The sequence below is a fragment of the Flavobacterium sp. 90 genome (genome assembly GCF_004339525.1).
Lineage (GTDB): Bacteria > Bacteroidota > Bacteroidia > Flavobacteriales > Flavobacteriaceae > Flavobacterium.
Window position 1 is genome coordinate 2,710,561 of record NZ_SMGE01000001.1, and the last position, 57,671, is coordinate 2,768,231.

The following is a 57,671-nucleotide window of genomic DNA, read 5'->3' on the forward strand; positions in this document are numbered from 1 at the left end:
CTTTCTCTAGTTTTTCGGGTTCAATATTTCTGGCAACAGCCAAAGTTTTTATAGGTAAATGTATATTGGCAACATCAAAAGATATAGCGTCGATTCCTGTTTTCATTCTGATTTTTTTTGAAGCCGATAAAGGTAAAATTATGCTATTAAAATTCACTTGTTTTGGTTCAATAAAATTCAGGATGACTTTATTTTTGAGGAAAATAAGTCAAAAGGGGTAGAAAAGTAGCAATTTGGTAATTATATAAAAAGCAGGATTTCGTTAAAATGACATGCGAAAGATTTCTATTTTATTGTTTTTAAATAATTTGCAATAAAATCAAAGAAAGCTCTTTAAAATCATTATAAATAACAACGAAATGGTTGTAGTTGATGTCTATTTGCTTTATTTTTGTGTAATTTTTTAAAACAAACTACTTAAACACTTATGGCACAATCTGCACTATTGAATGCTTCCATCTTAAAGAAAGTGGCTATGGCTCTTTCGGGAATATTCTTAATCACGTTTTTAGCGCTGCATGTTTCCTTAAATTTCATTTCTATTATTAGTGAAGATGTTTTTAACGAAGCTTCTCACTTTATGGGATACAATCCGCTAATTCAGTATGTAATGCAACCAGTTTTGGCAATCGGAGTAATTTTCCATTTCGTTATGGGATTTGTTTTGACTGCTCAAAATAGCGCTGCAAGACCAATTGCTTATGCAAAATACAATGGAGCGGCTAATGCTTCTTGGAGTTCAAGAAATATGATTATTTCTGGATTGGTTATTTTAGCTTTCTTAGGATTGCATTTCTATGATTTTTGGTTTCCTGAAGTTACCTATAAATATATACTAGGTACTGCGCCAGATGCAACTAGGTATTATGGAGAGTTAGTGCATAAATTTCACGATCCAATCCGTACTGGATTATATTGTGTAGCTTTTGTGTTATTAGGGTTTCACCTTTGGCACGGATTCGGTTCTTCTCTACAATCTGTGGGAATGAACAATAAATATTCTCGTTTTTTAAACAAAATCGGTTATGCTTTTGCGGTTGTAGTACCAGCACTTTTCATCATAATCGCATTATTTCATCATTTCAATAATTAATATAAATTATAATGGCATTAGATTCAAAAATTCCACATGGCCCAATATCGGACAAATGGACAGATTATAAAGATCATATTAATTTAGTAAACCCTGCTAACAAACGTAATTTAGATATTATCATTGTTGGTACAGGTTTGGCTGGAGGTTCAGCTGCGGCAACTTTAGCTGAGCAGGGATATAACGTAAAAGCATTTTGTTTTCAGGATTCACCTCGTCGTGCGCACTCTATTGCAGCACAAGGTGGTATCAATGCAGCAAAAAATTATAAAGGTGACGGTGACTCAGTTTACAGATTATTTTATGATACTGTAAAAGGAGGAGATTACCGTGCACGTGAGGCAAACGTTCACCGTTTGGCTGAAGTTTCTGCTAATATTATTGACCAGTGTGTGGCTCAAGGAGTTCCATTGGCTCGTGAATATGGTGGATTATTAGATAACCGTTCTTTTGGAGGAACTTTGGTTTCTCGTACTTTTTACGCACAAGGACAAACCGGACAACAATTATTGTTAGGAGCTTATTCTGCAATGAACCGTCAGATTGGTCGTGGAAAAGTAAAAATGTACAACCGTCACGAAATGTTAGACATTGTTATCGTGAACGGAAAAGCGAGAGGTATTATCGCTCGTAACTTAATCACTGGAGAAATAGAAAGACATTCTGCTCACGCGGTAGTAGTTGGATCTGGAGGATACGGAAACGTATTTTTCCTTTCGACAAATGCTATGGGAAGTAACGCAACAGCAGCTTGGAAAATTCATAAAAAAGGAGCGTTTTTCGCAAATCCTTGCTACACACAAATTCACCCAACTTGTATTCCGGTTTCAGGAGATCACCAGTCAAAACTGACTTTGATGTCTGAATCGTTGCGTAATGACGGTCGTATTTGGGTTCCTGCAAAAGAGGAAGATGCAAAAGCAATCCGTGAAGGAAAGAAAAAAGCAACAGATTTATCTGAAGCTGAAAGAGATTATTTCTTAGAAAGAAGATACCCTGCTTTTGGTAACTTAGTACCTCGTGACGTTGCGTCTCGTGCTGCAAAAGAAAGATGTGATGCTGGTTTTGGTGTTAACAAAACCGGAGAAGCAGTTTACTTAGATTTCGCAGCAGCGATCAAACGTTACGGAACTGAAGAAGCTTTCGTTAAAGGTTTAGATGCTAACGATGCGACTTTGGTAACTAAATTAGGAGCTGAAATCGTGAAAAGTAAATACGGAAACTTATTCCAGATGTATTACAAAATCGTTGACGAAGATCCTTATACAACACCAATGATGATTTACCCAGCGGTTCACTACACAATGGGTGGAACTTGGGTTGATTATAACTTAATGACTACAATTCCGGGATGTTTCTCAATTGGAGAATCTAACTTCTCTGATCACGGAGCAAACAGACTTGGAGCTTCTGCTTTGATGCAAGGTTTAGCTGATGGATATTTCGTATTACCTTATACTATTGGAGATTACTTAGCTCCGGATATTAAAATGGGAGAAATTTCTACAGATTTACCGGAATTCGTAGCAGCAGAAAAAGAAGTAAAAGATCAAATCGACAGATTTATCAATAATAAAGGAACTCATTCTGTAGATTATTTCCACAAGAAATTAGGAAAAATCATGTGGGATAAAGTAGGTATGGCTCGTAATGCTAAAGGTTTAACTGAAGCTATCGAAGAAATTGCTGCCTTACGTGAAGAGTTTTATAAAGATGTAAAAGTTCCTGGAAGCGCTAACGAATTTAATCAGGAATTAGAGAAAGCGACACGTGTTGCCGATTTCTTAGAGTTAGGAGAATTGTTCGCGAAAGATGCATTACACCGTAATGAGTCTTGTGGAGGTCACTTCCGTGAAGAATACCAAACAGAAGAAGGAGAAGCACTTCGTGATGACGAAAACTTTGCATATGTTGCAGCTTGGGAATACAAAGGAAAACCAAGTGATGCAGTATTACACAAAGAACCTCTGGTTTACGAAAACATTAAATTAGTACAAAGAAGCTACAAATAGCAATTAGTCAAAAGACTAAAGTCTTAAAGTCAAATGGCTAAATGTTAAGTGACTTTCGACTTTCGACTTTATGACCTTCAAACTAAAACAGTATGAAACTTACATTAAAAATATGGCGTCAGAAAAACGCCCAAGATAAAGGGGGAATTGTTGATTACCCAATCGACGGAATCGAACCAGATATGTCTTTCCTTGAAATGCTTGATGTTCTTAACGAACAATTAATCAACAAAGGAGAAGAGCCAGTAGCATTTGACCACGATTGTCGTGAAGGAATCTGCGGAATGTGTTCATTATTCATCAATGGAGAAGCACATGGACCAGACAGAGGTGTAACTACTTGCCAATTACACATGCGTATGTTTAAAGATGGTGACACGATTTTTATCGAGCCATTTAGAGCAAAAGCTTTCCCTGTAATTAAAGATTTAGTTGTTGACAGAAGTTCTTTTGACAGAATTCAACATGCAGGAGGATTTATTTCGGTAAATACTTCAGGAAATACAATCGATGCAAATACAATTCCGATTAACAAACATGATGCAGATAAATCATTTGATGCTGCTGCTTGTATTGGTTGTGGAGCTTGTGTTGCAACTTGTAAAAACGGATCAGCAATGTTGTTCGTTGGAGCAAAAGTATCTCAATATGCATTATTGCCTCAAGGTAAAGTTGAAGCAGTTGATCGTGTCTTAAACATGGTTCACCAAATGGATTTAGAAGGTTTTGGTAACTGTACAAATACAGGAGCTTGTGAAATCGAATGTCCAAAAGGAATTTCACTTGAGAATATCGCACGTATGAACCGTGAATATTTATCTGCAAGTTTGAAAGGATAATTTGAATTACTTTTAGTTTTAAATAAAAAAAGGATCAGTTGTAGCTGATCCTTTTTTTTATGCTTTATTCGTAATACAATTGCGAAGCGCTAATTTCTTCTTTTTCTTTTCCTTCCTGCTGAATGTAACACGTTAATGTAGTTCCTCCAATCTGGTCAAAATAATCAATGTTTATTTTATGGAAACCTTTTTCGAGTTTTACAGCTCCATATGCTTCGTTGAGCCAATGAATTCCATCATTATTTACAACTAATTCATTGTCGATAAAAAGCTTCGATCCGTCATCTGAAAGCGTCGAAATTGTATAATTTGCCGTTTCCGGAATAAAGATGTATCCGTCGAATTTTAAGCCGATATAACGCTCTGTTTTCGTTTTCCATTTTTCACTGCTTATAGCGCCTTCAAAAATGCCTGAATTAACAGGTTTTGCTAAATCTAAATCCTGAACTTGCTGGAATAAGGTTCCGGTATAATAATCGAATTTTAAACCTTTCTTAGTTGGTTTTACTGCTAAAGCCGATTTTAATTCCGGATTTCTAACCAATATTTTACTGATAGAACTTCTTCTTCCACTCGGACTAATCTGAACGGTTTTTATTATTCTGAATTCTCCTTTTGGGATATTTATCGTTACGGGTTTTGTGTAAAGTTCAGCGGTTTCATCTGGATTATATCCGTCAATTGTGTAGAAGATTTGTCCGCTTTTGATCGTTGGTTTTAAATCCAAAACATATTTTGATGCAATTAATGCCGTTTCATTAGAACCAAAAGGACTCGGGACTTTGTACAATCTTTTTTGTGCTTCCAATTTTTCTAAATGATGCGGAATTTGATTTAAAATAAAATGATTGTAATTTTTATTTTGAGGTTCTGTCCAAGTAATTTCGGCTAAAGCAAATACGCGCGGATAAATCATATAATTTAACTTCGCAGGACTTGTTAAATATTCTGACCAAAGATTAGATTGGACGCCTATAATGTATTTTTGTTCCTCAACGCTCAAACTATCAACCGGAGTTGGGTTATAATTGTATATTTTTTCAACTGTAGTTAATCTCCCAATTGTTAAAGGTTCTTGCGGCGAATATCCTTGGTTGTAATCCAGATAAAGAACTTGTTCCGGATTCATGATTACATTGTGTTTTTGTCTTGCGGCAGAAATTCCTCCAGCTTCGCCTCGCCAGGACATTACGGCTGCATTTGGCGCAAGCCCGCCTTCAAGCATTTCATCCCAACCCAGAATTTGTCTTCCGTTTGCGTTTAGGAATTTTTCGATTCGGGTTGTGAGGTAACTTTGTAATTCGTGTTCATTTTTCAAACCTAATTCTTTGATTCGCTTTTGACAATTCGGACATTCTTTCCATCTTGCTTTTGGACATTCGTCTCCACCAATATGAATATAAGTACTAGGGAATAATGCCATAACTTCGGTTAAAACATCTTCCAGAAAAGTAAAAGTCTCTTCTTTTCCGGCACAAAAAATATCTTCAAAAACGCCCCAACTTTCAATAACCTTATATTGACGATCCGGAAAACAAGATAAATTTGGATAAGCTGTAACTGCTGCAGTTGCATGACCGGGCATTTCGATTTCCGGAATAATATTCACATAATGTTCTTCGGCAAACTTCACAACATCTTTAATTTCTTCCTGAGTGTAAAATCCTCCGTATGGATTTCCGTCAAAAAAATAGGGAAATCTTTCGAATTTATTTCCCACTAAAGTCTGTGCTCTTTTCGAACCTGTTTCAGTTAGTTTTGGATACTTTTTTATCTCAATTCTCCACCCTTGATCGTCTGTTAAGTGCCAGTGAAAGTTGTTTAATTTATAACATGACATTTGTGCAATAAAATCTTTTATAACATCGACAGAGAAAAAATGACGGCAAACATCGAGGTGAAGCCCGCGGTAGTTGTATCTGGGCTCATCTTCGATAGTAACGCAAGGTAATTTTACTTCTTGATTCGTAGTTTTGTTCGGAAGCATTTGCAATAAACTCTGAACTCCATAAAATAATCCTTCTTCACTTCCGGTAACGGTTATTTTTTTTGAGGTAATATTGATTTTATAAGCTTCTTTTTTTAAGGAAGCAGTTGGATTTTTAGTAATGAATAAAACTTCTATAGCACTCTTTTTTGAAGAAACATTTTTGTTGATAGCTGCTTCAAAAATGTTTGCCGTTTTTTGTTCTTTCGAACTAAATTTATTCTTTTCGAAAATAACTTTAATTTGTCCATTTAAGCGAATGCTGTCTCCATTTGCTTTGTATGAATTTGGGGCAGGAATAATCGAATTATTAGTGAAGGAAGTTTGTGCACTTCCAAAAGAATACCAAAATATCAATAAGAGAAATATACTTTTTTGCATGGTTGCTTTCTTGGTTTGTTGAACAAATTTAAGGTTTGTGATTGGGTTGCATTTTTTTTGCAAAACTTATTTAGCTATAAAAGTCTTTAAAATAGCTGAATTAACTTTTTTATTACATTGTGTTATAATTTGTTTCGCAATAATATTGCATTTATTGTTTACATTTGCTTTACTTAAAAAGAATTTGCATGAATAATGATAATGAAGTGGTTAATTATACCAAGGAAGAACGTAAAAGTCTTATTTTAAAAGAGATAAACTTGCATACTCGTGTAAGTTTTGAAACGCTTTCGACTAAATTATTTGTTTCAGAAGATACGGTGAGACGTGATATTAATGAACTTGAATCAGAATCATTATTGATTAAGGTAAAAGGTGGTGCGATGACAAAAGCATATCACCATTCTTCGACTAATAATCAGACTTATGCAGGCGAATCAAAACAAATTATTGCGCAAAAAACTATAGGTTTACTTCGCGACGGAATGGTTTTGCTAATTGGCGGAGGAACTACAATTCGTGAATTCATCCGTTTGATTCCTGACGATATGAATCTGACCATTTTTACGGTTACGGTTTTGTCAGCTGTTGAACTTTTGGATAAACCTAATGTCAAAATTATCATGATTGGCGGAAGCATTTCATCTTACAGCCAAATGTGTGTGAGCGGCGATGTCTACAATCAATTGGCTAATATTAAAGTCGATTTATTAATATTAGGAACCAACGCTTTAGATATCGAAGGTGGTTTCTCAGATTCTGATTGGGAAACTGTTCAGGTAAAAAAAGCAATGATTCAGTCTTCTGAAAAAACAGCGATTCTTACTATTTCTGAAAAACTCGACACGGTTCTAAAAATGAAAATTGCCAACTTATCCGAGGTTGATTATGTGGTTACAGAAGTTGATCCAACCGACGAAAAATTACAGTCGTATAAGAAGGCAGTTCCAAGTTTAGTCTTTATTTAAAAAGTTTGCCACGAATTTCTCGAATTTTCTCGAATTATTTTCATTGTACAGATCAAAAAACTTGTATAAATCTGTGCAATTTGTGGCTGATTTTTAAATAGTTTCAAAATAAAAATTCGAGTAAATTCGAGAAATTTGTGGCAAAAAAACAAGTTTGTATTCTTTGCGGACTTTCATATTATTTAATCCCAATTTTTCATTAAGAAATTGATCCAGTTTTGGTGAAAGATTTTATTTAAATCTTCATCAGAATAGCCGTTGTTTTTAAAGATCAAAACCAATTTTTGTAAATCGGCAATTGTATCTAAATCATAAGGACCTTGTTCTGTACCAAAAGCGCCATCCAAATCCGAACCTACACCAATATGATTGGCATTTCCTGCCAATTGACAAATGTGATCCATGTGTTTGAAAACCGTTTCGAGATTGCAATTGGTACCTTTTGGTGTCGAAACGCCTCTTTCCCAATCCGGAACCAACATCCACGCATCTAAAGCACCGCCAATAACGGCTCCACGAGAAATTAAAGCTTTGATCATTTCGTCACTATATTGACGATTATGATCAACCAAACTTCTGCAATTGTTATGACTTGCCCAAACTGGTCCGTGATAATGATCTAAAGCTTGCCAGAAAGCATCATCGCATAAATGTGTTGCATCGAGAATGATGTTTAAACGCTCCATTTCTTTTAATAAATCAAGACCGTTTTGGTTCATTTTTCCGGTTGCGTCTGTTCCGTTTGCGTAACGCCCGGGTCCGTAATGTGCAGGACCAATGGCGCGCAATCCGTAATTGTATGCTTTTTCTAAATACGAAACATCAATAATAGAATCAGCGCCTTCTAAACTCAAAATATAACCAATAGGTTTTTTATCGTTTGGCGTTCCGTCATTCCATAAATCAATTTGTTTTAGAAGTGATTTTTTGTCTGTAATTGCTATGATTTCTCCGGCTTCCTCCATGGCTTTGTACCACGCAAGCTGACCTTGAGTTTGTGCCCATGCTTGTTCAGGAGAATTCCAACCCGGAATAATACTGTCGGGTTTTACAAATCTTGCAATTTGCGTTGCAACCACAATACCAATATTACCGCGTCGCAAATCAGGGAACGAAACCGTAGCGCGTTCGCGATCAGGTTTGTCCGTCATTCCTTTTTCGAGATGACGCAAAGTTGGTACGTCATTTTTTAAATCTCGATTCCATTCCATCGCATTCATGCTCAGGTCTAAATGGGCGTCTATTATAAACATATTATTTTTTTTAAGGCACAAAGGTCTAAAGGGTCAGAGGTTCTCTAGACAAGTGTTATTATGAGGTCTATTCTCTTTCTTTTTCGCTCTATTTTCTATTCTTTATTCTACTTTTTCTGCTGCTAGATATTGATTTTTCTGCTGCGGGCAACAACCTGCCATTGATCGCAAATTTCATGTTCCGAATTCACAACCTGCACCGAATCGTAAAGTGCGCAAGTAGGACAAACATGATAAGGCTGGGCATAAATGGTATCACCAATAACATACTCGTTTTTTCCTCTGTTTTCTATAATTAAATGTTCTTCTGAATGTGCCGTCGGGATTAGGTTTTCATCATTTAAAATCACTAATCTTTTATCGATTGGGTTTTCAGAAGCTACGGCTTTGTATCCAATATCAATACAAAATGTAGAATTCGTTGGTTTTGAAATTACGGTTCCAACTATAACCAAAGCGGGTTCGAAATGCTGTTCCGGTAAATGAATCTGGTAATTAGAATCCCAGAAAACAAAAGTTCCGGGACTGCATTCTACGTTTTTTTGAGTGGCATAAAACGGAAATGTGTTGGATCCGCCAGCGACAATTTTTAATTCGTAACCTAGTTTTTTATTAATCGCCTGAATTTCTTCGTTTATGCTAAAAAATAAATTGGAAGCGGTATCAAACCGATGTTCTAAATCTCCTTTTAAATGTCCATCATAAATATGAATTCCTGCAAAATCAATGTTTTTCAAGAGAACAATTTCATCAATTAAAGCTTTCCAGTTTTTAGAAATAGAAATCCCTGTTCTGTTCATTCCGGTATTTAAATCCAGATAAACCGTTAGTTTCAAATTGTTTTTCTCCGCACTTTCATCTAAGGCTTTCGCCGAATCTAAATTGTCAACAATAGTCGAAAAAGAAATGCTTGGATATTTCTGAATCAATGAAATCCATCGGTCTTTTTTAACGTCAACAGGTGGATAGGCGAGAAGCACATCTGAAATTTCATGTATTGCAGCCAATTCCGCTTCGGCAATTGTGGCGCATTTTATTTTATTTATGTTGTAGGTTTTAAACAAATCCAGAATTTCCCCTATTTTATGCGTCTTGATGTGAGGTCTTAATTTTTGAGTTTCGCCATTTACTGCTTCAATCAAACGCTCAATATTTGCCTGAATACGATTTTCGTAAACGGCTAAAAATGGCGTATCAATGCGGAGTTCGGAATTAATTTTCCACCAATTGTTTTGCATAACTTTAGTTTCTGGTTTTTTCTACAACTTGAATTAAATTTTGAAATGCCTGAAGAGATTGCTCATAATTTAAGTTCAAAAGCATTTCTTTCGAAAATAAATTAGAACCAATTCCGACGCAAACTACTCCGGATTTGAACCAAGATTTTAAATTGCTTTCTTCGAGCGTTACGCCTCCGGTTGGCATTATTTTCAAATTTGGGAATGGTGCTCTAATTGCTTTTACATATCCCGGACCGCCAATTTTATCAGCTGGAAAAAGTTTTACAATTTCGGCTCCTAATTTATTGGCTTGCAATATTTCATTTAATGTCGCGGCTCCGGGAATCCAGTAAATATTATTTTTAAAACAATAATTACCAATTTCCAGATCTGTATGCGGGCAAACGATACAATCTGCTCCAAGAAGATGAAACGTTTCGGCTTCATCAACGCTTAAGATAGATCCAACGGCTATTTTTACATCTAAATTGTTTGCTTTTTTAAAGGCTATCATTTGGCTAAAAACTTCTTTAGCATCATCTGCACGAGCAGCAAACTCTATAATTTTAATGCCAGCATCAGCCGCTGATTGCAATACTATTTGGGCTGTTTCAATGTTGATTTGGGTTACTAACGGAAGTACACCTTGCGTTTTTAATATGCTGTACATTTTCTTATTTTATCTGTTAATTCTATTACTTGAGCCATTTTTGATGAAATGACTTATTTCGTTTTCATTTGTAATGGCAAAATCTCCGTGAATACTTTGTTTGATTACGCCACAAGCTGTTGCCCATTCGATAGATTCCTGTCCAGAAAATTTATTTGATAATCCGTATAATAATCCTGCATTGAAAGCATCTCCGGAACCAATTTGATCCGTTACAACATGTATTTTGTGTTCTTGGGTTTGATAAAAATTATCGTCATGAATCAGTAAACCTTTGTATAAATGCGCCGGTCCATCAGATTTTCTAAAACTCATTGCTAATGTTTTTAGAAAAGGCATTTTGACTTTTAATAATTCGAATGTTTTCTGAAAGCGATTTTCATCTGATTCATTTTTATCGGTTTTGATTCCGAAATAAATTTCAATTGCATCAAGATCAGCAACAGTAATCGTACTGTATTGAAGCAAATCAGGCATAATTTCAGAAGGATGTTTTCCGTATTGCCATAATTTGGATCTATAATTAAAATCAGACGAAATTGGCAAGCCTTTTTTGTGTGCTGCCAAAATCGCTTCTTTACAAGCTAAACCTGCTTCAAGAGAAACTCCCGGACTAATTCCTGACCAATGAAAATGTGTAACATCGGCTAAAGCCAAATCCCAATTTATTTGATCTTTTTCGATAGTTGCAAAAGAAGAATTGCTTCGGTCATAAATAACTTGTGATTGCCTGATTTGATTTCCGGCTTCAACAAAATATAGTCCCAAACGTTCTCCTCCATAAACACTTTTTGAAGTATTTACTTTGTATTTCTGAAGTTCGTTTACCGCAAGTTGCGCCAAATCATTTTCGGGTAAACGTGTAATATAATCGGTTTGAATCCCGAGTTGAGAAAGTAAAACACAAACATTTGCTTCGGCACCACCAACATGAATTTTTATTTCATTGGCTTGCGTAAATCGGTTTCCATCAGCAACATTTATCCGAAGTAATAATTCTCCAAAAGTTGCAATTCTAGTTTGTGGTGTTGTATTCATTGTTGTCTTTTTTTTGCCACAGATTTCACAGATTAAAATGATTTATAAACTGTGTGTTTAATTTTTTTGCCACGAATTACACGAATTTTCACTAATTGATTGCGTGAAAAATAATTCGTGTAAATTCGTGTAATTCGTGGCTAACAAAAAAATAATCATTTTAATCTGTGTAATCTGTGGCATATATTTTTTAATATAATTCGAAAACGGCTTCAACTTCAACAGGAATATTGTCCGGTAAAGAACCCATTCCTACGGCGCTTCTTACTCCAATTCCGTTTTCTTGTCCCCAAACTTCAGCAAACAATTCGCTACAACCGTTTATTACATACGGATGTCTCAGGAATTCACCATTACAATTGACCATTCCTAAAACTTTTATAACACGTTTTACTTTATTCAGGCTTCCAAAATTGGTTACAATTGTAGAAAGCATTGTTAATCCGACTTGTCTTGCTGCTAATTTTCCTTCTTCGATATCCATATCATCACCAATTCGGCCAATGATTAAGGATTTGTCGTCATTAACAGGTCCATGACCTGAAAGGTATAAATATTTACCATCAACTAAATAAGGTTTATAAATACCAAGTGGCTGAGGCGCCGGCGGTAATGATAAGCCTAATGTTTCAAATTTTTCTTGTGGTAATAAATTCATGATATTAATGTATTATAGAGTTTAAAATAAAAACGAAAATGATTCCTAAAACAGATACGAGAGATTCCATGACGGTCCATGATTTGAACGTATCTTTCAGGCTGATATTAAAATATTCTTTGAACATCCAGAAACTTGGATCGTTTACGTGTGAGCACATTAAGCTTCCGGCTCCAACAGATAGAACTAAGAGGTTGGGATCGAGACCGGTAGTTTGTAACAAAGGTAATAAAACGCTGGCAGTCATTAATCCGGCCGCTGTTGCAGATCCAACACAAACGCGTATGATTGCCGCCATCATCCAGGCCAATAAATACGGATGAATGTTTGTTTGTGTTAATGATGCTACAATGGTTTCGTTTACACCACTTACGATCATAACTTCTTTTAAACCGCCGGCTCCACCAACAATTAGAACAATCAAAGCAACATCTTTTATCGCAACGGCGTAATCATCCATTACTGATGTGATGCTTCTGTTCATTCTGATTCCTAAAGTATACGTACAGATTAATAGAGAAATCAGCATAATCATACTTGGTTCTCCAACGGTTTTGCATATGTTAACTAAAGTTTCATTTTTTGAAAGCATTGGTAGTATCGAAGTCAGCGTTAATCCGAAAACCGGAAATAAAGCAGAGAATAAACTCAAGGAGAAACTTGGTTGTTTTCCTTCGTTTATGATTTCTTCGACATTCAAAATTTCATGATCTGATTCGGTTTTGATGTTTTTTAATAAATTCGAAAACAATAAACCTGCAATAAAAATTGTTGGAATAGCAATGATGATTCCGTAGACTAAAACGAGTCCTATATCAGCATTTAAAATACTGCTTAAAGCCATTGGAGACGGATGTGGAGGCAAAAAACCGTGTGCTACTGAAAGCGACGCCAGCATTGGAATACCGAGATATACTTTTGAAAGCTTAAATTGATGGGCTACTGAGAAGATTAATGGAACTAACAAAACAAATCCAACACTATAAAATAGAGGTATCCCAACAATAAATCCGGTAATCATTAAGCCAAGACGAACATATTTTTTGCCCGTCCATCCCATAACTGTTTTGGCAATGACATTGGCGGCGCCTGATGAAACGGTGAGTTTACCAATGCAGGTTCCGAAAACAATAATCAAAGTGATAGATCCTAACATTTCGCCTAAACCTTTTTGTACGGTTTGGGATAAAGTTTCTATTGGCAGGCCTAAAAAAAGACCTGCTAACAGAGCTGTTATGATAAAGGCAATAAACGGATTGATTTTAAGCCAAGCTATCTGAATGATTAAAAACGCAATGCATGCCGTAAGAATTAAAATGCTCATTTATCTTTTGTATTAAGAGTTTTAATTTGTGTCGTTAGACACTTAATATTGGTAAAAACATAAGTTAACAATATTTAGCGTGCCGTAGGTACGCAATAGTTATCGTTTTGTTGCGTACCTGCGGAACGTGAACGAATTTGAAACTTTATAATTACCAACATTAAGTGCCTAAAGGCACATTTCAACTCTTGTTTCATATTTTATTTATCCCACCAGATTTTGGTTGTAAAACTATCTTCGCCCTGGCGTTTAACTGCTTCAGCTAAGTTAGTTGAATTCACTGAATATTCACTTGTAGAATATTTCAAACGTCTTGGGATTGTGCCGTTTGTAACGTTTCCAGGGAAATTTACCGGAACTAAAACCGGATAACCCGTTCTTCTCCAGTTGGCATAAATTTCTTGTTCGTCTACAAATAAAGCAACATAAATCTGAGTATGAATCTGATTCATTTTTGCTTCTGTTGATCCTGCTGTATTATATGGATTAGTTGTTAAATATGGTGTTGCATCAGGAATTGCATAAGCGGCTCCGTAAATTCCCATGTTTAAGAAAGAAGCTTTTACGCCTTTTTCATATAGATCTTTATCGGTTTCACCAGAATACCATCCTCTTACGGCAGCTTCGGCCAGGTATAAATTAGTTTCGGCATTGCTCAAAAGCACAAGTGGCGCATCGTATTTAAAAATAGTACTTTGATTAGGCTCAGAATAAGTTGCTTGTTCAATTGGTGTTGGAGCATTTTTAGTTCCGTTAGGAAAACCTTTTTGAACCGCGGCACTTGTATTTTGTGTTGTTCCTTCCCAAACTCCTGCATAAACACTAATTCTTGGATCGGCAGTATTTTTTAATAAATCGATGAATGTTTTAGCTAATTTTCCGCCTTCAACATTTTTTTGACCGTATGATCCATTTGTGAAATCTTGTCTTCTGGCGTCAAAACCAACAGGGTTTCTGTTAAAATCATTTGGACCATCTGTATATTTCATGATTGCATTGTCACTTCCGTTAAGGATTAATCCGCCCGCAATCGCTTTTGTAACCCATGTTTTTGATAGGGTAGCATCAACTTTACTTAATCTTAATCCTAAACGAAGCATTAAAGAATAAGAGAATTTTTTCCATTTTGCAACATCTCCGTCATAGATAAAATCTGCTTTACCAAAACTTGGTTTCGCTGGATCTAATGCAGTTGCAGCTTCGTCAAGTTCTTTTAATAAATCTTTGTATATGAATTCCTGAGTATCATATTTTGGAAGAAATACTTGTGTACTATTTGCTTTTGCAGCTTCAGAATAAGGAATGTCTCCGTATAAATCTGTAATTCTATGATACAAATATGCTTTCCAGATTCTGGCAATATTTAGTTTGTTACTATCGTTTGCATTATCTTTTACTGCATCAATTACGATTTGAGTTTCATTTAGAGCTGTTGGATATATCTGATTGAAATAAGCAGAATAATAAACTTCATTACTCAAATATTTATCTCCCACACCAGAAGCTTCTTTATATGTGGCATAATGTTGCAGCATTCCTCCGCATTCAAGAATATTGGTAAAAAAGTAATTGTTGTTTAAACCATCCAATTGTGCTCGGCTGAAAAGAAAATTCGGATTTGGTTTTTCAACAACATTAGGGTTTGTGTTGATTTCTTCGAAATCTTTTGTACAGGATGTCATACTTCCTAAAAGTATTCCTGTTATGTATAATATGGTTATCTTTTTCATGTCTTTGTAATTTAAAAGTTAATTAAGCGAGTTTAAAATTTGACATTTAAACTTAAACCGAAACTTCTGGTTTTTGGCACTCCAAATTGTTCTACACCTTGAGCATTTCCGGCACTAAATACAGATTCCGGATCTACGTTTGGAGTTTTCTTATAAAGAATGAATAAGTTTCTTGCTACAAATGAAATCGAAGCTCCCTGAAGTTTTGATAATCCTTTTAATTTTTCAAGTGGTAATTGATATCCAATAATTACTTGTCTTAGTTTTATAAAACTTGCATCATAAACAAAAGTTGATGAAATATTTCTTAAACCATCATAATAAGTTCTAAGGTTTTCCGGAGCAATAACCATATCAATAGGATTTCCGTTAGTGTCAACACCTTTAATAGGCAAGCCAGATTCACGACCATCCAGCGTTAATTTTGTTAAACCCATACGAGTTCCGTACAAATCAGTTCCAGAATATAAGCTTCCGCCAAATTTACCGTCAATCAGGAAACTGAATGATATGTTTTTGTATTTAAAATCATTGCTAATACCTGCTGCCCAAGGATGGACTCCCTGACCTAATTCTTCCAACGGACCTCTTGCTATAGTTGCAGATCCACCGCTTACATTATAAACCGTATTTCCGTTTGCATCTTTAAGAGGTTTGTAGCCTTTTATGATACTGTAAGGGCGGCCAACATCACTGGTGATTGTAACATATCCGTTTACAGAAGTTGCCATCGTAATTGAGTTCAATTGATCTGTAAGTGCTTCAACAGTGTTTTTGTTGTATGATCCGTTGAAACTTGCATCCCAGGAGAAGTTTTCTGAATTAATGATTTTTCCGCTTAGTAAAAACTCAACTCCTTTATTTCTCATCTTTCCAAGATTTAGTAAAGCAGTACTAGCTCCTGAAGCATTTGAAATTGTGGTTTCGACAATATCATTTGTTGTCGCACGGTTGTAATATGCAAAATCAAGATTTAAACGATTATTAAAAAATCCTAAGTCAGTTCCAATCTCAAATGTAGTCGAAGTTAGTGGACTTAAAGTAGCGTTTGGAACTCTCGAACCTGTTGGTGTTTGTAATTGTTGACCATTATGTCCGCCTTGAACCATCGAGTAAGATTGATTTAATGCGTAAGGATCCGGCGTTGCTCCACCAACCTGAGCCCAAGAAGTTCTTAGTTTAGCAAATGAAACAAAGTCTGGCATTTTCAAAATGTCTGAAACGATAATACTTGTTCCAACAGATGGATAAAACACCGTATTGTTATCTTTTGAAAGTGTCGAAAACCAATCCTGACGTCCTGTAAAGTTTAAAAACACTACATTTTTATAATCAAGATCTACAGCTCCATAAACAGAGTTTGTTTTTGTTTTCCCGTAAGGATAACTATAAGTTAAAGTAGATAAATTGGTTAAAGCATAGAAATCATCCAGTACAAAACCAGAACCTTCAACTCTTGTTTCGTCTCTTAAAGTAGTTCGGGTGTTTACACCAAGTAAAGCGTTTAAAGAGAAATCTCTGTAGATATTTTTCTTAGTATAATTAAGAATTGCTTCTGAGTTCAGATTAGATAATTTAACTCTTGAACCTTGTGCATATCCTATTGGGTTATTTAAAGTTGTTTTTGGGATGTATCCAAAGAAATCATAATTCGTGAAATCTTGTCCAATTCTACCTTGAAGGAATAAGTCAGGCGTAAAGTTCAATTTTACGTTTACCATTCCAAGGAAACGGTTTTTAGTATCGCTATTTTTGATTTTATTTACAACAAAATAAGGGTTTGTTGCCACTGCAACTGGATTCCATGCTTCTTCAACACCATTTGCATCATAACCTGGGGCAAGATTTCGAATATCAACGGTATTGGCAATCATGTAAGTTCCCCAGTTTGGGTTAGCTTCAGCATCAGAAACTGTAACTCTGTTATTTGATTTTTCTACATTGTATTGTGCGACAACATCAAATTTTAACCAATCTGTCATGTTAACATTACTGGCAATGTTAAGGCTTTTGCGATTAAAATCAGAATTTGGCACAACACCTTGATTGTCTGTATTAGAGAACGAAAGACGACCTGTTGCCTTTTCAGTTCCTCCAGACAAAGCGATAGAGTTTATGAATGTTGTTCCTGTTTCGTAAAAATTCTTAATATTGTTTTTTTGTGCTACGTAAGGTCTTGCAACACCGTCAAACTGAATAACATCTGTTCCGTCCATTTTTGCTCCCCACGACCAGCGTCCTGCGGCAACTGCTTCGGCCTGAGTAGTTGGTTTTTTTCCGTTTGCTCCAGAACCGTATTCATACTGCCAATCGGGTATGATCGATGGTGTTTCAAAAGTAAAGGAAGTATTGTATTCTACGCCAATTCCTTTTTGAGCCGTACCTCGTTTGGTTTGAATTAAAATAACACCATTTGCGGCATTTGCACCATAAAGAGCCGCCGCTGTTCCTCCTTTTAATACTGTAATTGTTTTAATATCATCAGGATTTATCACAGAAGTTCCATCGCCACGATCGACATTAATTCTTGTAGATCCCGGACCATTTCCAATACCCGGTAGGTTAAGCTGGGTATTGTCTATTGGTAAATCATTTACTACATACATTGGTTGGTTGTTTCCGTTTAGAGAACCGTTACCACGAATTACAACTCTGGTCGATCCGTTTGGTCCTGTTGCGGTGCTGCTCACGTTTACACCTGCAATTTTTCCAACCAAAGCATTAGCAATATTGGTTTCTTTTGCCTTTGTAAATTCAGTTCCTTTAAGTTCTGTTACAGCATACGAGATTGCTTTGCTTGTTTTTTTAACTCCCAACGCAGTTACTAAAACCTGATCCAGAACATTTTCAGCTGGTTTTAGTCTTATGGTTAAATTTGTAGTTTGGATTAAGGGGAAATTTGTAGTTTGATAACCCATGTAAGATATCACAACATGACTTTCGTTTTCAGGAACATTTAATTTGAATCTTCCGTTCTCATCCGAAATTGTTGCTATTTTACTATTACTTTCTGCATAAATAGTAGCTCCGGCAATTGGCATTCCATCGTCCTGACCTATAATCTGGCCAGTAACTTCAATCTGACTGCTTTTTTGTTCAAAAAGGTGCTTGGTAATTGCAACCTCTTTTGCGTTTGTTGAGAAAATTACTCCCCCAATAAACACTAATGAAATTAGCTTTGTTTTCATAATACTTTGGTTTTCATGTTTTTTTTTGGTTTTTATTGGCGATCAAATATATATATTTATTTTAAACACTTGCATTTTTTTTGCATAAAATGCATATTTTTTGCAATATTTTTTCCTGAAGTATTTTTGTAATCCAAAAAAAATGCGCTTTCTCGCCGTTTTTTGAGATTTTTTTGCAGAAAATGGTTTTTTCGGAAAAATCTATTTTAATCTTAAAATTCGTATTTTTGAAATATGAAAATTGCACTTATTCAATCAGATCTATATTGGGAAAATGCTTCTCAGAACAAAAAAAACTTCGAATCGATTATAAATCAAATTGATTCAAGTACAAATTTGATTGTTCTTCCTGAAATGTTTTCGACAGGATTTACGATGAACGCTTCAGAAGTTGCCGAAACCATGCAAGGAGAAACGGTTCTCTGGATGCAATCTATCGCAAAGCAGAAAAATTGTGCCTTGACGGGAAGTTTAATAATTACAGAAAACGGAAATTATTACAATCGAATGTTATTTGTTTTTCCGTCAGGCGAAATGCAGTATTATGACAAGCGTCATTTGTTTTCACTTGCAGGTGAAAATCAATTTTATACTTCCGGAACTCAAAAAGTAATCGTTGATTATTTAGGCTGGAAGATTTGTCTTCAGATTTGTTACGACTTAAGATTTCCTGTTTTTGCCAGAAATGTCGAAAATTACGACCTGCTTTTATATGTTGCCAATTGGCCAAAAGTCAGAACAAATGCTTGGGATTCTTTACTAAAAGCCCGCGCAATCGAAAATCTAAGTTATGTAGTTGGAGTAAATAGAATAGGATTGGACGCTAACAATTACGAACATATTGGACATTCGCAAGTGGTAGATTTTTTAGGAAACTACATTCTTGAACCGCAAGAAACAGCAGGAGTTTTTGTGGTCGAATTGGATAAAAATGTAATGTTGGAAACTCGAAAAAAACTCGATTTCCTAAGTGATAAAGATTTTTTTGAGATAAAGATTTAAGAAGCTTTTCGCTTTACTGGCATTTTTTTTCCAGCCTTCAGTTTTTTTTGAATACTTAAATCACCAATTCCTTTCCAATACCATTTAGAATAGATATAAAATTCTACTAGTAGCAGAATACTTCTTTGACGTATGTTTTTTCTTAAATTTTTGTTATATCGCAATAGTTAATTAATAAAATCACTATTTTTATTGAAGTTCTTTTGTCATTTTTTTCTTAAAAGAAACCAAGTGCACGTGGCGAATAAGAGAAATAAAATAACAAAAACATTTAAACCTATTAATTAACATTTAAGCGAAACCATGAAAAAGATTAAAGAAATGCTTCTATCGAACACTATTAGTTCACTTACAGTAAATGAATTGAAAAACACCTTTGGAGGAACTGTTCCACTAGAAAATCCTGGTGATGATGTTGGTGGTGGTGGTCCTGTTCTTGTATATTGCAAATGGACGTGTACTGCCGGAGCTTCAGCAGGACAAACTAATACCACGGTTTTCTCGAATGCAAATAGCGTTGCAACTTCTGTTTGTGGAGCAGGGAATTTTACTAAAGTTTGTCAGTAATAGCTTCTCATAAAAAAAACCTCGAAATTTTATATTTCGAGGTTTTTTATTTTGTACTACGGTAAAAGTTAAGTTTTTTTTATTTAGAAAGCTTTTCGCTTTTTCTCTTGCTCTTTTTTCTTCTTGGCGTCTTGTTTTTTCTCGACTTCAGGATTGTACTGAATACTTAAATCAACGGTTTCTTCCCGATCCCAATTTGCCCTGACATCAAATTCTTCCTGATAATAGTTGACTTCCTCAGCGTATTCTTTCTTTAAAAAGTTTCCGGCATCGTATATTTTATTTTTATTATCGTCGTAAATAACCCTTACAGTAAATGAGTTAGGTTCAACAAGATCAAATACAAATCTCGTGTCTTTTTCAGAATATTGGCTCGCAAGAACTATATCTCCTTTTTTATTGGTCAATTCAACAATTATAGGAAATCGCTTTATGTTTTTTAAATTCAAAACTATATTCCCGTAATCTTCAAGTTCTTTTGTCGTTAATTTATATGATAAAGTATCATTTGTTTTGTCATAGAAGTCCGTTAAAGCACCCGGTAAAAATTGAAAATGATACTTTTCCAAAGGTAATTTCTTGAAATCTACATAAAGTTTTTGTTCGAATTCGTCATATTCGGTAGTAAAATCAACAGCTGTAGAATCCTTGTTAATCAATTTAATTTTTGACTTATCAAATTTTACTAACGGAGTGGCACTTTCTAACGTAAATCGATCTCTAAAATGTATTGTTCCGTTTTGTACTGCCATAATGTTTAAGGTGTCTTTTTTCTGATCCTTAATCTTAAAAGAAAATTTCTTGTCGTAATTTCCTGCAGTAACTTGTAGATTTAGCGAATCAACTTTTATTGGTTTATACCAAACCTGCAAAGAGTCTTTTTTAGGGAATTGCGTTACGATAGATTCCAGAACTTCATTATTGTTTCTTAATACAACTTTAGGTTTCAGAAGCTTTATATTTTGTTTTCCTTCATACGGAAGAAGAAGCCTGTTTCCCGAAGCCTGAATAGGTTTAAGCATTTTTAGCGGAAGCGTTTCCTTAAATAATTCCAATTCAAAAACAGTATCATTTGGGATCGTAATAAAATGTTTTATGAATCCTATTTTGTCATCTTTTGGATTAAATTTATTGTTACCGCCTTTATCTTTCATGGCAACCAATAAATATTTTCCGGCCTTTAAATTTTCTAATTTAAAAACACGCATACTATCCAGAGTATTTGTAATATATCTTGGAAGATCCTTATATATAACAGAATCCTTGTATTTATCATTTGCTTCATAAAGCATTACAGATACAAAATTGTCAACATTTTTATTATAGGAATCTTTGATTTTTCCGCTAAGCGAAAGTGAATCTATATAAGGACCCGTCGAGAAAACATACTTAAATTGATTTAATGCATTTCCTTCATTATTATCTGCAATACTTTGGCCAAAATTAAAACTGTAAGTCGTATTTGGCTGTAAGGTGTCTCTAATTTTTATTGTTATTGCTTTAGTTACAGATGTTGGCGTAATCAGTGGCTCCTGTTTCATTGGAGGCGAAATGATCAGCTGTTTGTTTAGATTTTTAAGTTTTATAAATTCATCAAATTGCAATACAAATTGATCTCCTTTAAAGTCTGTGGTGTAATTTTTTGGTGCGCTTCCTATTAAAACAGGCGGCAAAGTATCTTTTAATCCACCAGTGATGCTGCCTCTTTTAGCACAACTCATCATTAACAATAGCAGTAAAAAAGGAATATATTTTAAGTTGTTTTTCAACATAATTAATTTGAATTTGATTGCACAAAATAACGATTATATTTGCTTTAATTGAAACTTTTTATCCATTTATTAGGATATTTAGCAGTGTGATTGTGCTGTTTTTTTGAATTTGAAATCGTCAGGATGATATAATTTCTTACTTTTGAGCTTAAATTTAATTTCTCTTAGTTTTGATAAAAAGGTTTTTCTGGTCCTTATTAGTTTTTTTGCTGATAGCTTGCGGTAAAAACGAGAAACCAATAATTGCCTTTTATTATTGGAAAACCATCTTTAAATTATCTGAAAAAGAAACTGCAATTCTAAAGGATAACAATGTCAATAAACTATATATACGGTATTTTGATATTAGTTTAAATGCCGAAAATCAACAGCCAATTCCGCTAAGTCCGATTCGTTTTCAGCAAAACGTGAATAATTTTAATATTGTTCCGGTCGTTTTTATACAAAACAAAGTCATGTTATCGCCTGATTTGGATATTGATGATTTAGCGCAAAAAACTTTTTCATTGGTTGAAAAGATAAATTCTGCAAATAAAATTCAATGTAATGAAATTCAAATTGATTGCGATTGGAGCTTAAATAGTAAAGAGAATTATCTCAAATTTATTGAACGATTTAAGAAGCTTTCACACAAGAAACTTTCAGCAACAATTCGCTTGCATCAGGTAAAATATTTCAAGAAGACAAAAATCCCCAATGTTGATTCCGGAGTTTTAATGTATTATAATATGGGAACAATTGCGCCGGATTCTTTGAACTCAATCTACAATAAAAAAATCGCAGATCGTTATCTCAAAAGTCTGAAGAAATATCCATTGCATCTCGATTTGGCTTTGCCAATATATTCCTGGGGAGTTCATATCAGGAATCAAAAAGTTATTGGTTTACGTTCTAAAATAGACTTGAACGAACTTAAACAAGATCAAAATTTTGAGCAGGTAAATGCTATTTTCTTTAAAGTAAAACAATCGAATTATAAAAATGGTATATTTTATGAAGAGAATGATTTACTGAAAATAGAAGCGATTTCGCGCGAAGATCTGTTGGAAATGGCAGATGAATTAGACGGAAATTTGGCTCAAAAACCAAAAGAAATTATATTTTACGATTTAGACGAATTCAATTTAAAAAACTATGAAAAGAATATTTTTGAGCAAGTTATTTCTTGTTTCTAGCGTTGCTTTACTTTTTGTTTGCGGAATAATTTATGCTTGCGCCGATGGAGACGATTGGGATTATTTTGGATATAATTCGAATTTTACTCCGGAAACATTCGCAGATAAATCGTATTCGCCACTTTTTTTGTCTGGTGCTATTTTTTACGGAATTGGATTTGACAGAGAACACAATTCAAGATTTAATGAAGACATTCAAACTGATTGGGAAAACTATTTAAAAGGCAAAGTAGATGCTGCAACAGTTAGTCATTTCCTGATTGGAGATGAAATTAAGGACTATTATGCTAACAAGGATAAAGTTTCGGCAAACAAAACCGAAATCACACAACTTCATGCCTTTTATAAAACTAAGAAAGAAAATCAGACTTCTCTAAAATGGGGAAAGAAAATAAGTTTGAAAGACCCTAAAGTAAAAAGCTTTATAGAGTTTTTGTATCTCGCGCAAAAGATAGAAACAGTTTCAATTAGTGATAATTATTGGAGTTATGATCCTGTTGTGGCAAAAACTTTTAAGGATTTAAAAATGATTCAGTCTATTGAGAATGTTTACAATACATCATCAGATTCATTTCTGAAAAACAGATATTGGTTCCTGACGATGAAGGCTTATTTTTATAGTAATAACAAGCAAAAAGCAATATTGTTTTTTAATAAAACAGAAAGTTCAGTTGCTAAGAATACGCTTTATTATCGTGCATTAGCATATGTAGCAGGAATTAATTACCAGCAAAAAAAGTATGCAACATCGAATTATTTGTACGCTTTGGTTTTTGATAAATGCCCGGAAATGAGAATTGTTACGGCTTATAGTTTTCATCCAAAAAATGAAGCCGATTGGACTAAATCTTTGGCGATGGCAAAAAACAATAAAGAAAAAGCGGCACTTTGGGCGGTTCACGGATATTATAAAGACGAAAGACAGGCAATTGAAAAAATCTATGAATTAGATCCTAAAAGCGAACATTTGAATTATTTGCTGACAAGATTAATTAACAAGCAAGAACAGAATATTAATAATTCGTTTGCGGTGAAAACAAATTCAGATGATTATAGTTCGCCTTCTGTTAGTCAGACCGTTGCTGAGAACAGAGCCGAAAATCAAGCTAAGTTTGATAAAAAAGCATTTGATTTAGTTGTAAAAATTGCAGCTGCAGGAAATACAGAAAGACCTTATTTATGGGATATTTCATTGGGATATCTACAAACATTAAAAGGAGATTTTGCCAACGCAGACAGTAATTTTAATAAGGCCGAAAAAACGTTGCCTAAAACTGAATTAGCGGGATATCAGTTGAGGTTGCTTCGTTTTGTAAATAATATGAGTAAAATTGATAAACTCACAGATAAAAACGAGAAAACAATTCTGGCTGATCTGAATTGGCTGTATTATGAACTTCCAAAAACGTATAAAGAGCAGGAGTTTCGTTATCAAAATGCGGTTTCATGGAGCAAGAATTATTTAGCAGCACTTTACAAAGCCAAAGCAAATCCTGTTATGGTAGAATTGTTTGGTGGAGATTCTCATGCTAATCCTTATTATTGGAGCGGAGGAAATTCGTTTTATGACGACGAAAAGAATTTGTTAGACATGAAAACTTTTTTGGCTAAGCCAAATAAAACTGAAATAGAGAAAATTGCTTTCGGAATTTATAGTTTGAAATTGAAAGACATTAATAATTTTCAGGCTGTTCAGGCAACTTTTAAAAATAAGATTCCTGAAGCGATTGCTTTTATTCAGCAAACAGATTCTGTTCAGAATTATCAATTCTTAGGAAATCCGTTTAACGGAAATATTAAGGATTGTCACGATTGTGAACATGCTGCTTATCAGAAAAAGAAATATTCTCAGCTTGAGTTTTTAAATACAATAAAAGCGATGCAGGATAAATTGGCTCAAAAAGAGGATGTTTATACGAATAGTTTATTGTTAGGAAATGCATTCTATAATATTTCGCATTTTGGAAACGGCAGAACTTTCTATGAAATAAGTATTGTAGGTTATGGTTCAAGTCCGTATTCTTTTAGAGATTCGATGAAAAAAATGATTACGAATTGTGATCTTCCAAAAATGTATTATCAAAAAGCATTTGAAGCGGCAACTACAAAAGAGCAAAAAGCAAAATGTGTTTACTTATTGTCAAAATGCGAGCGAAACGAATTTTATAATAATAAATATAGTAATGTAACGAATTGGTGGAGTGTTGAAGATGATAAAATCAATTTTACGGCGTGGAATGGTTTCAAAGCATTGAAAAAAGAATACTCAGATACTAAGTATTATCAGGATGTAATTGCAGAATGTGGTTATTTTAATACTTATATCAGTCAATAAACTAAAAGGTATCTTAATATAAATTAAAGAGATGGTAAATAAAATAGAGCATATAGGAATTGCAGTAAAAAACATGGACGATGCAAATGTATTGTTCGAAAAGCTTTTGGGCGTTCCATCTTATAAAGAAGAGAAAGTGGAAAGTGAAGGTGTTTTGACTTCTTTTTTTCAAACAGGGACAAATAAAATTGAACTTTTGATGGCCACAAGTCCTGAAAGTCCAATTGCTAAGTTTTTAGAAAAAAAAGGAGAAGGTATTCATCACATCGCTTTTGATGTAACTGATATTTATTCAGAAATTGAACGATTGAAAAACGAAGGTTTTGTATTGATTAATGAAGTGCCAAAAAAAGGAGCAGATAATAAATTGGTTGTTTTTTTACATCCAAAAAACACAAATGGGGTCTTAGTTGAGCTTTGTCAGGAAATTCAGTAAAGAAAAATGAAATTTTTATTTTTAAATAAGGTGTTGAAAATCAATTAATTTTTTGGTGAGACCAGTTATTATTTGAAATTAAATACAAATCATGTCTCAAAATATTTGGAGTGAATGAAAAATAGTAGTAATATTGCATCCTCAAACCGGTCCTATAGCTCAGCTGGTTAGAGCACCTGACTCATAATCAGGTGGTCCCTGGTTCGAGCCCAGGTGGGACCACAAAAAGCCTCATAATTTTATGAGGCTTTTTTTTGTTTAAAACATTGTATTTGTGCAAAAAACTTATACATTTGTCAAGTAATGTCGCTGTAAACCATGGTTTTGTGCGAAATTTCAACAAAAGACCCCAAGTCTAACTTAATATACTGTGCTTGTTTTAGAGCATGTTTAAAATTATGAAAGTAATAAGAACTATTTTATTAGCTGCTGTTTTGCTATTGGTCGAATCTAGTTATGCTGACCCAAGTAATATGCCACCACCAGGAACAGCTCAGGCTACTGCTGCACCGCCCGTAGGTGGAGCCCCAATTGATCAGAATCTTGTTTTTTTGATGATTGCCGGATTAAGTCTAGGAACGGTATTTATATATAGAAATAAAATAAAAAAGGCTTCAGTGTAAATTGAAGCCTTTTTTATGTAAAATAGATTGTAGAGATTTATTTGTTTATCGAATAAAGTCTCGAGATGTATTTTCCTACTACATCAAATTCTAAGTTTATTTTAGTTCCAATTTTAAAATCCCTAAAATTCGTATGCTCGTACGTATAAGGGATAATTGATACGCTAAATTCATTTGTTTTAGAGTTTACGACAGTAAGGCTTACTCCGTTTACGGTTATAGAACCTTTTTCGATAGTAATATTGCTGAGGTTTTTGTCGTATTCAAAGGTGTAATTCCAGCTTCCGTTTGCTTCTTCGATCTTGATGCAGGTTCCGGTTTGGTCTACGTGTCCCTGAACAATATGTCCGTCAAGACGATCTCCTAGTTTCATTCCTCTTTCCAGATTTACAATATCTCCGGTTTTCCAGTCTTCAATATTTGTTTTTAAAATAGTTTCGTCAATAGCGGTTACGGTGTAAAATGAATCTTTTATCGCTACGACCGTTAGGCATATTCCGTTGTGTGAAACACTTTGGTCAATTTTTAATTCATTTGTGATAGAAGAATCAACAGTGATGTGAAGATTGCCTTGTTCTTTTTGTATTTCGTGAATCCTTCCTAGGGTTTCTATAATTCCTGTAAACATTGTTGTTTTATTTTACTAAATTTGCACATCAAAATTAGTAATAAATAAGCTGAGCTCATGAATAAAAAAGCAGAAAATATAATTGTTGGAATTTCAATTGGAGATTTAAACGGTATTGGAAGCGAGGTTATACTTAAAACATTCGAGGATTCACGTATGTTAGAAATGTGTACGCCAGTTATTTTTGCAAATGCCAAAATACTTTCTTTCGTTAAGAAAAGCTTTACTTCGACAGTTCAATTTCACGGCGTTGATAAATTAGATCAGGTTTTACCGGGAAAAGTAAATGTCTTTAACCTTTGGAAAGAAGGTGTTGATATTAATTTGGGTAAAAATGATGAGAAAATTGGAGAATATGCAATAAAGTCATTTGTAGCTGCAACCAAAGCCTTGAAAGAAGGTACAATTGATGTTCTTGTAACAGCTCCAATAAATAAATATAATATTCAGTCAGAAGGGTTTAAATTTCCTGGACATACAGATTATTTGGATCAGGAATTAGAAGGAAATGCATTAATGATGATGGTGCAGGACAATCTAAGAGTTGGTTTGTTGACAGATCATGTTCCGTTAAGTGAAGTTTCATCGCATTTGACAGAAGAATTAATTACAAGAAAAATTGAGACGGTTAGAAAATCTCTAATTCAGGATTTTAGTATTGTAAAGCCAAAAATTGCTGTTTTAGGATTAAATCCGCATGCTGGAGATGGTGGAGTGATAGGAAAAGAAGACGATTTGATTTTGAAGCCTACTTTAAAGAAAATATTTGATGCCGGAACAATGGTTTTTGGGCCTTTTCCTGCGGATGGTTTTTTCGGAAGCGGTCAATATGAAAAATATGACGCTATTGTGGCAACTTATCATGATCAGGGATTAATTCCTTTTAAGACCTTGTCTTTTGGAAAAGGAGTTAATTATACAGCAGGTTTAAATAAAGTGAGAACTTCGCCGGATCACGGTACAGCCTATGATATTGCTGGAAAAGACATGGCAGATTTTAATTCATTTAAAGAGGCGGTTTATCTTGCGATTGATATTTTTAACTCGCGTAATCAGTATGAGGAGATTAGTAAAAAACCTCTTAAAATAAAAGAAAAACAGTTATAAACAAAAAAAGGTGAATAAGATTATTAGTTTTATAATAATTTTATATCTTTGCACCCCAATTCAGGTATCTGAGTTTTAGATGCCAATTGGTCAAATTGATGTTGAAATGAGCAAAACAAAAGAATTTTTAATTCCTTTCATAGGATTAAAACTAGGAAAACACCATTTTGAGTATCAAATAAGTAACACGTTCTTTGAGAACTTTGATTACGACGAATTTCAAAGTTCGGATATCAAAGTAGGTTTAGTTTTAGATAAGAAAAGCAACATGTTAGAGTTGGAATTCAAACACAAAGGAACTGTAAATGTACCTTGTGATCTAACAGGCGAAGATTTTGATCTTCCTATAAAAGGGAAAATGAAATTGATTGTTCGCTTTGGAGATGAATTCAATAATGATAACGAAGAGTTGTTGATCTTGCCGCACGGAGAGCATGAAATAGATGTAATACAATACATTTATGAAATGATTGCACTTTCGGTACCGCTAAAACGAGTTCATCCAGGAGTAAAAGACGGAACTTTACAAAGTGAAGCTTTATCAAAACTGAATGAATTAAAAGTCAAAGAAGTAAAAGAAGAGAGTAAACAAGAAGAAGATATTGACCCGCGTTGGGACAAATTAAAGAAACTATTAACGGATAAATAATATAGTAAAATGGCACATCCTAAGAGAAAAATCTCGAAAACAAGAAGAGATAAGAGAAGAACACATTATAAAGCTACTGTAGCTCAAATCGCTACATGTCCTATTACTGGAGAAGCACATTTATACCACAGAGCTTACTGGCATGAAGGTAAAATGTATTACAGAGGGCAAGTTGTTATCGATAAATCTGTAGCGGTTGCTTAATACGTTTTCGTAAATGATACTGGAACTCTCACATAGTGAGAGTTTTTTTTGTTGGTTATAATTTTCTTTTTTTAAGAAAATGCATACAAATTCATTTCGTTTTTTTTTGTAATTTTCAAGTCTTTTAAAAATTTTTCAGATACCCTGTATTTGAAACGAAATAATAGAATATAATGAATACAATCACAGCCGCAATTACCGCTGTTGGAGGATACGTTCCAGACTTTGTACTTTCGAACAAAGTGCTTGAAACAATGGTCGATACCAATGACGAATGGATTACTACTCGTACCGGAATTAAAGAGAGAAGAATTCTTAAAGATGCTGACAAAGGAACTTCGTTTCTAGCTATAAAAGCAGCACAGGATTTAATAGCAAAAGCTAATATTGATCCCTTAGAGATTGATATGATAATAATGGCAACAGCTACTGCAGATATGCCTGTGGCTTCTACAGGAGTTTTTGTTGCAACACAAATTGGCGCCACTAATGCATTTGCATATGATTTACAAGCGGCGTGCTCAAGTTTTTTATATGGTATGTCTACTGCTGCAGCTTATGTACAATCAGGACGATACAAAAAAGTATTATTAATTGGTGCTGATAAAATGTCATCAATTGTTGATTATACAGACAGAGCAACTTGTATTATTTTTGGAGATGGAGCAGGAGCTGTTTTATTCGAACCAAATTATGAAGGCTTAGGCTTACAAGATGAATACTTACGAAGCGACGGTGTAGGACGCGATTTTCTTAAAATATCTGCCGGAGGTTCTCTAATACCAACTACTGAAGAGACCGTAAAAAATAAACTACACAATATTGTTCAGGACGGAAAAACAGTTTTTAAATTTGCTGTTACCAATATGGCTGATGCAAGCGAATTGATTCTAAAAAGAAACAATTTGACTAATGAGGATGTTAACTGGTTAGTACCACATCAGGCTAATAGACGTATTATAGATGCTACTGCTAGCAGAATGGAGCTTGAAGATTCAAAAGTATTAGTGAATATTGAAAAATATGGCAATACAACTTCAGCAACCTTGCCTTTAGTGTTAAATGACTTTGAACACCTGCTTAAAAAAGGAGATAATATTATTTTTGCTGCTTTTGGTGGTGGATTCACTTGGGGATCTATTTACCTAAAATGGGCTTACGATAAGAAATAAATTAAAACTAAAATCAAATCATTATGGATTTAAAAGAAATTCAAAACCTAATCAAATTTGTAGCAAATTCGGGAGTTGCAGAAGTAAAGTTAGAAATGGATGATGTAAAAATCACTATCAGAACTACTTTAGAAGGAAATGTAACTGAAACGACTTATGTACAACAATTACCAGCTCAGGCTGCGTTGCCACAAGCAGTTGCTCCGCAACAAACTGCTCCGGTTGTTGTAAATGTAAATAGTGAAGCACCGGCTCCAGCTGAAGATTCTAAATTCATCACTATAAAATCTCCAATTATTGGAACTTTTTATAGAAAACCATCTCCGGACAAACCAGTTTTTACTGAAGTAGGAAGCACTATTGCAAAAGGTGATGTTCTTTGTGTAATTGAAGCAATGAAATTATTCAACGAAATCGAATCAGAAGTTTCAGGTAAAATTGTAAAAATTCTTGTAGACGATATGTCTCCTGTAGAATTTGACCAACCTTTATTCTTAGTTGATCCATCATAAATAAATTTAGATTTTAGATTTTAGATTTTAGAGGGATTCGCAAGAAGTTTTGTTAATCATCTAAAATTATCTAATTATCGAATTGTCTAATTATCTAATTAAAATAAGATGTTTAAAAAAATATTAATTGCGAATAGAGGAGAAATTGCACTTCGTGTAATTCGTACATGTAAGGAAATGGGAATCAAAACTGTAGCAGTTTACTCTACAGCCGATGCGGAGAGTTTACATGTTAAGTTTGCTGATGAAGCGGTTTGTATTGGTCCCCCTCCAAGTAACTTATCGTATTTGAAAATGTCAAATATTATTGCTGCTGCAGAAATTACTAACGCAGACGCAATACATCCAGGATATGGATTTCTTTCTGAGAATGCTAAATTCTCAAAAATTTGTCAAGAGCACGGAATCAAATTTATTGGTGCCGCTCCTGAAATGATTGATAAAATGGGAGATAAAGCTTCTGCAAAAGCTACAATGAAAGCTGCAGGAGTTCCATGTGTACCAGGTTCTGACGGATTATTAGAATCTTTCGAACAAACACAAAAATTAGCTAAAGAATTTGGTTACCCGGTTATGCTTAAAGCTACCGCTGGTGGTGGTGGAAAAGGAATGCGTGCGGTATGGAAAGAAGATGAATTATTGAAAGCATGGGAAAGTGCACGTCAGGAAGCTGCTGCTGCATTTGGAAATGACGGGATGTACATGGAGAAACTTATCGAAGAGCCACGTCATATCGAAATTCAGGTTGTTGGAGATTCATACGGAAAAGCATGTCATCTTTCTGAAAGAGACTGTTCAGTACAACGTCGTCACCAAAAATTAACTGAAGAAACACCTTCACCATTCATGACAGACGAATTGCGTGCTGCAATGGGAGAAGCTGCTGTAAAAGCTGCAGAATTCATTAAGTACGAAGGAGCTGGAACTGTAGAGTTTTTAGTGGACAAACACAGGAACTTCTATTTCATGGAAATGAATACACGTATTCAGGTTGAGCACCCAATCACAGAACAAGTTATTGATTATGATTTGATTCGTGAGCAAATTATGGTTGCTGCCGGAATTCCAATTTCAGGAAAAAACTATTTACCACAATTACACGCAATCGAATGTCGTATTAATGCTGAAGATCCTTATAACGATTTTCGTCCTTCACCAGGAAAAATTACTACACTTCATATGCCAGGAGGACACGGAGTTCGTTTAGATACTCACGTTTATTCAGGTTATAGTATTCCGCCAAACTACGATTCAATGATCGCTAAGTTAATTACTACGGCACAATCTCGTGAAGAAGCTATCAGCAAAATGCGAAGAGCTCTTGATGAATTCGTGATCGAAGGTGTAAAAACAACAATACCTTTCCATAGACAATTAATGGATGATCCAAGATATATTGCAGGAGATTATACAACTGCATTTATGGATACTTTTAAAATGAATCCAATCGAATAATTAAAAAAAGGCTGTCAATTTTGACAGCCTTTTTTATTATATATGGTTTTGTTATTTATCTAGCCACTATCAAATTGTATGTTACGCGATTTATTATTCCATAAGAATATTTGATCGGTAGAAAAAAAATAATACAATTTTCGCATTATGTCCTGTAAGGACAATTGTTTCAATGAAATTAATCACAACAGAAACTGTTTTTTATTAATCAAACGTTCCTACGGAACGTATTGGCAGGAACAAAATCTAATCTACCAACCAGACATTCTTACGGATTGATTATTTTTTTAAACTCACCGATTATGCTTTGAAACTTATAGGGTTTTATTGATTAATATATGATGTATACACTTTTAGTGTATATTTTTTACACACTTTTATAACGTATTACACACTTTTTTGTAATTTTAAACAATAGTAAATTTTAATTAAACTCTTAAAAAACAGGGTTTTAATGGGTTTGTGGCATCATCTTTAAGTAACGGCATAATAATTTCATTACCTAAAGCGTAAACAAACTATTAAATAATTAAAATATACTATTATGAAAAATCTATTTTTATCAGCCGCAATTGTTTTAGGAGGTTTAACTTCATTCGCTTCTACAGCTCCAATAACAAATACTATTGTAAAAACTGTTGTAGTTTCAGACGAATACACAGAAATTAAATTGGAAGAATTACCAGCTCCAATTAATGAAGCTTTGAAAAAAGCATATCCAACCGCAGTTATTACAAAAGCATATAAAAACGAAAAATCAGAATATAAATTAGACGTTACAGTTGGTGACAAAGTAGGAAATCTTTTTGCTAATGCAGATGGATCTTGGATTAAAAAATAATCAAATATTAATCTAAATCGATTCTCGTGAAGATTCAAATTAGCAATATCAGACTCAAATTAACAACACTAAACTACAACTATCATGAAAAATTTATTTTTATCAGCCGCAATCGTTTTGGGAGGTTTAACATCATTTGCATCAACTTCTCCAATTTCAAATACAATCGTAAAAACAATCTCATTTCAAGACGAGTACACTGAAATTAAACTAGAAGAAGTTCCGGTTGCCGTAACAGATGCTCTTAAAAAAGCATATCCGGACGCGATTCTTTCAAAAGCATTCAAAAATGCAAGTTCAGAATATAAATTAAGTGTTACAGTAGGAGACAAAGTAGGTTCTCTTTATGCAAATGCAGACGGATCTTGGATCAAAAAATAATCAGGGCTAACCCTTAAAAAATATCACTATGAAAAAGTTAATCTTATCGGCAGCTATCGTTTTAGGAAGTTTGTCAATGCAAGCAGGAAATACTATCGTAAACAATTCAGTGTTACAGTTAGTAAATGTTCAGGATGATTATAAAGAAGTTGACGCTGTTCCGGCAGCAATAAAAACAGCTCTTGACAATGCATATCCAGGTGTGAAACTGGAGAAAGCATATGTAAATTCAAAAAAAGAGTATAAAATTGAAGTCACTGTTCGAGGCGAAAAATCAACTGTTTATACAGATGCTTCGGGTAACATTCTTAAGAAATAAATTAAACTAACTATAAAAACTATTTATTATGAAAAAGCTAATCTTATCTGCAGCAATCATTTTAGGAGGATTATCAGTTCAGGCAACCACGCCTGCGGTAAAAACTTCAATGACACAATCAGTAATTCAGGACGAATACACTGAAGTTGCAGCTGATGCTGTTCCGGCAGCCGTAAAGTCGACTATCGAAAAATCTTTCCCTAACACGAAACTTGAAAAAGCGTACAAAAACGACAAGAATCAGTACAAACTTGAAATTTCAAGCGGAGAGAAAAAGTATACTGTATTTACAGATGCTTCAGGAAATATCATTAAAAAATAATTAAAAAGAGCACTATGAAAAAGTTAATCTTATCAGCAGCGATCGTTCTGGGAAGTTTGTCAATTTACGCAAGTACATCAGCAACTCCCGAGCAAGCAAAAATGACTATTTCGATTCAAGCCGAATATACTGAAGTTAGTGCAGATGCTGTACCCGCTGCTGTAAAAACCGCTTTGCAAACTGCTTATCCAGGTGCAAAACTGGACAAGGCGTTTGTTAACGAAAAGAAAGAATACAAATTAGAAATATCGGTTGGTGACCAAAAGGCTACTGTTTACTCAGATGTCAATGGCAACTGGTTGAAGATATAATTAGGTGAAATTAGATTTATGTTTTTGGTGAAAAAGAGATTGCTTCGAGCAATCTCTTTTTTTTTGCATAATTTTGTGAAAAGACAATTTTATTAGTATTATTTTAGCAAAAAAGTCCCTAAAAACAAATGCCAAAGATATTACTGATAGAAGATGATATTTCGTTTTGCAAATTATTAGAGAAATTTCTAGTAAAAAAAGCATACGAAGTAACTATAGCTTTCTCGGCTGCAGAAGCCAAAATAGCAATCAAGAACGAATCCTTTGATTTGATTTTGACAGATCTTCGTTTGCCTGATTCTGATGGTATTGGACTTATGTCAGAATTTAAAATTTCTCATCCTCATATTCCTGTTATTCTTATGACAGGTTATTCAGATGTAAATACAGCAGTAAAAGCCATTAAAAACGGCGCTGCAGATTATATTTCGAAACCTTTTAATCCAGATGAGGTTTTGTTGGTTATTACCAATGCATTGCAAAATTCTGAGGTCGAAGAAGAAACTCCTGTAAAAGAAAAGAAAGCAGCTAAAAAACCTGTTGCAACAGAAAATGAATTTGTAAAAGGAATTTCTGTAGCGTCTAAGAAATTACTGGATCATATTCATTTGGTAAGTCCTACAGATATGTCGGTTTTGATTATTGGTGAAAGCGGAACAGGTAAAGAAATTATTGCCAAAAGTATTCATCAGCAAAGCACCAGAAAAAACAATAACTTTATTGCAGTTGATTGCGGAGCGATTCCGAAAGAATTAGCAGCAAGTGAATTTTTCGGACATTTAAAAGGATCTTTTACAGGCGCGATAAACGATAAGATTGGTTATTTTGAAGCAGCAAATGGCGGAACTATATTTTTGGATGAAATAGGAAACCTTTCGTACGAAAATCAAATTCAGTTACTGAGAGCGCTTCAGGAGCGAAAAATAAAACCAGTTGGAAGCAACAAAGAAATTAACGTCGATATAAGGATTATTACTGCAACAAACGAAGATTTGCGTGAAGCAGTAAAAAACGGCGATTTTAGAGAAGATTTATACCATAGAATCAATGAATTCTCCATTCTTTCTCCATCATTAAAAGATCGTGATGAAGATTTGATGGTTTTTGCCGATTATTTTCTGGAAAAAGCCAATCAGCAATTAAATAAAGATATTATAGGTTTTTCACCAGAAGTCGTTACAATTTTCCAAAATTATAATTGGCCAGGAAATTTACGTGAATTGCAAAATTGCGTCAAACGCGCCACGCTTTTATCTCAGGGAAATTATATTGAAAGCGATGTTTTGCCAATAGAATTTTTTCAGATTCAAAAGCAACAAAATGGCAACGGTAATTTTTCATTATCCGAAAACGAAAAAGAAGCCATTATTCATGCTTTATCAAAAGCAAAGAATAATAAATCTGAAGCTGCAAAATTATTAAAGATTACCCGAAAGACACTTTACAATAAATTGAAACAATATAATATCGATTAAACGAGTTCTTCTTTTAGGGCTTCAAAAAGTAAATTAGTTTTTACTTCTAAATCTTTAAAAACGCTTTTCATTTCGGAAATTTCAAAATCGTTTTTCTCCAGTTTTTTCAGAATATCACCAATTTCTCGTGCTTCAATTTGTTTGAACATTGGAGCAATTCTGTGTGCAATCGATTTGATTTCGTCTCTGTTTTCTTCGGTAATTGCATTTTCCAGAAAAGTTAGATTTTCGGCGCTGCTTTCGATAAACGATTTTATAACTTCTTTCAAAGCTTCATTGTCGTTTCCTAGAAATTCATTCAGCGTTTTTAACGAATACAGTTGTGTTGAAGTGTTTTCGTCGTTTTCTATAATTTCGGTATTTGATAATTCGCCATTTTCCAGAATATGTCCAATTGTTTCCAGTAATACTTTAGGCGAATATGGTTTTTGTATAACGGTTGTAAATCCTGCTTTAGAATAAACAGAAAAATCCAGATCAGTTCTTCCGGTTAACGCAATTACAGGCTGATTTTTGTATGTTGAATTTCCGTTATTTTTTAATTTCTCAAGAAAAGCAAAACCATCCATTTCCGGCATCTGAATATCCGTAATAACAAAGTCAAAAGAAGTATTTTTTATTGCTTCAAGCGCTTTAATCGCACTATTAAAAGACAAAACATTATGGCCTTCTTGTCTTAAAACTCCGCTTGTTAAATTCAAAAGATTGATATCGTCATCAAGAACAATAAAAGTTTGTTTTTTAATATCTCCCGAAATTGTTTTTTTAACTTCAGAAATAGAATTTTGGCTGATATCAAATAATAATGGAAGCTGAATTTCAAAAGTGCTTCCTTTTCCAAAAGTACTTTCAAGTTGTAAATTCCCGCCCAGAATAGCGATTATCTTTTGGCAGATTGATAAACCTAAGCCAGTTCCGCCGTATTTTTTTTCTATGCCTTCATTTGCCTGTGCAAATTCTTCAAAAACTAATTTCTGATTCGATTTTTCAATTCCAATTCCTGTATCTTCAATTGTAATCGTAAAAAAGTTTTCGTCACTAATATAAGCGCTGATTTTTATAAAACCTTCTTCCGTAAATTTATAAGCATTTCCAATGATATTGCTCAAAATTTGTTTCAATCGAAAAGGATCACCAACAATTCTTGAGTTCAGTTTTTCGTCGACATTAATAATAAGATCGATATTCTTTTGTTTGTAAACCGTCTGAATACTTTTGGCAACTTCGTCAATAATTTCAGGCAAGAGAAAAGGAACTTTTTCTATCGAAATTTTTCCGGCTTCAATTTGAGAAAAATCCAGTAAATCCTGAACTAATTGCGTAATATATTCAGATGAATTTTTGATATTTTTAATAAAATAAGATTGTTTCGTATTAACATCAGAATTGCCCAAAAGCTCCGAGTAACCTACAATCGTACTCAACGGCGTTTTTAAATCATGACTAACCGTCGAAATTAATTGTTCGCGACTTTTAAGCAGGTTTTTAGTTTTGAAATTGGCGATTTCAAGCTGTTTTTTATACAATTGCGATTTAGAGTAATCGCTCACAATCAAAATAGAGAAAAACAAAGTCAATACCAGACCAATAATAGCCGAAGCCGTTACAATTTCGTTGACTTTTTTAAGTGATTTTTCTTTAAGGGAATTGTTTTTTATCGAGTTGATAATGATTTCTCTTTCGATAATTCGAAGTACTTTTCGAAGTTGTTCAGAGATTGCAATTTCATTCTTTAATAATTTGTTTTCTTGAAAATTCAGAGATTCCTTTTTCTTTTCGGCTCTCATTTTTACAGAGCTCAAAAGCTTTTTAGAATTCGCCAAAATAGAATCCGAAGCTTGTTTGCTTAATGTATTTGTACTATCGTCCGGAATATTCTGATTTAGGTAATCAACATATTTCTGAAGGACATTTTTTTGATAACTTCCTAATTGGTTTGGATTTTTAGTAAAATCCTGAAGTTCTAATTTTCGAAGTTTAAACTCCATTTTTGTAATTTCGTCAATCGCAGTATTTACAGAAACTTCATCATCAGCTTTGTTTTTTATCGTTTTTAATTGCTGAATGTTTTTGGTTTTTTCAGACAAATAATAAGTAACACTATCTAATAATGTTTTTTGATATTGAGTCGTAACAATTTGTTTTAAAGTGTCAATTCGGGATTTTAAAGAATCAGTTTCAACGAGATAACTTTTGAAATCTTCTTCAGAATTCGTTTGGATTGTTTTTCTCGCAAGGCTCTCTGTTTTATAAACATTGGAGAATAATTTACTAACTCTTAGGATTTTGGTTTTTTCGAATGCAATTTTATCTTCTAATTTATTATAAACTACATTCTCCGAATATAAAAACCATCCAACTGTGACAACCAAAGCCAGTAATGCAACATAGCTGAAGAGGACTTTTAACGCCGTGTAACTTTTTTTGCTCTCCATAAATGTGTTAGTAGGATTTGGAAGTTCTTTTAAACTGCAATTTATTTAAAAAAAACTGTTTTAAAAAGATAAATTAATGCTAATGTCTTACATAATTCAAACTTCTAAAGAACAAAAAAGCCGCAGATTGTATAAAATCTGCGGCTTTTTTTATTGTAATTTATAGAGTTAAAGTGTTTCTTCTAACCATTTGAAAAATTCACCTTGCCAAACCTGAGCGTTTTGTGGCTTTAAAACCCAGTGATTTTCATCAGGGAAATAAACCAAACGGCTTTTGATTCCTCTTAATTGAGCAGCTTGAAAAGCCTCTTGTCCTTGTCCAATTGGCACACGGAAATCTTTTCCGCCCTGAACTATTAAAATAGGTTTGTTCCAATTTTGAACCAAAGTTGCAGGATTAAAAGTAGTGTACGCTTTTTGAGCCACAGCATTGTCTTTTTCCCAGTAAGCACCGCCAAAATCCCAGTTATTAAAGAAAACTTCTTCGGTAGTTCCTAACATACTAACTGTGTTGAAAACACCATCGTGAGCAATAAAAGTTTTGAAACGGTTTTTATGAATTCCAGCTAAATAAAACACAGAATATCCTCCGTAACTTGCACCAACGCAACCTAAACGAGATTTGTCAACGTAGTTTTCTTTAGACACATCGTCAATCGCAGAAAGGTAATCGTCCATAACTTGTCCGCCCCAATCTTTACTAATTTGCTCGTTCCATTCAACGCCATGTCCGGGCATTCCGCGACGGTTTGGTGCAACAACAACGTAACCTTTAGCCGCCATTAATTGAAAATTCCAACGGAAAGAATACGATTGTGTCAACGCAGATTGTGGTCCGCCTTGGCAAAACAATAAAGTTGGATATTTTTTAGTAGCGTCAAAATTTGGAGGTAAAATCACCCAAACCAACATTTTTTTGCCATCAGTAGTAGTAACATAACGTTTTTCGGTTTTGCTAATTGCTACCGTTTTGTATGTTTCTGTATTTACATTAGACAATTGTTTCCAAGTGTTTTTCTTCAAATTAAAAGAAAAAATCTCCGGAGCGTGATTCATGTCATTTCTGGTAACAATAATATCGTCGCCTGCAAAACCAACTAAATCATTAACATCAAAATCTCCGTTTGTCAATTGACGAACCTGAATCGCAATTTTTGTTAATCCCGGAAAGTTTACCGAAAAAAGTTGTTTTGTACCATCAACTGGAGCTACAAAAAATACATTTTTACCGTCTTTACTCCAGATAAAATTATCTACAGTTCCGTCCCAATTTGCCGTTAAGTTTGTTTTGATTCCTTTAAACTCAACAATAATATCATTTTTATCAGCCTCATAACCGTCACGTTTCATTTGTAACCAAGTCAGGTTTCCTGTTGGCGAAAATTGTGGCGCAGTATCATAACCTAAATTTCCTTCGGTTCTGTTTGTCGTTTTTTGAGTCTCTAAGTTGTACTCATAAATGTCAGTATTTGTAGAAATTGCATATTGCGTTCCTGCTTTTTTCTTGCAAACATACAAGATACTTTTTCCGCCAGGAGACCAGATGTAATCTTCGTCACCTCCAAAAGGTTTTTGTGGAGAATCGAAATTCTCACCTTTTAAGATGTCAATTCCAGTTGCGCCATCTTTGTTTTCTTTATAAAAAACGTGGTTAAATTTTCCTTCGTTCCAGGTGTCCCAATGACGGTAATCTAAGCCATCATAAATCTGAACTTCTGATTTGTCTAACTTTGGATAAAAATCCTTACCCAAAACTTTGTCAATTTTTACTTCGTCATTATACACTAAAAATTTTCCGTCAGGCGAAACATTTTTGTCTGCCAAAATTTCTTTTGTATCCTTAATTTCAGTTGCGTTTCCACCATTTACAGGTACAATATAAAATTTAGAATGCGATTTGTTTTCTTCTACAGAAGGAGTAGAAACTTTAAAAACAACATTTTTCGCATCTTTTGAAAGACCAAGAGCACTTACTCTTCCTAATTTCCATAACAATTCAGGAGACATTACAGTCTGTCCAATGGCGTTTAAACTCATCATTATTAAGGTTGTAAATAATACTTTTTTCATAATAAAATTCTAATATTCGTGGGGCTAAAAGTACGAATATATTTCAGCAACTAAATGTTAAAAGATTTAAACCATATAAGTGATATAAGTTCATTTAATTGAGGATGACAATTAAGTTCGCTCAGTCTGGCAAAGAGTTTAGTGCGCAAAACTTAGTATTATCTTATATCACTTATATGGTTTAGAAAAGTTCATTTAGCTAAGACAGATAAAGAGTTTAATACGTGAAAATTTAAATGAACTTATATAACTTATATGGTGAAACAAAAAATCAGTATTTTTATAAAAAATTGAGAAATGGAATTAAGTTATTGGGAACTTAAAAACTGGTTTACAAATGTTGATTTTACAATCGTTGGTAGCGGTATTGTAGGGTTGCATGCTGCATTGCGCTTACGCGAAAGATTCCCAACTGCAAAAATTCTGGTGTTAGAAAAAGGCATGTTACCGCAAGGCGCAAGCACCAAAAACGCAGGTTTTGCTTGTTTTGGAAGCCTTTCTGAAATTATGGATGATTTAAAAACGCATTCAGAAGAAGATGTTATCAATCTTATCGAGAAACGTTGGAAAGGTTTGCAATTACTCCGAAAAAGATTAGGAGATTCTGCAATTGATTTTAAACCTCATGGCGGATATGAATTGTTTTTGAAAGAAGACGAACTTGGTTTTAGCGAATGTATTTCGAAATTACCTTTTATAAACGAAATTCTAAAACCACTTTTCAAAGCCGATGTTTTTACCAAAGAAACAGACCGATTTGGGTTTGGAGATATTCAGGATTACTTAGTTTTTAATCCGTTTGAAGCCCAGATTGATACCGGAAATATGATGCAGGAAGTGTTGCGCCAAGCAGTTTCGGATAATATTTTAATTCTCAATCAACAAACAGTTACGGCATATTCTGATTTAGGGAATCAGGTTGAAATCGTTTTTAATGATTTTAGTTTTAAATCAAAAAAAATGCTTTTTGCTACAAATGGTTTTGCAAATACATTGACAAAAGGAGCCGTTCAGCCTGCAAGAGCGCAAGTTTTAATTACAGAACCAATTCCGGGTTTAGATATAAAAGGAACATTTCATTTAGACAGAGGTTATTATTATTTCAGAAATATAAATGACAGAATCTTACTTGGAGGCGGACGAAATCTGGATTTTGAAACTGAAAATACAAGCGAATTTGGTCAGACGAAAATTGTGCAAAATAAATTGGAGGATTTACTTAAAAATGTAATTTTACCAAATCAGGACTTTCAGATTGCGCACCGTTGGAGTGGAATAATGGGAGTTGGAAATAGCAAAAGTCCAGTTGTTACACAACTATCTGAAAACGTGTTTTGTGGAGTGCGTTTAGGCGGAATGGGAGTGGCAATTGGCAGTTTAGTAGGAACAGAATTAGCAGATTTAATATAATGGCAGCAACCAAAAAACCAGTACCAAAAAAAGCAACAACAGCGAGTAAACCAAAACCGGCTTCGAAGAAAACCAATCGTTCTTTTGGAGAAAAAGTAAAATGGTTTTTTATAAAAGCTTGTTTATGGTTTTTTGGAGTTTCGATCGCGTCCGTCGTATTTTTTAAATATGTTCCGGTGCCGTTTACGCCTTTAATGATCATTCGTGCCATCGAAAATAAAATGGATGGAAAGGAGGTTTATTTTGATCACGACTGGGAACCAATTGAAAAGATTTCGATGAATCTTCAGAAAGCGGTAATTGCAAGTGAAGACGGAACTTTCTTAACTCACAACGGTTTTGATTTTAAAGCTTTGCAAAAAGCATATAAAAGTAACGAACGCGGCCGCCGAATTCGTGGCGGAAGTACAATTTCGCAACAAACTGCCAAGAATGTTTTTTTATGGCAAGGGAAAAGTTATTTGCGAAAAGGACTAGAAGCTTATTTCACTGTTTTGATCGAAATTATCTGGGGCAAAGAACGCATCATGGAAGTTTATTTGAATAGCATCGAAATGGGCGATGGAGTTTATGGTGCATATGCCGCAACAGAACATTGGTATCGTAGAGATGCTTCGAGCTTAACGCCAATGCAAGCTGCAGGGATTGCCGCAATATTACCAAATCCAAGAAAGTTTAAAGCAACAGGATCTTCAAGTTATATCAACAGACGTAAAGAAAGAATAGTTCGTGAAATGCGTGCTGTTGGAAAAATAAATTATAATGCGAAATAAAAAAGTTCTTTTTGCATTACTGATATTATCATCGACTTTGATTTTTGGACAGGCAAAAACAAAAGAAATTGGTCTTATTACAGATAATGATTTATACACTTCATCAAAAAATGATATGTATTATACCAACGGTTTAGAGCTTTTCTACCGTTTTCTGTCGAAGAATAACAACGAAAAAATCGATAAAAAAATCACCGAATTTCGCATTGGGCAATATATTTATAATCCAAGATTTATTAATGCAGAAGCCGTTGGAGAAAATGATCGCCCGTTTACCGCTTATCTTTTTGCCGAAGCCGGAAGAAGCTTTTTTTATAAAAGTGAGTCGGTTTTAAAAACTGATTTTCAGTTGGGTTTTATGGGGCCAAATGCTTTTGGAAGACAAACACAAGAAAGTTTCCATCACCTTATAGGTTACAAAACAGTTTACGGCTGGGAAAACCAATTGCATAATGCTTTTGGCGCTCAGGCACACGTTTTATATTCAAAGAAATTGTTTCCAAATAAACACAATGATTTTGTAGATCTTCATTTTCAGTCAGAAGGCAATTTGGGAACTATTTTTACAGGAGTTTCTACAGGATTCCTAACCCGAATAGGGTTTAAGAGATTATTACCCATTTACGATTCAAATATGCACGATGCTTCTGTAAGTTCAGAACCACAATATAATATTCGGGAATTTTATTTTTATGCTATTCCAAGCGTCAATTACCAGTTTTATGACGCAACAATTCAGGGAAGCATGTTCAACAATACAAGTCCGTTAACCTTTGATATAACGCATTGGCGCTTCAATGCCGAATTTGGCCTAAAATACCGCCACAACAATTGGAATTTATCTTATTCCTTTATCTACAGAGGCAGAGAAGTAGAACCTAATGAAATTACAAATACAAGCGCAGGCTACTTTTTCGGATCGATTCGATTGGGATATTTGTTGAAGTAGGTTTTTTTTTAAAGGTTCTAAGATGGTGAGTTGCTAAGGTGCTGAGGTTTTTAGCTCGCAAAGACGCAATCGTAATCGCGATCTTGTCATTCCGAGGAACGAGGAATCTCCGCACGAAACTAACACAAAGAAAAGCACCAATTTTTGTCGAGCTTCGTGTGTGATTTCTCCCTTCGGTCGAAATGACAGGATTGGGTTTATGATTGCGTTGGATGGATTAAAATCCATCCCTACAATATGTTTTGTTCCTTCGGAACTCTCTGAAGAAAAATTCCGAAGGAATGATCTATTTTGTAGCAACGGATTTTAATCCGTTGAAATGGAAAAGGAAATCAATTTGAAAAAACAAAAATCCCAAATTCCAATCAAAGCGGATTTAGAATTTTATTGTAAATTTTTAAAATTTAGTCTTTAGTTTTTTTTGATAGAATAGATTGAGAAAAAAAGAAATAATTGAGCTTTGTTTACGGGAAGCCGTAAATAACGTATGTTTTTAAGTACTACTTTTATCTCCTAAATGCTAAAAAAAAACTATTATGAAAAAAACAATCTTAGGTTTAGTCCTATTTTTAAGTCTTGTGAGTTGTTCAACAGGTGATTCAGATTCAATTGGAAATGGAGAAGCTAAAGAGGCAAACATGAAAGTTGGCTTTGCAAATTCTAATACTAAAAAAACTGGAAAAGATGTATTAAGAAATACTTTGCCTGTCGAAATAAAAAGTGTTATAGTAACGGCTGTTAATGGTGGTGTTGCGCAAGAAAATGTATTTAATTTAGTTGAAAATGGTACAATTGGAGCTGCAAGTGATTTTATATTAAGAAATTTGAAGACTGGAACATCAGAGTTTTCAGTTTTGACGACTTCAAATGTTGAATCAGCAGGTTGGTATCAGACTGCACCAGTTGTAGAAAATGCATCTGAATCGCTAAATTCGGTATCTCAAAGACTTTTAAATAAAACGCCTTCTATTGTTTATAAATCTAAAGCTACAATAACACGAAATGTTGTTGCAGGAGATAATGATGCAATTCAATTTGAATTAGAACCTTTAAACGGAAGATTGATTTCGTTATTCGCTTTTGCAGAGGATTTAAAAGGACAAGGATATACTGCAAAATTGTTTTGTGGTCAGATTTCTTATGTACTTGGTGCTGATCCTGCCTGGAACTTTGAGTGGAATAAAACACCTGTTGCAATTGATTTTACCAGTGAGCAAATTGTAAGTGATTATTTGTGTTCTGGTGATAAAGTTAATGATGGTTATTTTTGGACTACTAATGCTGGAAACGGAAGGACATATAGAGTAGAAGTTTATGATGCTGAAGGTGCGTTAGTGAAAATTACTGAATTTCAAGTTCCTTATATCAATGGTGTGTCTATTAATAATCTTTATACAATTACTTCTGATGGAATGTTAGACAAATCAAGTACACAATCGACTTTTGTGATTACAGAACTTAATAATCTTCCTTTTGTTACTATCGATAAGTAATTTTTAAAAGAAAAGTAAAAGTAAAAAATCCCAAATTCGAATCAAAACAGATTTAGAATTTGGGATTTAAAATATCGGAATTTATTTTCCGTTTATGGTTTCAAGATCAAAACTGATGGCGTGTTGTTTAACCATGTGCTTTGAGATTCTATTAATTTTTTCCAGCTTTCAAGACTTATAATCATTAAGTTTTGGCTTTCTAAAAATTCCTTTTTTAGCGTTCTGTCGTGCATAATCATAATATGATTTGGTGCAATTTGTTCGATCGAGCGAATTGTTTCCTGAATATCGCGTGTGCTTTTTACTTCGCCGCTTGCATCCAGAACTGTAATTTGCGAGCCATTATTATTGATTAATTTTTTTGCATATTCTATTAAAAAAGCATCTTCTTTACTGAAAATCGGCATGAATACCTGATTGACTTCTTCTAATTCTTTGTCAATAAAAATCCCGACAGGCATTTTACTTTTTGCAATGATATGACGCGTTCTTTCGTCAAAAGGAGAGTTTTCGAACAAACCTTCTTTTCCGGTAAACTTATCAATTAAACGATCCGGATTTACAATTCGGGTTGTGAAACCAAGGATTTTCCCCAGTAAAGTTCCGTCAAAAATAGACTGACCTAAACCAACTAACAATAAATCGTATTCGCCTTGATTTGCCGTGTCAATAATATCAGTGTCAATATCATTGGTTACTTTAAAAACGCTTAACATATTTTGATTCAATCGTTCTGATTCTTCAATAACCGGAACCAGCATTTTACGCTCGTGATCTTTAACGTCAAACGAATGTATTTCGGTACTTAGAGAAAGATGCATTGCGGTTACAATCGAATTATCTCCTTGTTTTTTGACTAAACTATTTGCAATCTGAAGTAGTTTTTTTCCTTTTTCTGGCGTTGCAAAAGAAAGCAGGATTTTGTATTTGCTTTTGTTTCCAATTTCCTGAGGAACTGCGGTCATTTTATCTTTAAAAATAAATCCGATAAAATCAAGCGCGGGACCTGTCATAAAAGTCGTTACCAAAGCCATAATAACCATCATGGTAAAAATTTCTGTAGATAAAACGCCTAAATCATAACCAATATTTAGGACAACTAATTCCATTAAACCTCTTGTGTTCATCAAAGCTCCAATCGCTAAACTGTCTTTCCAGCTTTGTCCGACAAATTTTGCGGCAAAAGCACTTCCAAAGAATTTTCCAACAACGGCAACGGCGATAATTACTCCGGTTACTTTCCATAAATAAGGATCATTCAATAAACCTATTTGTGTACGTAAACCTGTAAATACAAAGAATAAAGGCAATAAAACGATGATGGCAACGTCTTCGACTTTTTCGATAAAAATATTTCTGAATTTGTTGTTTTCCGGCATAATTGCTCCGGCTAAGAAAGCACCAAATAAAGCGTGAATTCCGATTAATTCCGATGCGTAAGCAGAGAATAAAAGTGTGATGAAAAAGATTGCTACAACCGGTTTATTCAAACTTTCGCGAGTTGAATTCAAATCTCCAACGCGTTTCAGGAAAGGGCGAACTATTTTTAGCATTACAATTACATACAAAATAGCCAAACCTATCACATATAAAGCACTTGTAAATGAACCTGCTTTTACAATAGCAATTACAACGGCAAGAATACACCAAGCTGTAATATCATCGGCAGCAGCACAAGTAATGGCGATGGTTCCTAATTTTGTTTTTTGCATGCCTCGTTCCTGCACAATTCTGGCGAGAACCGGAAACGCAGTAATACTCATAGCAATTCCCATAAATAATCCGAAAGAAGCAAACTCAACACCAACAGGGGCAAAAGTATGGTAGATAAAATAAGCCAGAGTTAATCCCAATGCAAATGGAATTACAATACTTGCGTGACTAATTACTACAGCATCATGTGCTTTGTTTTTTAATACTTTCAAGTCTAATTCCATTCCAATCACGAACATGAAAAGAATTAAACCAATCTGACTTAAAAATTGTAGATTTCCTAAAGATTCTTTTGGAAATAAAGCGTGTGAGAATTCCGGAAAATACATTCCGACTAATGATGGTCCAAGGACAATACCGGCAATCATTTCGCCAATTACAGAAGGTTGTCCTATTTTTCTAAAAAACCATCCGAATAAACGGGCAACTAAAATTATAGTAACAATTTGAGCTAATAAAATTGCTAAAGGATGTTGCAGGTTTTCTACCATAGAATGAAGAAAATCATTCCAGTGATTACTTTGAATTTGTTTGTGTACGATTCCGCGTCCTACTTCTAGTGCGGCACCTTTTGAAATTACCCAATATATGAGAGCTGTAAAACCGCCAATAACTGTAATGTAAAATAAGGAGTTTTTTATGTTATTCATAACTCGTTTTTTAGATTTTAATGCTGCAAATATCAGAACTGAGAATTAAGTGAAAAAGGATTTTTAAACCTAATTTTCAATGTATGTAACAAGTCCGAAAAACTTTGTAATAAGTTATAATTTTACCTTTTTCAAAAAGTCAGAACGATAGGTTTCGCTTAAAATTAAAGTACTGTTTTTGTCATTTTTTTCTAAATGATACAGAACAATTTCGTTATGATTGAAGAATTTAATCGCTTTTACAGCAACAATTTCTTTTTTGTTGATTCGGCAAAAATCAGCGTCAGGTAATTCGTTTAAAAGTGTGTCGAATTTAACGTTTTTCAGGTTTAGAAAACTTCCGTCAGTCAGCAAAACTGTTTTATCTCGACTATCACTAATGGCTGTTTTGATATACTGAATCTGATTAAAATACAATAAGGTTTTCCCTTTGTCGGTATTCAACTGGATAAATTTTTTGGAAGCATCAGGTTTTTCAAAACGTTCAAAAGCTTTTGAGATTGCTTTTTGCAAACGTTCTAGTTTTACCGGTTTTGTGATGTAATCTACTGCGTCGATATTAAAGGCATCGGCGGCATATTCTTTATAAGCCGTACAAAAAATAACCAATTTATTATGGAGCAATTCTGCCAGATGCAAACCGTCCATTCCCGGCATTTCGATATCTGAAATCAGTAAATCAAAATCGAGATTCGGAATATCTGCAAGGAGTTTTTCAGGATTATTGAATGTCTTTACGATTTCGATTTCCGGAATTTGTTCGCAAAGCATTTTCAGGTACATTAATCCCGGTAACTCATCGTCCAGAAGCAAGCATTTCAGTTTTGTATTCAAGTAAATCTATTTTTAGATGAGCGATATAAATGTCGTTTTCTACGAATTTATCGAGTTTGAAATTATTCTTATATATAATGCGCAATCGGTGTTCTAAAGTTGCATGACCAAAACCGCTTCGTTCTTTTTTTAATACTTTTTTATCCGAAATTTTATTCGAAACCGTCATAAAAAAACTATTGTCTCTAAACTCAAAAACTACCGAAATAAAAGCATCTGCACTTTGCAAATCAGCGTGTTTAAAGGCATTTTCGATTAAATCAATAGAAATTAAAGGCGCCAATAAAGGTTGTTCGTATAATTTATCGTCCTTATTGATATTGGTTTTGATTTTTAATTCAAAAAGCGGACTAATCTTGATTTTATTGATTTCGATTAGATTCAACGCAAAATCAATTTCTTCTTTAGCGGTGACAAACTTCTTTTTGCTTTCGTATAAAATATAGTCTAAAACATTCGCCAATTTATCCAATGCAAAATACGTTTGATAAGCATGCGATTGAATCGAATTCAGGATATTCTTAAACAAATGCGGATTCAGTTTTGATTCCAGAGTTTCTAACTGCAAATCATTAACTTTCATTTCGAGCGCATAAAAACTCTTTTCGGCATCATCTTTTGCTTTTTTGAATTGCATTAATTGATAAAACAAAAAGCAGATAATGGCGATTAGCAATAAAAGAATTGCCAGAAATATAAAAGTTATTGTGTTGTCTTGCATTGTTATGTAAAGTTAAAAGTTTTTTTGCCCGCGGATTTTACGGATAAAACGGGTTGTCACAGATTTTCTTTTTATACTATTTCAATGAATAAAATTATCTGCTTAAATCCGCTTAATCTGCGAAATCTGCGTGCTATTTTTTTCGCCACGAATTTCACGAATGAGCACGAATTAATATTAAATCAATCTGTGTAGATCTTTTTAATCTGCGAAATCTGCGTGCTATTTTTTGCCACTGATTAGAATGATTAAAAAGATTTTTTCTAATTATTTACTAAAAATTAATCTGTGAGAATCTGTGTAATCTGTGGCATGTTTTATTATTTTAAAAATAAAAAAAAACCGCGTGTATCTGTTTAATCCGCAAGATTCGTGGGTAATATTTCTAATGACTAGAAACAAACTTCAACCCAATAATTGAAGCGATTAAAGTCGAAAGAAAAAATATTCTCCAGAAAGTTGCCGGTTCTTTAAAAATTAAAATTCCAACCAAAACAGTTCCAACGGCGCCAATTCCTGTCCACACGGCATATGCGGTTCCAATTGGTAAAACCTGAGTGGCTTTATATAATAAAAGCATACTGATCGAAAGACAAACGAAAAACCCAATCATCCAGTAAGTTGATAGAATTCCTGTTGTTTCTTTGGCTTTGCCTAAACAAGATGCAAATCCAACTTCAAAAAGTCCTGCAATTATTAATAAAATCCAATTCATTTTCCTTTCATTTTTAAATTAAGTACAAATATGAGAAAAGCTAACGTAGGATTGTGCAAATCATCTAATTTTTCCTAAAAATCACATTATCAAATATGTTAACAAACCGTAAAAACGACCTGAATATTTATGATTTCGAGCACTTTTCACTACATTTGCATCCATTTTAAAGAATTTATGAAAAACGCTGTACAAGTTGGATTTTGGGAAAAACTAGCCAGAATCATACTTAAAAATAGAATTGCGATACTCGTTGGGGTTTCGGCTTTGACAATTTTCCTTGGTTATCAATGGAAAAATCTTGCTATGACCTATACCGAAGCAAACTTGCTTCCTAAAAATCATGTCGCAAATAAAGACTATCAAAAGTTCCTAAGTAAATTTGGAGAAGAAGGAAATTTAGTAGTAATTGGGTTTCAGGATCCGAAATTTTTTACGCCTAAAAATTATGCTGCCTGGAATGAATTAATGACAGGTTTAAAGAATTCTAAAGAAGTTGATTTGGTGGTTTCTTTAAATGATTTGAAAAAATTAGAAAAAGATACTGTTAACGAAAAATTCGTTCTTGCACCTTTTATAAATCAAGATAAAGCGAAAGACCCTGAGTATTTAAAAAAGGTTCAATACGATTTATTTCATAATTTACCTTTTTACGAAGGTTTGCTTTTTAATAAAGAAAGCGGAAGTATTCGTTCAGCAGTTTACATTAATAAAGCACTTGTAAATACAGCCGAAAGAAAAACTTTTATCCTTGAAAATCTGGTTCCGAAAATCGATAAATTCGAAAAAACTACCGGAATCGATTTGAAAGTTTCCGGAATGCCTTACATCAGAACAATCAATGCTGATAATATGAAAGGGGAAATCGGGCTCTTTATTGGCGCGGCTTTACTGACGGTTTCATTGATTTTCTTTTTCTTTTTCCGTTCTTTCAGAGCAACGTTTTTATCCATTTGTATTTTACTTGTTGGTGTAATCTGGTCTTTTGGAACACTTGGATTATTTCATTATAAAATTACGATTTTAACGGCTATTATTCCGCCATTAATTATTGTAATTGGTATTACGAATTGTATTTTCCTGATCAATAAATATCAGCAGGAAATTAAACTGCACAACAATCAGGCAAAGGCTTTGCAACGTATTATTTCTAAAATTGGAGTTTCGACTTTAATGACGAATTTAACAACGGCGATAGGTTTTGCAACATTCATGATTACAGGAAACGACCTGCTTTTTGAGTTTGGTTTAGTGACTTCAATCAATGTGATTTCGGTTTATTTATTGACGCTTTTAATTGTGCCAATTGTGTACAGCTTTATGGATGTTCCGGGAGAAAAACATTTGTATCATTTGACTAAAACGTATATTTCGACTTTATTGGATTTTGTCGAAAATGTGGTAAAAAACAAGCGAAAAGTAATTTATACGATTTACGGATTGTTATTGGTTTTTAGTGTAATTGGAGTTTCTCAAATGAAAGTTTCAGGAAGTTTGATTGGCGAAATGCCAAAAAGTGCTTCTTTCTTTAAAGATATTTTATTCTACGAAAAAGAGTTTAACGGTGTAATGCCGCTCGAAATTATGATTGACACCAAACATAAAAAAGGTGTTATGAAATTGTCGACGATGCGCAAAATGGATGAACTGCAAAATACTATTGCAAGTCTTCCGGAATTGTCAAAACCTGTTTCTGTGGTGAATCTGGTTAAATATTCGAAACAGGCTTTTTATAACGGAAACCCGGAATATTATCAATTGCCAACTTCGCAGGAACAAGCTTTTATTTTGTCGTATGCTAAAAATGCAACAAAAAATAGCAAAGACAATTTAATGAAAAGTTATGTTGATTCGACTGGACAATATGCCCGAATCACCACTTTTATGAGAGATATTGGTACGGATGAAATGGCGAAAGTGGAGAAAAAACTGCATTCAAAAATTGATGAGATTTTCCCGAAAGATCGTTACGAAGTTACCATTACCGGAAAAGCATTGGTTTTCCAGAAAGGAACATCATATTTAGTTGACAACTTAATAGAATCGTTGATTTTTGCGATTTTGGTAATTGCGATTTTGATGCTTTATTTATTCAGATCGTTCAAAATGGTAATGGCATCTGTAATTACGAATATTTTGCCGCTTTGTATTACGTCCGGATTGATGGGTTATTTCGGAATTCCGTTGAAACCTTCTACAATTTTAGTATTCAGTATTGCGTTTGGAATCTCGGTTGATAATGCGATTCAGTTTATGGCGAAGTACAAACACGATTTGATTCAAAGTAACGGAAAAGTTAAACGTTCTGTTTTCAGCGCTTTGAGAGAAACTGGAATCAGTACTTTTTATACTTCGGTAGTTTTGATTTTAGGATTTGCTACTTTCACGCTTTCAAGCTTTAGCGGAACAATTGCGCTTGGAGGATTAATTTCTTGTACTTTGGCATTTGCAATGTTTGCTAATTTATTGGTTCTTCCGGCTTTGGTTTTGACTTTTGAAAAGAAGAAGGCTAAGAAAGAGGATTTGGAAGGATAAACACGAATTTACTTCGTCTGTTCGCTTTCGCTCGAGTCACGAATTAGCACGAATTGATAGTTTGAATCTTTGTCAAAGTTTTGAACTTTGACAAAGATTATAGACAATATTCTTTTTACGCAAAGTTTAGTCCTTGCGAGGAACGAAGCAATCTCATTTGCTAAATCAACTAATTATTTTGTTAGTGTGATTGCTTCGTTCCTCGCAAGGACAAAAAAATAAGAAACAATTGCCTCTTAGAAAAACGAAAAGCCCTAGCCCTGATAGTAGCGGCATCCTTTTTATTGCTCCTTTAGCAATAAAAAGATATAGCGGATAGCGGGAAACAGCTACAAAAATTAATTATTATCGTTTATATTTGCAGTTATTACACAACAAATAATTTAATTTCAATATTATATATAAAATGAAACACACAAAAGTTAAAGACTTATTAAACAGTACGACGACGCTTCAGGAGGTTAATGCAAAAGGATGGGTGAGAACTTTTAGAAATAATCAGTTCATCGCGCTTAATGACGGTTCTACCATTAATAATATACAATGTGTTGTTGATTTTGAAAATACACCGGAAGAAACTTTAAAAAGAATCACGACGGGAGCTGCAGTTTCTGTAATTGGAACTTTGGTTGAAAGTAAAGGTGCAGGTCAGAAATATGAAATTCAGGTTTCTAAGATTGAAATTTTAGGAGATTCTGATGCGGAGAAATTCCCAATGCAGCCTAAAAAACACTCTTTAGAATTTTTACGTGAGAATGCACATTTACGTGTTCGTACAAATGCTTTTGGAGCAATTATGCGTGTACGTTCTGTATTGTCATTTGCGGTTCACAAATATTTTCAGGAAAAAGGATTTGTGTATGTAAATACGCCAATTATCACTGGAGCTGATGCTGAAGGTGCTGGAGAAATGTTTCAGGTGACTTCGTTGCCTTTAGATAATCTTCCAAAAAACGAAGAAGGAAACATTGACTTCAAAAAAGATTTCTTCGGAAAACATACAAACTTAACGGTTTCGGGACAATTAGAAGGTGAAACTTTTGCAATGGCTTTGGGTCAGATTTATACTTTTGGACCAACTTTTAGAGCAGAAAATTCAAATACTTCTCGTCACCTTGCAGAATTTTGGATGATTGAGCCAGAAGTTGCTTTCAATGACCTTGATGACAACATGGATTTGGCTGAAGATTTTATTCAGTATGTGATTAAATATGCTTTAGACAATTGTCAGGATGATTTGAAATTCTTGGAAGGAAGACTTCTTGAAGAAGAAAAATCAAAACCTCAGGCTGACAGAAGCGAAATGGCTTTGTTAGAGAAATTAAACTTCGTATTGGAGAACAACTTCAAACGTGTTTCTTATACGGAAGCAATTGATATCTTGAGAGATTCTACTCCAAATAAAAAGAAAAAATTCCAATATATCATCAACGAATGGGGAGCTGATTTACAATCAGAACACGAGCGTTATTTGGTGGAGAAACACTTTAAATGTCCGGTAATCTTGTTTGATTACCCTGCAAACATTAAAGCGTTTTACATGCGTTTGAATGACAATACAGAACCAGGAAGAGAAACGGTTCGTGCAATGGATATCCTTTTCCCTGGAATTGGAGAAATCGTTGGTGGTTCTGAAAGAGAAGAGCGTTACGATGTTTTGGTTGAAAAAATGAAAGCTTTAGAAATCGATGAAGAAGAATTATACTGGTATTTAGACACCAGAAGATTTGGATCAGCGACTCACGCAGGTTTCGGACTTGGATTTGAGCGTTTGGTATTGTTTGTAACTGGAATGACAAACATTAGAGACGTAATTCCTTTCCCGAGAACTCCTGGAAGTGCGGAATTTTAATCTGAGGTTCTAAGGAACTGAGGTACTAAGGTTCTAAGTTTTTAAAATATAAATAATTTAAATCGAATTAATTCGTCAATATAAGATGCTCAGAGCCTTAGAAGCTTAGCATCTTAGCAACTTTTTATATGCTAAAGCAATTTTTAAATTTAAAATTATCCCAAAAATTATCTCCACAGCAAATTCAGCTGATGAAGTTAATTCAATTGCCTACGCAAGCTTTTGAGCAACGTTTATTAGAAGAAATGAACGAAAACCCGGCATTAGAAGCTGGAAAAGAAGAAGAATACGAAGCCGATGAATTCGCCAATGAAGACTACGACGATTATGATGATGCTGAATCTGACAGAATAGAAGCAGACGACATTAATATTGACGAATACTTAAGCGACGATGATACTCCGGATTATAAAACTCAGGTGAATAATTACAGTGAAGACGAAGAAAGAGAAACACCGTTTGCTTCTCCGATAAGTTTTCATCAGGATTTAATCAATCAGTTAAATACTTTTATTTTAAATGATGAAGAACGCGAAATCGCCGAATTCCTTGTTGGAAGTATTGACGATATGGGTTACATCCGCAGAAGCGTTCCGGATATTGTAGATGATATGGCGTTTACTCAGGGTATTTATACGGATGAGAAAATGGTCGAAAAAATGCTTCAGGTAATTCATGAATTAGAACCTTCGGGAGTTGGAGCGCGTGATTTGCAGGAATGTTTATTATTGCAATTAAAGCACAAAACGCCAACAGAATATGTTGATTTAGCAATTGATATTATCGAAAATCAGTTTGATGCTTTTACCAAAAAACATTACGATAAACTGCTTCAGAAATATGGTGTTTCGAATGAACAGCTTAAAAAAGCGATTCACGAAATCGAAAGACTAAACCCAAAACCGGGCGGATCTTATACCGGAAACAACAAAGTAACTGAAAATGTGGTTCCAGATTTTGCCATCAGAATTGTTGATGGAGAATTAGAACTGACTTTAAACGGAAGAAATGCTCCGTCTTTGCATGTTTCTAAAGATTATCAGGAAATGATGCAGACGTATAAAGATTCTCGTGATAAATCATCGGCACAAAAAGATGCGGTTCAGTTTATCAAACAAAAACTGGATTCGGCTAAATGGTTTATTGATGCAATAAGACAACGTCAGGAAACACTTTTTGTAACCATGAATGCGATTATGCATTATCAGGAAGAATACTTTTTAGACGGCGATGAAACGAAACTAAAACCAATGATCTTAAAAGACATTGCGGATATGGTTGGTTTGGATATTTCGACGATTTCGCGTGTTGCAAACAGTAAATACGTTGAAACACCATACGGAACGAAACTAATCAAAGAGTTTTTCTCTGAAGCAATGAAAAACGATCAGGGTGAAGATGTTTCGACTTTAGAGATCAAAAAAATTCTTCAGAATACAATTGAAGAAGAAGATAAAAAGAAACCTTTACCAGACGATCAATTGGCAGAAATTCTAAAAGAAAAAGGATATCCAATCGCCAGAAGAACGATTGCAAAATATCGTGAACAGCTTGATATTCCGGTGGCAAGAATGAGGAAGAAGATTTAAAATTTAAACATTTAAATTTATTTTTTTTACCATTAAGAGATTAAGAAAAATTAAGCTTCATATCTAATAAGAAACGCGACAGATTTTAAAAATCTGTCGCGTTTTGTTTTATATCGTCATCGCATATTAAACCGGATTAAAATCCGGCCTTACAAAATAGTTCGAGCCGAAGGCTCTTTAAAGTTCCGAAGGAACGATTTATATTGTAGGGCTGGACTTTAGTCCAGTTTAGATGTAGAGTTTTTTTTAAATTGCACGAACAACATTATAACATCATTTATTATTCCGTAGGAATATTTGATCGGTAGAAAAAAATATTGAAATTTTCGAATCGTGTCCTGTAGGGACACTTGTTTTTCATGTAATTAATCGCAAAACTGCCATTCGATTGTTCAAACGTTCCTACAGAACGTATATTCACAAACCAATTTAATTGTCTACCAATGAAACATTCCTACGGAATGACCAATCTTTTTTAAACAACAAACCCGACAAATTTTGAACTTGTCGGGTTTTATTTTATAATGGAACTTCTGAATTATTTATATTGTTCAGGCGTTATCGTGATCTCAAACAAAAAGTTTTCCTTTTTGTCATCATAATTATAAATCAGAGTAAAATCATTATCACGAAATGTTTGAAGTCCGGGATTTGCTTTAACGGTGCTAAGCAGACTTTCTTCGATATTTTTCTTTATCGTTTCGATTTCTGCCGTTTCTTTTTCTACATTAAGTAAAGTCAAATTGTATTGAACGACTTTATCTTTTGGTAAAGTAACATTGTCCAGGCGAATTCCTTCCTGGATAACTAAAGGGCAATTCTTATTGTACTTCGCAACTAATTCAACCATTTCTGTGTCAGTAACAGGCTCTTTAAAAGAATAATAAAAGACAAAAACTAATGATAATGCTACAATTGCACTTATTACTAAAATAATTAAATTCTTTTTTGTTGTAGGTTTCTGCATTTGTAGTTTGTTTTGTTGTGAAGAGAAAGCAATTTTATTTATCCTGAATCTTTTTCATGGCGTTATAATACGCGGCACGACTTAACGGTTCATATTCTTCGGTTTCGCCAAGCATTACTAATTTGTCATTGTCAGTTTTACGGAAACTGTAATTGGCAAGATTTCCTGTTCTGGTACAAACGGCATGAACTTTAGTTACATATTCGGCGGTTGCCATAAGCGCTGGCATTGGTCCAAAAGGATTTCCTTTAAAATCCATATCAAGCCCTGCAACTATCACACGAATTCCCTGATTAGCAAGATCATTACAAACGGTAACAATCTCATCGTCAAAAAACTGAGCTTCGTCAATACCAACAACGTCGCAGCCTTGTGCTAAAATGGAAATATTAGCAGCGGCAGGAACCGGAGTTGAGCGAATTTCGTTGGAATCATGAGATACCACCATTTCGTCATGATAGCGGGTATCAATGGCAGGTTTAAAGATTTCGACTCTTTGTTTGGCAAATTGGGCGCGTTTTAATCTGCGGATTAACTCCTCGGTTTTACCCGAAAACATTGATCCACAAATAACTTCAATCCAACCAAATTGTTCTTTGTGATTTACTGTATTTTCGAGAAACATTTTGTATTTTTCTACCTTTAAAAATGAATAGTTTTTATTACTTTGTACTGGTAATAAATTGACGCAAAATTTTGATGTTTTACGTTTTTTCAAAAGTAGAAAATTTTTATCAAATCGGAGATTCGCAAACGCTTATTAACAGAAATAAAAAATTGTTCTGCGAATTTCATCCCAGAATAAAAACATTCGAATACAAAATATACTAAAATACCCTATTCACTATAATTTCAACAGTTATGAAAAAAAAATTGGAAGCCGATTTAATCAGCATTGCACATCGAATTTTAAAGCTTAAAAATAAATCCGATATCAATCAATTATATCTTGAAACACAGAAATTATATGAGAAATTAGCGGTGCTGAAGTTTGTAGACGAAAACTTTGATACTGTAAAACCAACAATCACGCACAGTGAAATTACTGCTGAAGTTGAAACAATCTTCGAAAAAGATGATATTGCTCCGGCAGAAGCTGTGATCGAAACTCCAATTGTTGCAGAAGAAATTGTAGAAGAAAAAATTGCAGAACCAGCAATTGCTGAACCTGTAATTGTTGAAGAAATAGTTGCTGAAACTCCAGTAGAAGTAATTCCTGAACCAGTTGAAGAAATTGAAGAGGAAGTTATTGAAGAGCCTGTAATTGAAAAAGTAGAGGAGCTTGAAGCAATTAAAGAAGTTGAACCTTTAAAAGAAG

At 34.0% G+C, this 57,671-nt stretch carries 50 protein-coding genes and 1 tRNA gene (2 of these 51 only partly in view); 31 read left to right on the top strand and 20 right to left on the bottom strand.

Annotated elements, in window-relative coordinates; all coding sequences use genetic code 11:
• A protein-coding gene (locus C8C83_RS10925; protein ID WP_121328589.1) for a hydroxymethylglutaryl-CoA synthase crosses the window boundary here: on the bottom strand, positions 1-106 show its 5' portion. It extends 1,256 nt beyond the left edge of the window; 106 of the gene's 1,362 nt are visible here — the first part of the coding sequence; it begins with the start codon at positions 104-106; the stop codon falls past the left edge of the window.
• Between the two features lie 321 nt (positions 107-427).
• Between C8C83_RS10925 and C8C83_RS10930 the strand changes: the two genes are divergently transcribed.
• The 3 genes from C8C83_RS10930 (at position 428) to C8C83_RS10940 (ending at position 3,944) form a co-directional block, all read left to right on the top strand.
• A complete protein-coding gene (locus C8C83_RS10930) occupies positions 428-1,093 on the top strand; it encodes a succinate dehydrogenase cytochrome b subunit (protein ID WP_121328591.1) in 666 nt (221 codons plus the stop codon).
• A gap of 11 nt (positions 1,094-1,104) precedes the next feature.
• A complete protein-coding gene (locus C8C83_RS10935) occupies positions 1,105-3,105 on the top strand; it encodes a fumarate reductase/succinate dehydrogenase flavoprotein subunit (RefSeq protein WP_121328593.1) in 2,001 nt (666 codons plus the stop codon).
• Positions 3,106-3,197: 92 nt separating this feature from the next.
• Positions 3,198-3,944 carry a succinate dehydrogenase/fumarate reductase iron-sulfur subunit gene (locus C8C83_RS10940; protein ID WP_083692564.1) on the top strand — a complete coding sequence of 249 codons (747 nt, stop codon included), beginning with the start codon at positions 3,198-3,200 and terminating at the stop codon, positions 3,942-3,944.
• A 64-nt stretch (positions 3,945-4,008) separates the two neighbouring features.
• Here the strand turns inward: C8C83_RS10940 and C8C83_RS10945 are convergent, their stop codons facing one another.
• Positions 4,009-6,312 (bottom strand): family 20 glycosylhydrolase, encoded by a 2,304-nt coding sequence (locus tag C8C83_RS10945; RefSeq protein WP_121330021.1) that lies wholly within the window; start codon positions 6,310-6,312, stop codon positions 4,009-4,011.
• Between the two features lie 188 nt (positions 6,313-6,500).
• Between C8C83_RS10945 and C8C83_RS10950 the strand changes: the two genes are divergently transcribed.
• Positions 6,501-7,280 carry a DeoR/GlpR family DNA-binding transcription regulator gene (locus tag C8C83_RS10950; RefSeq protein ID WP_121328595.1) on the top strand — a complete coding sequence of 260 codons (780 nt, stop codon included), beginning with the start codon at positions 6,501-6,503 and terminating at the stop codon, positions 7,278-7,280.
• A 182-nt stretch (positions 7,281-7,462) separates the two neighbouring features.
• Here C8C83_RS10950 and C8C83_RS10955 read toward each other — a convergent pair whose 3' ends face one another.
• The 8 genes from C8C83_RS10955 to C8C83_RS10990 form a co-directional block, all read right to left on the bottom strand.
• A complete protein-coding gene (locus C8C83_RS10955) occupies positions 7,463-8,533 on the bottom strand; it encodes a membrane dipeptidase (protein WP_121328597.1) in 1,071 nt (356 codons plus the stop codon).
• A 122-nt stretch (positions 8,534-8,655) separates the two neighbouring features.
• Entirely contained in the window at positions 8,656-9,771 is a 1,116-nt protein-coding gene (locus C8C83_RS10960; RefSeq protein WP_132011747.1) for a D-TA family PLP-dependent enzyme, read from the bottom strand.
• A gap of 4 nt (positions 9,772-9,775) precedes the next feature.
• Positions 9,776-10,423, bottom strand: a complete 648-nt coding sequence (locus C8C83_RS10965; RefSeq protein WP_121328599.1) for an aldolase — start codon at positions 10,421-10,423, stop codon at positions 9,776-9,778.
• A gap of 9 nt (positions 10,424-10,432) precedes the next feature.
• Positions 10,433-11,461 carry a sugar kinase gene (locus tag C8C83_RS10970; RefSeq protein WP_121328601.1) on the bottom strand — a complete coding sequence of 343 codons (1,029 nt, stop codon included), beginning with the start codon at positions 11,459-11,461 and terminating at the stop codon, positions 10,433-10,435.
• A gap of 190 nt (positions 11,462-11,651) precedes the next feature.
• The gene (locus C8C83_RS10975; protein ID WP_089478791.1) at positions 11,652-12,119 is read right to left on the bottom strand and encodes a RidA family protein; all 468 of its coding nucleotides are present in this window, start codon (positions 12,117-12,119) and stop codon (positions 11,652-11,654) included.
• Positions 12,120-12,123: 4 nt separating this feature from the next.
• A complete protein-coding gene (locus C8C83_RS10980) occupies positions 12,124-13,443 on the bottom strand; it encodes a gluconate:H+ symporter (protein WP_121328603.1) in 1,320 nt (439 codons plus the stop codon).
• A 200-nt stretch (positions 13,444-13,643) separates the two neighbouring features.
• Complete coding sequence (locus C8C83_RS10985; protein WP_121328605.1) at positions 13,644-15,173, bottom strand: SusD/RagB family nutrient-binding outer membrane lipoprotein; 1,530 nt, start codon at positions 15,171-15,173, stop codon at positions 13,644-13,646.
• Between the two features lie 32 nt (positions 15,174-15,205).
• Entirely contained in the window at positions 15,206-18,361 is a 3,156-nt protein-coding gene (locus C8C83_RS10990; RefSeq protein WP_121328607.1) for a SusC/RagA family TonB-linked outer membrane protein, read from the bottom strand.
• 234 nt (positions 18,362-18,595) lie between these two features.
• Between C8C83_RS10990 and C8C83_RS10995 the strand changes: the two genes are divergently transcribed.
• Complete coding sequence (locus C8C83_RS10995) at positions 18,596-19,363, top strand: nitrilase family protein (protein WP_121328609.1); 768 nt, start codon at positions 18,596-18,598, stop codon at positions 19,361-19,363.
• Between the two features lie 303 nt (positions 19,364-19,666).
• Positions 19,667-19,930, top strand: a complete 264-nt coding sequence (locus tag C8C83_RS11000; RefSeq protein WP_121328611.1) for a hypothetical protein — start codon at positions 19,667-19,669, stop codon at positions 19,928-19,930.
• 83 nt (positions 19,931-20,013) lie between these two features.
• Here the strand turns inward: C8C83_RS11000 and C8C83_RS11005 are convergent, their stop codons facing one another.
• A complete protein-coding gene (locus C8C83_RS11005; RefSeq protein ID WP_121328613.1) occupies positions 20,014-21,702 on the bottom strand; it encodes an Ig-like domain-containing protein in 1,689 nt (562 codons plus the stop codon).
• A 206-nt stretch (positions 21,703-21,908) separates the two neighbouring features.
• On the opposite strand from C8C83_RS11005, the gene C8C83_RS11010 reads away from it, so the two are divergent.
• The 5 genes from C8C83_RS11010 (at position 21,909) to C8C83_RS11030 (ending at position 26,271) form a co-directional block, all read left to right on the top strand.
• Positions 21,909-22,877 carry a hypothetical protein gene (locus C8C83_RS11010; protein ID WP_233566054.1) on the top strand — a complete coding sequence of 323 codons (969 nt, stop codon included), beginning with the start codon at positions 21,909-21,911 and terminating at the stop codon, positions 22,875-22,877.
• On the top strand, positions 22,837-25,212 hold the full coding sequence (locus tag C8C83_RS11015; RefSeq protein WP_121328617.1) for a hypothetical protein: 2,376 nt from the start codon (positions 22,837-22,839) through the stop codon (positions 25,210-25,212). Before C8C83_RS11010 ends, C8C83_RS11015 begins: the two co-directional genes overlap by 41 nt.
• 31 nt (positions 25,213-25,243) lie before the next feature.
• Complete coding sequence (mce, locus tag C8C83_RS11020) at positions 25,244-25,648, top strand: methylmalonyl-CoA epimerase (RefSeq protein ID WP_121328619.1); 405 nt, start codon at positions 25,244-25,246, stop codon at positions 25,646-25,648.
• Between the two features lie 148 nt (positions 25,649-25,796).
• Positions 25,797-25,870 (top strand) — tRNA-Ile (locus tag C8C83_RS11025).
• A 176-nt stretch (positions 25,871-26,046) separates the two neighbouring features.
• Positions 26,047-26,271 carry a hypothetical protein gene (locus tag C8C83_RS11030; protein WP_132011748.1) on the top strand — a complete coding sequence of 75 codons (225 nt, stop codon included), beginning with the start codon at positions 26,047-26,049 and terminating at the stop codon, positions 26,269-26,271.
• A 37-nt stretch (positions 26,272-26,308) separates the two neighbouring features.
• Here the strand turns inward: C8C83_RS11030 and C8C83_RS11035 are convergent, their stop codons facing one another.
• Entirely contained in the window at positions 26,309-26,899 is a 591-nt protein-coding gene (locus C8C83_RS11035) for a riboflavin synthase (protein WP_121328623.1), read from the bottom strand.
• A gap of 57 nt (positions 26,900-26,956) precedes the next feature.
• Between C8C83_RS11035 and pdxA the strand changes: the two genes are divergently transcribed.
• From pdxA to C8C83_RS11095, 12 genes are all read left to right on the top strand, one after another.
• Positions 26,957-28,006, top strand: coding sequence for a 4-hydroxythreonine-4-phosphate dehydrogenase PdxA (pdxA, locus tag C8C83_RS11040; protein ID WP_121328625.1), 1,050 nt, complete (start codon positions 26,957-26,959; stop codon positions 28,004-28,006).
• A gap of 106 nt (positions 28,007-28,112) precedes the next feature.
• Positions 28,113-28,655 carry a DUF177 domain-containing protein gene (locus C8C83_RS11045; RefSeq protein ID WP_121330022.1) on the top strand — a complete coding sequence of 181 codons (543 nt, stop codon included), beginning with the start codon at positions 28,113-28,115 and terminating at the stop codon, positions 28,653-28,655.
• Positions 28,656-28,664: 9 nt separating this feature from the next.
• Positions 28,665-28,859 (top strand): 50S ribosomal protein L32, encoded by a 195-nt coding sequence (rpmF, locus tag C8C83_RS11050; protein ID WP_007137315.1) that lies wholly within the window; start codon positions 28,665-28,667, stop codon positions 28,857-28,859.
• Positions 28,860-29,032: 173 nt separating this feature from the next.
• Complete coding sequence (locus C8C83_RS11055; RefSeq protein ID WP_121328627.1) at positions 29,033-30,031, top strand: beta-ketoacyl-ACP synthase III; 999 nt, start codon at positions 29,033-29,035, stop codon at positions 30,029-30,031.
• Positions 30,032-30,054: 23 nt separating this feature from the next.
• Entirely contained in the window at positions 30,055-30,543 is a 489-nt protein-coding gene (gene accB, locus C8C83_RS11060) for an acetyl-CoA carboxylase biotin carboxyl carrier protein (RefSeq protein ID WP_121328629.1), read from the top strand.
• A 108-nt stretch (positions 30,544-30,651) separates the two neighbouring features.
• Entirely contained in the window at positions 30,652-31,998 is a 1,347-nt protein-coding gene (gene accC, locus C8C83_RS11065; protein ID WP_026983588.1) for an acetyl-CoA carboxylase biotin carboxylase subunit, read from the top strand.
• Between the two features lie 544 nt (positions 31,999-32,542).
• Complete coding sequence (locus C8C83_RS11070) at positions 32,543-32,839, top strand: hypothetical protein (protein WP_121328631.1); 297 nt, start codon at positions 32,543-32,545, stop codon at positions 32,837-32,839.
• 84 nt (positions 32,840-32,923) lie between these two features.
• Positions 32,924-33,220 (top strand): hypothetical protein, encoded by a 297-nt coding sequence (locus C8C83_RS11075; protein WP_121328633.1) that lies wholly within the window; start codon positions 32,924-32,926, stop codon positions 33,218-33,220.
• 28 nt (positions 33,221-33,248) lie between these two features.
• Positions 33,249-33,539 (top strand): hypothetical protein, encoded by a 291-nt coding sequence (locus C8C83_RS11080; protein ID WP_121328635.1) that lies wholly within the window; start codon positions 33,249-33,251, stop codon positions 33,537-33,539.
• A 28-nt stretch (positions 33,540-33,567) separates the two neighbouring features.
• Complete coding sequence (locus C8C83_RS11085; RefSeq protein WP_121328637.1) at positions 33,568-33,861, top strand: PepSY-like domain-containing protein; 294 nt, start codon at positions 33,568-33,570, stop codon at positions 33,859-33,861.
• A gap of 14 nt (positions 33,862-33,875) precedes the next feature.
• Entirely contained in the window at positions 33,876-34,172 is a 297-nt protein-coding gene (locus tag C8C83_RS11090; RefSeq protein ID WP_121328638.1) for a hypothetical protein, read from the top strand.
• Between the two features lie 128 nt (positions 34,173-34,300).
• Positions 34,301-35,647 (top strand): sigma-54 dependent transcriptional regulator, encoded by a 1,347-nt coding sequence (locus tag C8C83_RS11095; protein WP_121328639.1) that lies wholly within the window; start codon positions 34,301-34,303, stop codon positions 35,645-35,647.
• Here the strand turns inward: C8C83_RS11095 and C8C83_RS11100 are convergent.
• Both C8C83_RS11100 and C8C83_RS11105 read right to left on the bottom strand, forming a co-directional pair.
• Entirely contained in the window at positions 35,644-38,082 is a 2,439-nt protein-coding gene (locus tag C8C83_RS11100) for an ATP-binding protein (protein ID WP_121328641.1), read from the bottom strand. The genes C8C83_RS11095 and C8C83_RS11100 overlap by 4 nt on opposite strands.
• Positions 38,083-38,250: 168 nt before the next feature.
• The gene (locus C8C83_RS11105; RefSeq protein WP_132011749.1) at positions 38,251-40,152 is read right to left on the bottom strand and encodes a S9 family peptidase; all 1,902 of its coding nucleotides are present in this window, start codon (positions 40,150-40,152) and stop codon (positions 38,251-38,253) included.
• A 297-nt stretch (positions 40,153-40,449) separates the two neighbouring features.
• On the opposite strand from C8C83_RS11105, the gene C8C83_RS11110 reads away from it, so the two are divergent.
• The 4 genes from C8C83_RS11110 (at position 40,450) to C8C83_RS11125 (ending at position 44,777) form a co-directional block, all read left to right on the top strand.
• Positions 40,450-41,562 (top strand): FAD-dependent oxidoreductase, encoded by a 1,113-nt coding sequence (locus C8C83_RS11110; RefSeq protein WP_121328643.1) that lies wholly within the window; start codon positions 40,450-40,452, stop codon positions 41,560-41,562.
• Positions 41,562-42,335, top strand: a complete 774-nt coding sequence (gene mtgA / locus C8C83_RS11115; protein ID WP_121328645.1) for a monofunctional biosynthetic peptidoglycan transglycosylase — start codon at positions 41,562-41,564, stop codon at positions 42,333-42,335. Before C8C83_RS11110 ends, mtgA begins: the two co-directional genes overlap by 1 nt.
• The gene (locus C8C83_RS11120) at positions 42,325-43,284 is read left to right on the top strand and encodes a lipid A deacylase LpxR family protein (RefSeq protein ID WP_121328646.1); all 960 of its coding nucleotides are present in this window, start codon (positions 42,325-42,327) and stop codon (positions 43,282-43,284) included. Before mtgA ends, C8C83_RS11120 begins: the two co-directional genes overlap by 11 nt.
• Positions 43,285-43,820: 536 nt before the next feature.
• Positions 43,821-44,777, top strand: coding sequence for a hypothetical protein (locus C8C83_RS11125; RefSeq protein WP_121328647.1), 957 nt, complete (start codon positions 43,821-43,823; stop codon positions 44,775-44,777).
• Between the two features lie 92 nt (positions 44,778-44,869).
• On the opposite strand, the gene C8C83_RS11130 is transcribed toward C8C83_RS11125, so the two are convergent.
• The 4 genes from C8C83_RS11130 to C8C83_RS11145 all read right to left on the bottom strand — a co-directional run bounded on the left by C8C83_RS11130 (position 44,870) and on the right by C8C83_RS11145 (position 49,410).
• Positions 44,870-47,140, bottom strand: a complete 2,271-nt coding sequence (locus C8C83_RS11130; RefSeq protein ID WP_121328648.1) for a cation:proton antiporter — start codon at positions 47,138-47,140, stop codon at positions 44,870-44,872.
• A 114-nt stretch (positions 47,141-47,254) separates the two neighbouring features.
• Positions 47,255-47,974, bottom strand: a complete 720-nt coding sequence (locus tag C8C83_RS11135) for a response regulator transcription factor (RefSeq protein WP_121328649.1) — start codon at positions 47,972-47,974, stop codon at positions 47,255-47,257.
• A complete protein-coding gene (locus C8C83_RS11140) occupies positions 47,937-48,695 on the bottom strand; it encodes a histidine kinase (protein ID WP_099709751.1) in 759 nt (252 codons plus the stop codon). The genes C8C83_RS11135 and C8C83_RS11140 overlap by 38 nt, the downstream gene beginning before the upstream one ends.
• A gap of 385 nt (positions 48,696-49,080) precedes the next feature.
• Positions 49,081-49,410: a multidrug efflux SMR transporter gene (locus tag C8C83_RS11145; protein ID WP_121328650.1), complete on the bottom strand. Its 330-nt coding sequence runs from the start codon at positions 49,408-49,410 to the stop codon at positions 49,081-49,083.
• A 177-nt stretch (positions 49,411-49,587) separates the two neighbouring features.
• Here C8C83_RS11145 and C8C83_RS11150 point away from each other — a divergent pair, with 177 nt between their 5' ends.
• From C8C83_RS11150 to rpoN, 3 genes are all read left to right on the top strand, one after another.
• Positions 49,588-51,945, top strand: a complete 2,358-nt coding sequence (locus tag C8C83_RS11150; protein ID WP_132011750.1) for an MMPL family transporter — start codon at positions 49,588-49,590, stop codon at positions 51,943-51,945.
• Between the two features lie 406 nt (positions 51,946-52,351).
• Complete coding sequence (gene asnS / locus C8C83_RS11155) at positions 52,352-53,797, top strand: asparagine--tRNA ligase (protein WP_035681772.1); 1,446 nt, start codon at positions 52,352-52,354, stop codon at positions 53,795-53,797.
• A gap of 128 nt (positions 53,798-53,925) precedes the next feature.
• Positions 53,926-55,386, top strand: coding sequence for an RNA polymerase factor sigma-54 (gene rpoN, locus C8C83_RS11160; protein ID WP_089353249.1), 1,461 nt, complete (start codon positions 53,926-53,928; stop codon positions 55,384-55,386).
• Positions 55,387-55,924: 538 nt separating this feature from the next.
• On the opposite strand, the gene C8C83_RS11165 is transcribed toward rpoN, so the two are convergent.
• Complete coding sequence (locus C8C83_RS11165) at positions 55,925-56,353, bottom strand: hypothetical protein (protein ID WP_121328651.1); 429 nt, start codon at positions 56,351-56,353, stop codon at positions 55,925-55,927.
• A gap of 34 nt (positions 56,354-56,387) precedes the next feature.
• The gene (locus C8C83_RS11170; protein ID WP_121328652.1) at positions 56,388-56,978 is read right to left on the bottom strand and encodes a thymidine kinase; all 591 of its coding nucleotides are present in this window, start codon (positions 56,976-56,978) and stop codon (positions 56,388-56,390) included.
• Between the two features lie 236 nt (positions 56,979-57,214).
• Here C8C83_RS11170 and C8C83_RS11175 point away from each other — a divergent pair, with 236 nt between their 5' ends.
• A protein-coding gene (locus C8C83_RS11175; protein ID WP_121328653.1) for a hypothetical protein crosses the window boundary here: on the top strand, positions 57,215-57,671 show its beginning. The gene runs 566 nt beyond the window's last position; 457 of the gene's 1,023 nt are visible here — the first part of the coding sequence; the start codon lies at positions 57,215-57,217; its stop codon lies off the right edge, out of view.

Bases quoted from the DNA above. Each gene is read 5' to 3' on its own strand.
- C8C83_RS10930 (WP_121328591.1), top strand. From the start codon at position 428: ATGGCACAATCTGCACTATTGAATGCTTCCATCTTAAAGAAAGTGGCT.
- C8C83_RS10935 (WP_121328593.1), top strand. From the start codon at position 1,105: ATGGCATTAGATTCAAAAATTCCACATGGCCCAATATCGGACAAATGG.
- C8C83_RS10940 (WP_083692564.1), top strand. From the start codon at position 3,198: ATGAAACTTACATTAAAAATATGGCGTCAGAAAAACGCCCAAGATAAA.
- C8C83_RS10945 (WP_121330021.1), bottom strand. From the start codon at position 6,312: ATGCAAAAAAGTATATTTCTCTTATTGATATTTTGGTATTCTTTTGGA.
- C8C83_RS10950 (WP_121328595.1), top strand. From the start codon at position 6,501: ATGAATAATGATAATGAAGTGGTTAATTATACCAAGGAAGAACGTAAA.
- C8C83_RS10955 (WP_121328597.1), bottom strand. From the start codon at position 8,533: ATGTTTATAATAGACGCCCATTTAGACCTGAGCATGAATGCGATGGAA.
- C8C83_RS10960 (WP_132011747.1), bottom strand. From the start codon at position 9,771: ATGCAAAACAATTGGTGGAAAATTAATTCCGAACTCCGCATTGATACG.
- C8C83_RS10965 (WP_121328599.1), bottom strand. From the start codon at position 10,423: ATGTACAGCATATTAAAAACGCAAGGTGTACTTCCGTTAGTAACCCAA.
- C8C83_RS10970 (WP_121328601.1), bottom strand. From the start codon at position 11,461: ATGAATACAACACCACAAACTAGAATTGCAACTTTTGGAGAATTATTA.
- C8C83_RS10975 (WP_089478791.1), bottom strand. From the start codon at position 12,119: ATGAATTTATTACCACAAGAAAAATTTGAAACATTAGGCTTATCATTA.
- C8C83_RS10980 (WP_121328603.1), bottom strand. From the start codon at position 13,443: ATGAGCATTTTAATTCTTACGGCATGCATTGCGTTTTTAATCATTCAG.
- C8C83_RS10985 (WP_121328605.1), bottom strand. From the start codon at position 15,173: ATGAAAAAGATAACCATATTATACATAACAGGAATACTTTTAGGAAGT.
- C8C83_RS10990 (WP_121328607.1), bottom strand. From the start codon at position 18,361: ATGAAAACAAAGCTAATTTCATTAGTGTTTATTGGGGGAGTAATTTTC.
- C8C83_RS10995 (WP_121328609.1), top strand. From the start codon at position 18,596: ATGAAAATTGCACTTATTCAATCAGATCTATATTGGGAAAATGCTTCT.
- C8C83_RS11000 (WP_121328611.1), top strand. From the start codon at position 19,667: ATGAAAAAGATTAAAGAAATGCTTCTATCGAACACTATTAGTTCACTT.
- C8C83_RS11005 (WP_121328613.1), bottom strand. From the start codon at position 21,702: ATGTTGAAAAACAACTTAAAATATATTCCTTTTTTACTGCTATTGTTA.
- C8C83_RS11015 (WP_121328617.1), top strand. From the start codon at position 22,837: ATGAAAAGAATATTTTTGAGCAAGTTATTTCTTGTTTCTAGCGTTGCT.
- mce (WP_121328619.1), top strand. From the start codon at position 25,244: ATGGTAAATAAAATAGAGCATATAGGAATTGCAGTAAAAAACATGGAC.
- C8C83_RS11030 (WP_132011748.1), top strand. From the start codon at position 26,047: ATGAAAGTAATAAGAACTATTTTATTAGCTGCTGTTTTGCTATTGGTC.
- C8C83_RS11035 (WP_121328623.1), bottom strand. From the start codon at position 26,899: ATGTTTACAGGAATTATAGAAACCCTAGGAAGGATTCACGAAATACAA.
- pdxA (WP_121328625.1), top strand. From the start codon at position 26,957: ATGAATAAAAAAGCAGAAAATATAATTGTTGGAATTTCAATTGGAGAT.
- C8C83_RS11045 (WP_121330022.1), top strand. From the start codon at position 28,113: ATGAGCAAAACAAAAGAATTTTTAATTCCTTTCATAGGATTAAAACTA.
- rpmF (WP_007137315.1), top strand. From the start codon at position 28,665: ATGGCACATCCTAAGAGAAAAATCTCGAAAACAAGAAGAGATAAGAGA.
- C8C83_RS11055 (WP_121328627.1), top strand. From the start codon at position 29,033: ATGAATACAATCACAGCCGCAATTACCGCTGTTGGAGGATACGTTCCA.
- accB (WP_121328629.1), top strand. From the start codon at position 30,055: ATGGATTTAAAAGAAATTCAAAACCTAATCAAATTTGTAGCAAATTCG.
- accC (WP_026983588.1), top strand. From the start codon at position 30,652: ATGTTTAAAAAAATATTAATTGCGAATAGAGGAGAAATTGCACTTCGT.
- C8C83_RS11070 (WP_121328631.1), top strand. From the start codon at position 32,543: ATGAAAAATCTATTTTTATCAGCCGCAATTGTTTTAGGAGGTTTAACT.
- C8C83_RS11075 (WP_121328633.1), top strand. From the start codon at position 32,924: ATGAAAAATTTATTTTTATCAGCCGCAATCGTTTTGGGAGGTTTAACA.
- C8C83_RS11080 (WP_121328635.1), top strand. From the start codon at position 33,249: ATGAAAAAGTTAATCTTATCGGCAGCTATCGTTTTAGGAAGTTTGTCA.
- C8C83_RS11085 (WP_121328637.1), top strand. From the start codon at position 33,568: ATGAAAAAGCTAATCTTATCTGCAGCAATCATTTTAGGAGGATTATCA.
- C8C83_RS11090 (WP_121328638.1), top strand. From the start codon at position 33,876: ATGAAAAAGTTAATCTTATCAGCAGCGATCGTTCTGGGAAGTTTGTCA.
- C8C83_RS11095 (WP_121328639.1), top strand. From the start codon at position 34,301: ATGCCAAAGATATTACTGATAGAAGATGATATTTCGTTTTGCAAATTA.
- C8C83_RS11100 (WP_121328641.1), bottom strand. From the start codon at position 38,082: ATGGAGAGCAAAAAAAGTTACACGGCGTTAAAAGTCCTCTTCAGCTAT.
- C8C83_RS11105 (WP_132011749.1), bottom strand. From the start codon at position 40,152: ATGAAAAAAGTATTATTTACAACCTTAATAATGATGAGTTTAAACGCC.
- C8C83_RS11110 (WP_121328643.1), top strand. From the start codon at position 40,450: ATGGAATTAAGTTATTGGGAACTTAAAAACTGGTTTACAAATGTTGAT.
- mtgA (WP_121328645.1), top strand. From the start codon at position 41,562: ATGGCAGCAACCAAAAAACCAGTACCAAAAAAAGCAACAACAGCGAGT.
- C8C83_RS11120 (WP_121328646.1), top strand. From the start codon at position 42,325: ATGCGAAATAAAAAAGTTCTTTTTGCATTACTGATATTATCATCGACT.
- C8C83_RS11125 (WP_121328647.1), top strand. From the start codon at position 43,821: ATGAAAAAAACAATCTTAGGTTTAGTCCTATTTTTAAGTCTTGTGAGT.
- C8C83_RS11130 (WP_121328648.1), bottom strand. From the start codon at position 47,140: ATGAATAACATAAAAAACTCCTTATTTTACATTACAGTTATTGGCGGT.
- C8C83_RS11140 (WP_099709751.1), bottom strand. From the start codon at position 48,695: ATGCAAGACAACACAATAACTTTTATATTTCTGGCAATTCTTTTATTG.
- C8C83_RS11145 (WP_121328650.1), bottom strand. From the start codon at position 49,410: ATGAATTGGATTTTATTAATAATTGCAGGACTTTTTGAAGTTGGATTT.
- C8C83_RS11150 (WP_132011750.1), top strand. From the start codon at position 49,588: ATGAAAAACGCTGTACAAGTTGGATTTTGGGAAAAACTAGCCAGAATC.
- asnS (WP_035681772.1), top strand. From the start codon at position 52,352: ATGAAACACACAAAAGTTAAAGACTTATTAAACAGTACGACGACGCTT.
- rpoN (WP_089353249.1), top strand. From the start codon at position 53,926: ATGCTAAAGCAATTTTTAAATTTAAAATTATCCCAAAAATTATCTCCA.
- C8C83_RS11165 (WP_121328651.1), bottom strand. From the start codon at position 56,353: ATGCAGAAACCTACAACAAAAAAGAATTTAATTATTTTAGTAATAAGT.
- C8C83_RS11170 (WP_121328652.1), bottom strand. From the start codon at position 56,978: ATGTTTCTCGAAAATACAGTAAATCACAAAGAACAATTTGGTTGGATT.